Source organism: Desulforadius tongensis, assembly GCF_016907915.1.
Classification (GTDB): Bacteria; Bacillota; Desulfotomaculia; order Desulfotomaculales; family Desulfohalotomaculaceae; genus Desulforadius; species Desulforadius tongensis.
On record NZ_JAFBCW010000006.1, the window covers coordinates 1 to 57,671 of the forward strand.

Genomic DNA, 57,671 nt, shown 5'->3' on the forward strand with positions numbered 1-57,671 from the left:
GTATATCCGGCGGCAGGTTTCCAGCCAGCGCAGGAGTTTGTGCTCCTGTTCCTTATTGGGGTAGATACGGAACTTGTAGTTACGGATTACCTTGGAATTGAACGTATCGTTTGACATCCTCGAGTTTCACCTCACCCACGGTGGACAAAAAATAACTGGGAGATTTCATAGCTTTATTCTACAGGAGGTACTAATGCAAAACAATAGTTCTCCGGAAAAACACGGCCCGCCTTTCATCCCCGCCCTTTGCTCTCGCTTCGCGAGCAAGGAAAGCTCAGGACGGGGACTTCCCGGCGGGAAAGTTAAAATCAAAGGCGGTATATATTATGGAAGCAAACAAAGCTCTGGCACTATTTTTTTGTATTGCAGGAGCAATTTTAATGATTATTAGCCTTCTTTATCGCAAAGGATATTATCAAATACCTTTTATATCAGAACATAGTGAATCACAAAGAAAGCAATACACTGACATTGGTATCCTGCAATCATTATTCCTTATATCATAAAGAACTTTGGGATACTTATTGTTTAATTTATCAAGTTACTAAAAAATGTCGTCGACCCCCGGTAGTGTAATTTTCCCGGGGGATCGACGACATTTTTCAGCAGCTCCAATGTATTGATATAACTGGTATGTTAGAAAAATCTAAGATGAAATGCTTGTTTTTGGCATTAGTATTGTGTAAACTAAAATGCAGATATTAAGCGCTTTTTAATGGGTTTCTAGTCTACCTATGAGGAATTGAAACAATAATATTATTTAAAAATTCAATTGTTTTTTTAAGTTTCTAGTCTACCTATGAGGAATTGAAACTAACGCAGGCCACGCATAGTCAAAAAGGTGGTTATGATGTTTCTAGTCTACCTATGAGGAATTGAAACAGAATATACAACGGGCGACTCCAATATTATAATGGAGTTTCTAGTCTACCTATGAGGAATTGAAACCTAATACCATTTTGAATTCTGCACCCACACCGGCGTGTTTCTAGTCTACCTATGAGGAATTGAAACAACGGCAGTCTTACAAAATTAAAATCTGCCACCGAGTTTCTAGTCTACCTATGAGGAATTGAAACATCATATCAAGTACTGGCTTCAACATCTCAGCAGTTGTTTCTAGTCTACCTATGAGGAATTGAAACTATCAACCAATGCGATGGAGAAAGCCGCGCCGGGTAGTTTCTAGTCTACCTATGAGGAATTGAAACACCGGCTAATTAACTTGACTAACGGACAAATTAGTCACGTTTCTAGTCTACCTATGAGGAATTGAAACTCCATCGGGGCCCTATGTGTTCTTGCCACCACTTCATTGTTTCTAGCCTACCTATGATGAATTGAAACGGCCAACAAAGAACAGACTCAAAACCAAGCAGGATGGTTTCTAGCCTGCCTATTGATTGTCAATAAAATTGGCCCACCTTATGCACATAAATTTAACCCATCCATTGAAACAAAAATAATAAAAAAACACTCTGCTGATGGGCGAAAATTTTGTCTGGATCGCTTCGCGCGGCCTTGACAAAGAAACGCCTGCAGGCTGCAGCCGGTGCAGGAAAATACGAGCAGGGCGCCGGAGATAAAGCTCTGCTCGAGCTCAAAAGAGCATGAGATTATGATTTTACCATTTTAGACAGTCGTTTGCTGCTTTTAGCCTGAAATTAGCGGTCGGTTTGCCCCGCGGGCCACGTAACGGCTCAGGGCTCGCAATACCCTGCCGTTTAAACCCAGGTCAATGCCGCAGGTTCCTTTAAGTGCCCCGGCCAGTTCTTCCAGACAGGTGTTGCCGGCCCTCTCTCCCAGTCCACCGATAGTTGTATCTATATATCGAACACCTTCCTTAACAGCCGTAAGGGAATTAGCAGTGGCCAGGCCGAAATCGTTATGCCCGTGAAACTCAATTTCAATGGTCAGGGTCTCTTTTAAACGACCAATAACCCGGGAAAGAGAAAATGGAGTCAGAACGCCAACGGTATCGCAGTATCGCAGCCGCTCGGCACCCATTTCCTGGGCCAATAATGCAAATTCCAGTAAAAAGCTTTCATCCGCCCGGGAAGCGTCTTCCGCCCCCACTGTAACCCGGCACCCGTAGTCGGCGGCATAGCGAAGCGCCCGTTTCAAACAATCCAGCACCCACCGGCGGGATTTAACCAGTTTATAGTAAATATGAATATCGGAAACCGGAGCCGAGATATGGAGATCTTTAACCCCGCATCCCAAAGATGCCCGGATATCAGCCAGCAGCAGGCGGTTCCATGTGGACACCCTGCTTTTCAGCCCCAGGTCGGCAATGGTTTTAATAGCAGCCTGCTCCACTTCCCCCATTACGGGTATACCGGCTTCAATCTGGTATACCCCCAGCCGGTCCAGTAATTTGGCAATGGTAACTTTTTCCCTGAAGTCAAATACCACACCCGGTGCCTGTTCCCCATCTCTCAAGGTGCTGTCCACAATGTATACTTCCTGCATACGTCTTCCCCCCGGTTTTAAACAAGCATTCCCACCGCATCGGCTCTGCACTGGCGACAGTGTTCCATTTGAGAAATAATAAAAGCAAGCTTCTGACGCGCCAGGTGTATCTCTTTCCTGGTGGGACGTTCCAGCGCTGCAAACTCCGCTTGCGGAATCAGCGGCATCACATTCATGATATATGCCCCCAGGGCTTTTACCGCCCTAGCTATGTCCGCCAGATGATTATCGTTAACTCCGGGAATGAATACAGTATTAATCTTCACTGTCATTCCCATTTCCGCTGCCTTTTTGATTCCTGCTTTTTGGCGACGCCACAACAGCTGCGCCCCAGCGGTTCCGTAGTATACTTTATTACGGTAAGAGATGTAACCGTAAATTTTACTGCCTACCACAGGGCAAACGGCATTTACCGTCACGGTTACGGCCTTGACCCCTGTATCTTGCAGCCGCTCAAGATTATCTTCCAACATAAGACCGTTGGTGCTGATGCATTTTATCAGATGTGGATACTGTTTATGCACCAACTCCAAAGTCTCCAAGGTTTCCGGGTTGGCCAGGGGATCCCCGGGACCGGCAATACCCACAACTCGAATACGATGATCCTTTTTCACCACCTCGGATACACGGTCCAGCGCTTCTCCGGGTGTTAATATCCGGCTGGTTACACCGGGACGGCTTTCATTCACACAATCATAAAGCCTGGTACAATAATGACACTTTATGTTGCAGCTGGGGGCTACCGGCAGATGGATTCTGCCGAACCAGCGGGCCGCTTTCTTATCTAAACAGGGATGCTGCCTGATTACCTCCCGTAATTCTGTCATAATTTACTGATCCTCCTTTCGTCACAAAACACTGGAACACCATTTCAATGCCTCGGATAAAGGCCCTTCCTTTTCCAACACCGTCAACCCGGTATTGCCCGCCTGCTTCCGGGCGCATTCTCCGGCCCGGGTACACAGCACTGCCCGGCAATCTGCCAGTAAATCTATGCGCTGCCGGACTCCGTCCCTGCCGCCGGAATCCTGATACGAAACACTCTCTTTTCCCGCAGGCCGTCTTATTTCCAGCAAACTCACACTGTTGGGAGTTAACTCAAAAATCATAAACTGCTCAGCCCTGCCGAAGTGTTGGTCAATGGTTAGGCCATTGCCGGATGCTACGGCCACCTTCAATTTAGAAACCTCCCGTCTACTCTGTGCTAATCGCCAAACCGGCGCGCCCATTATCCCGCTTACTTCCCGGGCCAAGTTTACAAAACCGTTAAACCCGGCAAAAGGGCTCATTTCCTGTGGAAATACCAGGAACGGTACACCTAATTTATGAGCCATGTATTTTTCCTTGGTTCCCCCCACCAGGAGGTCAGGCCGGTATTTAGTTAAGAGTTCTTCCAGTTCCCGGTCGTGGGCATCATCCATTAATAATACACCTTCTTTAACCTTATCCCCGGCCTCCCGGTAATCCTGGCGGCAGCCAAACTGGGAGCCAGCCATTATCACTTCCATACCCAGTTCTTGAAAAGCCTTAGCCATGGAACCCATCCGGGAAGCACCGAAGAATAGGGCCACCCGCCTGCCGGCCAGCCCGGGCAAAAAAGGTTCTATCTCCCGGCGGGCTTTCTTCACATCCTGGGCAATTACTTTCTCAGTCTTATCTGACCCAAAAAACTCCCCAACAGCTCGCAGTGCAGCAGTGGTTTCTTCCAGGCCAAAAAACGATACTTTTAGAAACGGTATATGAAAACGATCATGCATAGCTTCAGCCAGAGCCTGCCCTGTACGGCGACAGTGGACAATATTTAATTTGGCCCGGTGAGAGTTAGCCATGGCAGTTGTCGAAGCGCGTCCCGAAAAAGTACAAATGATATTAATTCCCAGCTGTCCCAGTAATGCCTCAATTTCTCCTAAATCACCCTGTACATCAAACTCCCCCAGAATGTTTACCGTATTATCCAAGGGTGGTTCTTTCTTATCTCCTTTACCGATAAAATGTTCGAGCAATACATTTACGGCAATATCGTGACCGGCTGCCTGGCTGGTGCCGCAAAAGCCGGGGCAGTTCACCGGCACCACCGGTAAGCCCAAGTCCGTAGAAGCGCGATTACAAATGGCAGACAGATCCTCACCGGTGATCCCCACCACGCAGGTAGCGTATACTATAACGGCACGTGTACCGGAAAATTGCCGAACGGCTTCGCGAATCGAATTATATAACTTATCCCCGGCCCCAAAAACAATGTCACGTTCCGCCAGGTTCGAGGAAAATATGCGGTAGTTGGTGCGCCGGACGGTGCGCCCGTAGTAGGCACACCCCACCGGGCCATGTACCAGGTGAACCACATCGGGAATGGCGGCCAGCATCCACCGCGCCCCGTAAAAGGCACATGCCCTTTGAGAAATCACGCCCGGCAGGGTAGACCTGCCGCATTCCGGCTTTTCCGCTGCATCCTTTTTATTTAAAACCACATGCCCACGGCGGTTGGGTAATAATTCTAAGGAAGCTGACATTTTAAATCACCCTCTTTAATCAACTAAACTCAAGCAAACTGTTAACGATAAGGTCTAATAAGCTGAGGCTCCCGCGGTAACCTACTATAGCGCGCCGGTGATACCCTACCCTATCATAAACGGGAAAACCCAGCCGAACCACGGGAACCTTTACCTTGCGAGCAATTTCCACACCGTGGGACGGTGATAAAATGATATCCGCACGTCTTTCTTTAAGGGCTGACTCAAAGTCATAAAGGTCTCCACCCGAAATAACGACGGGATTATAGTCATATTCCCGCGCAATAACTTCCACTTCCCTTACAAATTCGTCGCTGGCGGTGCTGCTCATCACCACCGCCGGCTCCATTCCCAACTCGCAGATGAATCGGGTTGTACCGGCCACAATGTCCGGGTCTCCCACTAGGGCCGCGCGCTTCATCATAGTGTACTGGCAGGAATCAGCCATGGCGTCCAGCAGGATTCCTCGCTCCCACTCCAGCGAGGATGGTATTTCCTTACCGATCAGTTTTTTTACGCTGTCCAGGAACCGGTCCGTGTTGGCTATTCCCACCGGTAGAGGTCCCAACAGCGCGGGAATATTGAATTTCTTTTGCAGGTAGCGGGCCCCCGCACCCCCGGCGTGCCGGCAGAGGGCAATGGTTCCCAGGGAATTAGCGGCATCCGCCAGCTCTTTAACAGAAGTCCCCTCTTTTGGCAAACGGCTCATTGATATTTCCAGGGGAGTATCAAGTGTCCGCGAAATATCATATAGCACAAGGAAGGGAACATCCATTTCCACTAAAATATGTTTTATCTCTTCAATATCTCCCGGGTTAATTATTCCGGGTATGACATTTAACTTACCATTGGAATCCTTGCCCGGCTGCACCAGGTATTCCAAAACAGCACGGGATGCATTATCGTATCCCTTAATATGACTGCCTGCATAGCTGGGGGTATGAATGGGTACGATTTTTACCTGCTTCGAGCTAACATTTATTTTCCCGTTTAACTCTTTTTGCACTTCCCTTATTATGGAATCAATATTATCACCGATGGTTTCACTGAGACAGGTACTGACCACACCAATAAACCGCGGGCTATAGCAAAGCAAAAGATTCTTGATACCCTCGACCAGATTCCGCCTGCCTCCGAAAACAGCCGCATCCTCGTGAAAGGATGTGGCGGCCACTTTAACCGGCTCTCTAAAATGCCGGTTAAGCAGGTAGCGTACATAACTGCAGCAGCCCTGTGAGCCGTGCACCAGGGGCACAGCCCCCCGGATGCCCAGGAGAAGGTAGGCAGCACCCAGGGGCTGGCAAGTATGACAGGGATCTATAGTTACCACCCGCGCACCGGTTGCGGCAGCCAATTTATTCACACCTCCGGAGTAAAATAATAATTTAAAGCTGCTGCGTGCGGTCGTCGGGATAACTGTAATCCAGAAGGGCGTTTACTATTTCCGCCAGCAAGAACTCGCCCCCGCGGTAACCCACCACCGGCCTCTTCTGGTAACCTACCCTGTCCCACACCATCAGCCCGACTCTAACCAGCGGCACTTCCAATTCGTTGGCAATGTCCACTCCCTTGGAATTTCCGATAATCATGTTAACCCTTATCTTTTTTAGGTGCTCTTCAAACTCAAAGAGATCCCCACCGTTGAAAATCTCGGGATTACATTGGTACTCCCGGGCAATATCCTCGATTTCTTTAGTAAAGATTTTACTGGGCGTGCCGCTCAGAACCGCCACTGGTTCCATTCCCAGTTCACAGACAAACCGGGTCACTCCCACCACAATATCCGGATCGCCGAAAACAGCCACTTTTTTCATCATGGTATGGTGGAAAGTATCGGCCATAAAATCTAACAGCAGACCCCGTTCATCTAAAAGTTGTTCAGGAACCGGTATTCCAGTTAGTTCACTAATATTTTTAAGAAAGATATCAGTATTATGCACACCTAACGGCAGGGGGCCCAAAATTGCTTTAACGCCAAATTTTCTTTCCAAGTACTGCGCCCCGAGCCCCCCTTCATGGGGGCACAGGACCACTGTCCCCAGTGAATTAGCCATGTCCTTTATCTCATCCGCCGGCGTTCCTCCCTTGGGATAACACGGTATAGACTGGGGAGGGCGCAGAGGGGCGTCAAAAACACCGGCAATATCAAACATCATTATGCTTTCCGTGCCCATTGCTTCCAACAGGTGCTTAATCTCCCGGATATCCCCGGGATTGAGCATCCCCGGTATGATATTTACCTTGTTGTTGGGAGCAGTTTTTTCCGCGGCCAGAGTCTCGATAAAGGCTCTGGCCGCCCTGTCATACCCGGCTACATGAGAACCAGCAAAACTGGGAGTGTTAATGAGAACAATTTTTGTCTGCGACGATATTTCCTCCCCCAGCTCTTCAACCAACCGTTTCCTGGCCATTTTGATAAAACTCACCATATCGTCACCGATAATTTCACTGGAGCAGGTGGTAACCACGCCTATGACGTCCGGCCGGTAGCGCACCACCAGGTTGCGAATACCTTCAATAAAATTTTTCCGCCCGCCGAAAACTGCGGCATCTTCATGAAAAGAAGCGTTGGCAATCATATTCGGTTCCTTAAAAATGCGGCAGAATGTGTAACGAACGTACGTCGTGCAGCCTTGGGCCCCCTGGACAAAAGGAATACCCCTGTGCACGCCCATGGTGGCGAACATGGCCCCCAGCGGCATACAAGTCCGGCAAGGATTGATTACCACCGCCCGGTTGGCTACCCGCACCAGAGTAGGATCCCTTTCTATATATTCTTCGGTCATGGGAATTCTATCTATCTTAAGCTGGTCGTAAGTAATACCCTCTATTGGTATTTCCTGAACTCGCATACTCGCTCCCTCCTCCTGCAAGCATTAAAGAAACTTCCATACCGGTGCGTATATTGCCTGATAAATGTCCCGGGCAAAGTTAACAAAGCCAGCATAGCCGGCATACGGCCCTTTTTCATAGGAGTGAGAATTAAGCGTAGGAATGCCCATTTTGCGGCCGATAAACTTTTCCTTGAGGCCGGTCAGAAAAAGATCCGGCTTATACTCATGGAGCATTTCCTCTATTTCAAACTCGTTGGGATTGTCAATAATTAGTACACCGTCTTTGGCCCGGGCATTAATCTTTTCGTAATCATCTTCATGGGCAAAGGTACAGGCGCCTGCCACAACCTCCATACCAAGTTCTTCCATAACCTTAATCCAGTGCCACACCCGGGGTGCACCTACATAAATTGCTACCTTCTTCCCCTTCAACCGTTCCCGGTAAAAGGAAAGGGCCTTTTCTACCCTGGCAGTCTCCTCGGCAATAACCTTTTCGGCCTGCTCTTCCAGCCCGAAAAATTTAGCCGTTCTGCGCAGGGCATTGGATGTCTGCTGAATACCGAACAGGGAGCAGCCAACATAAGGTACCTCGAACCCCTCCTGAATTAACTCCGCAATGTAGGTGGCCGATCGCTGGCAGTGAACGACATTTAACTCGGCATCGGGCATCTTAATCAGATCTTCTATCCTGGAATTACCGGTAAAAGTGACAATTACCCGTACCCCCATTTTTTCAAACAAGGGTAAAATCACTTTTGTATCCCAGTCAATGTTGTACTCGCCCACTAAAGCGATGTCATAAGGAGTTTTCTCCTCTTCCTTCATGCACAAGTCCGGCCGCTTTTCCCTTAACTTTCTAATCTGCCGGAAAAACTGGTGATTGGCAACGTGGTGACCCTTGGATTGGCTTACCCCCGAACATCCCGGCGCTTCAGCATAGAGAATAAATTTTCCCGTTTCTTCCTCCAGCTGCCGCGCCACGGCAGATACGTCGTCCCCTATTAGGCCGGTGGTACAGGTGGTATAAATAACCATTCCCCTGGCTTCAGGAAACATGCGGAAGGCCTCCAGGCAAGCCTTCTTTAATTTTTTCATTCCCCCGAAAACAACATCTTTTTCTTCCATATCGGTAACAGTACAGTAACGGCGGTTGAACGCCACGTTGGTCAATTTACCCGGGAGAGCCCAGGTATAAAGATCAGACAGGTGGCGCCGCGTACCCCAGGTATACCAGGCGCACCCCACCGGGGCATGCACCATGTGTATAACATCGGTAATAGGTCCGCCCACGACCCCGCGTGAGCCGGCAAAAGCTCACCCGCGCTCGGTCATATCACCCGGAACGGTTTTTGTATTACAAAGCGGGATTACCGGATTTTTTTGGTCGGTAATGTAAGTGTGTTTTCCCCTTTCGGGAATTAATTCATCACATTTTAAAGTTACCAGCGGCATCTATATACCCTCCTCAGCAAATTGCTTCCCTGCCTCTTTCCTGCGTCCGCACCCGGACAGCTTCTTCCACCGGGCAAACAAAGATCCTCCCGTCACCGACCTCGCCGGTGCGGTTGACTCTGGTGATTACTTCTACCACCAGAGATACATCTTCGTTGTTGACAACCAGGGAGATAAGTCTTTTAGGAATATATCTCATACTGCTTTCCTGGCTTAATACTTCTGAACTGATCTTGAAAGAAACTTCCTGCTTCAGGCCTTTCTGTTTACCCCGCCCCATGACCTTACAGGCAGTCATTGCCGGAAAACCGAGGGTACTCAATACTTCTTTGGTCCTGGTCATTTTATTAGTGCGGATAACGGCCACTATTTCCTTCACTGCTGCAGCACCTCCCCATTTCATAAGCCTTTGGCGCCCGTCCTTACGGTATAGGCTTCTTGCACCGGGCTGATGAACAGTTTTCCGTCACCAAAATTCCCCGTATATGCGGAACGATTAATAATATCAATAATTTGCTCTACATTTTCATCTTCAGCCACCAGCATAATCATTACTTTAGGCAGTTCATCATAATAAACGCTGCCCACATGAATGCCCTTTTGCTTACCGCGGCCCACTACGTCCATTTTGGTTAATGCTACGTACCCGGCATCAGCCAGGGCATCAACTACCTCCTCGGTTTTTTCGGGCCTTAAAACAGCTCGAATCATTTTCATAATCTTAACCCCCTTAGTCAAGAAGTCCATATTTAACTACCAGGTCTTCCATTTCATCCATGGTCATGGGTTTGGGAATGACAAACATGTCATTGTCAATGATTTTTCCCGCCAGCTCTTTATAGGACATGGCTTGATTACAGGTGGGATTGTATTGCGTCACCGTCTGACGGTTGAACTCCGCCTTTTGGACAATGTTATCCCGGGGTATAAAGTGAATCATCTGGGTGCCCAGTTTATCGCAAAACTCTTCCAGCAGTTCTTTTTCCCCGTCAACATTACGGCTATTGCAAATGATTCCGCCCAGGCGTACACCGCTTTGCTCGGCGTATTTCACCATGCCCCGGCAGATGTTGTTGGCGGCGTAGAGGGCCATCATTTCGCCGGAAGCCACAATGTAAATCTCCTGCGCCTTGCCCTCACGCACCGGCATGGCAAAACCACCGCATACCACGTCGCCCAGCACGTCAAAGAAAATAAAATCCAAATCCGGAGTATACGCACCCGCTTCCTCCATTAGGGTGATGGCAGTAATCACACCCCGGCCAGCGCAGCCCACGCCCGGCTCGGGACCGCCGGATTCAACGCACTTTATCCCGCCAAACCCGGTTTTTACCACCCTTTCCAGAGTAACAGCTTCTTCCCCCTCTTCCCGCAGGGTATCCATCACCGTTTCTTGGGGCTTCCCCCCAAGGATTAAGCGGGTGCAATCCGCCTTGGGATCACAACCGTGAATCATTATCTTCTTCCCGTAGAAATAATTCAGCGCTGCCGCCGTATTCTGTTGGGTTGTGGATTTACCGATACCACCTTTACCGTAAATTGCTATTTTTCTGGTCATAATTCTCCTCACTCCTTATTTTGGTTATCAACCGCCTGTTTCCCGGCGGAACTCCCTCTGGTTAGAACACCCCACAAAATAAAAAAAGGGGCTTTTCCAAGCGTTGTTTGATACCTTGGAATAGCACCCTCGCTTCATAAGGGAACAATACGTCCCGTGTAACCACGCTGCATAGTGGTTGTATGGCACCTTTACCCTTAAATAAGTAAATCCCCCAGGAAAACATTTCCTGCGGGCATCTTTGCCTTTAAAAAGTCATAAAGCCCGCAGGGACATCTCCCCTGCAGGCTTCTTCGCCTTAACTGCGTGCTCTTCTTTGATGCACTTAATTTAGTTTGTTACCTTGCAGCTTATTATAAATCTACATGGCACTCCTTGCAAGTAAAGTTTTTAGCCAAAAATTCCCGTTATAAAGTAAAAAGATTTAATTACCTTGAGCAATTATGGGATTTCGGAATGATACCACCAATATGATGGTCTACCCATCTCTCTAATGAATTGGAGAGGATTCCCGGCGGGCTTCCTAAAATATAGTTTTTTCGCCTTACGTTTCTAGTTCATTAAAACATGGGAAGGTTAAAACTACTAACTAGTAAAAAGAAACCGGCAATACCTTCAAGTAATAGGCCGCAGTTTATGGTTCTTTATGATATACTTAAACATAAATTAAACTGGGGAGTAATTTTTCCATGTTTAGTCTTTCTTCGGAAACGATATCAACCTTCAGAACGGAAATAATTTCATGGTTTCGGAATAACGGTAGGCCCTTTCCTTGGAGAAACACCCGCAATCCCTACCGTGTACTGATATCCGAGATACTTCTTCAACGAACACGTGCGGTACAGGTCGTACCCGTTTATCTGAATTTAATAAGCAGTTATCCAGACATCTTCTCATTATCGGTAGCCGATGAGAACGATCTTAGTCTCCTCATAACACCTCTGGGCCTACGTAAGCGTACCCGTTACCTTATAGATCTGGCCGAAGAAATAGTAAGAAGATTCGACGGGGTAATACCGTCCGATAAAAATGAACTCATTAGCCTGCCGGGAATCGGTACTTACACCGCACATGCGGTTCTATCTTTTGCATTTAACCTTCCGTATCCCGTAGTAGACTCCACCGTTATAAGGGTATTCAGGAGATTTCTTAATCTAAGCTATCCCGGGCATAAACCTAACCGTAAAATTATGGAAATTGCCGAAATACTTATGGATAATTCGGATAGCAGGTTATATAATTACGGTCTTCTGGATTTTGCTGCAGATGTATGCAGTACGTATAACCCCGAATGCACCGTTTGTCCCGTTTCCCGATTATGTGCAAATATGCTTTCTTCCAAAAGTTGATCTTATTCGTTACTTTTCGAAGCAGCACTAAGAAGAATATTTACCACCATCTTCCTTAGCTCATCCTTAGGCGTATCCTTATACCTTTTATAAATTTCTCTAGCCTTCTCTCCCCCACCGCTCAGGCCCGACCCTTTCTTTTCAACATTTAAAAAATTTGCGAATCTCATTATCAGAGAATCGGGGGTTCTTCCCATTATCTCGGCAATTCGGGAATAATTTACCCCAAGTTCTTCGTAACCGAATCGATAAAGATAAAAAGCGATTATGTGTTCCTCATTGCTCCATATTCTTTTAACCAATTTTAGCTTCACACCTTCCTCTATTATATATCCATCGCTAAAAACTATCGATGCTTCTAACGTAACCGCTCTTTAATAGGTAATTGACCAGATCATGTAATATCTTGACGTTTCCACCTTCAATTTTTACCCCAAGTTCCAGTCGGTTCCCCAAACCGTATTCGGTTAAATTAGCACTTCCTAAATATGCAACCTTACCCTTATCCGCTATAATCATCTTGGCATGAAAATCGAAAAAATTCCCTTCCGATTCATTCTTGGATTGGTACAGATAAAGCTTTATACGGGAACGTAGGTCCTTCTTTTTCACTTCAATAAGAAACGGTTCGAGGGCTTCCATATTATCCCTTCTTTCCCCCGTTAGGTATCTGGTTATTATCCTTACCTTAACACCCCTCTGCATGCTATATATTAAAGCATTTTTCAGTTCTTGAACTGCATAACGGTCGAAAAAGGGATTAAGAATTATCAGCTCTTCTTCAGCATTCGATATAATACAGTGAAGTTCGGAAAAAATCGGAAGTACTTCGGCTACCCTTATTCTTCTGATACACCTGTAATCATCCGGTATATTTCCCATCAGCACGTATCTATTATCGGGTATTAGTCTGTCTTCCAGTTCCCCGAGATTATTAATTATCACCTCCGCCTCCGACACATTCCTTAGAAGCTCGAGCTTATTTTTTAACCGGTAAGCAATTTGATCCGAACTGACATGATCCTTAACAATATCAATTATTCCCTTCCTTTTTAGCTCCAGTACGAAGGTGTAAATTAGGGGGTCGTCTCCCTCATTGAAGTATCGAAGTATTTCCCCGACCGTAAAGCAATTCTTTTTCTCACCGCCTAAGTACAGAATGATACCGCTCAATCTTTGGAGAAGTTTCGGTCTGCTTCTAAATGCCATTGCCAAATTAACGCTCATCTACGAAACGCACCCTTCAGGTTCTCCCAGAAGCCTTTAATCTTTCTTCCATTTAATTCTCCTCCATATAGAAACACCCGGCCCAGCTGTCTGTTAAAATATGAACAGGTGATTTCAGGTAGATGCATACAACCGTGACACGATCCGCCTTTAGAAATGCATACGGGATCGTAAACGCAAAGTCTGAGTTCCGGGTCAAGGCATTTCTCCATCAATTCCGCAAGACTTTGTTCAAATAGAGTATGAAAGCCACCTATGGTAAATACCGTCTTGTTACTGTAAATTACAAAGGAAAGTTCCCGTGGAAATATGTATTCCGCCATTCCCATCTTCTCGAAGCCGCTTATCAGCGAAGCCGCCCCTATAAAGCAGTGGGAGAGGGAATGCAGTAGGTTAAAAACGTAATATGTAACTTCATCTTCTTCATTTAGCATCGCATATCTATCAATATTAGCTATATTCTGTAGGTAATGCATCTTCAGCTTAGCTTTATCGGAATTATACAGATTAACAGAAAGACCGTTGCCCTTTAACCATTCTGTAACTGCTAGGGGATCAAGTCTAAATAAAAGTGCTTCCGTTCCTCCCCTATCAACGTAAACGGGTACCCTTCCGTCCCTACGTCTAGGAAATGCTTTAATAACAGTTTCTATATTCCTTCCGTTACGGTTGTCTACCGGTTCAAATGATACCCTCGTATACCCGAAAACAGCCGTAATAACCGGAAATTCTTCTATAAGGTGAATGTCCTCAAAACCGAACTTTTTAACCGCATCCTCTGCTGCTAAAAGTATCCCTTCACTGCCGGGTCGCTCTTTTCTTAATCTTTCCGCCCGTTGACTTATGTTTTCGTTTTTAAGCTTATTGAGAACAAAAGTATATTCGCTAAGCTCCGTAAAACCGGTATCGTCTATCCCTTCCGTATTAATTTTGCCTATATCGTTATCTTTTTCTATTTTTGATTTAATTTTTGTGAGTTCTTCCTCTAAGTATTCCTTTACCGGCTCGGGCAACTCCGGGTTTTTAAGCTCACGTTCGTAAGTTTCCATTTTATTTCTTTCTTCTTTAGTTAGGACAGATCTTGGTGATCTTAACCCCAAATATTCTGACATAATCCATTTCTTTTTATCAATATCAGCAACAGATATTCCGTCGCCTACATCTACCAGCCTTATATAATGCGGGTAATACGTTAAGTTGGCTCTGTGAGGAGTAAGAACCATACTACAATCTTCTTTACCCTTAGAAGAACATTTCACGCACCTCTTAAATACAGGAGCAATTTCTGCATTACATTTCAGGCATACCCATCTGAAATCTCTGGCCTTCTGGCTCCTTCTTTCGTCCAGAGCTATGTGATTATAACCGTGTTTGTTACACCCGTACGGAATGCTTAACGGCTCTATTTCACCGCATTGGTGTACGAACACGTGATAGATCTGCCTTAGTCTTCCATTATCACCGCAGTTATGATTGCATATCACCCCAGGGTTTCTGGCCTTCAACTTCTCATGTGATTCGTACTGATAAACCCTACCGCATTTTATACATCTGAATACAAGGGGAAAAATATCAAACCTTACGTTCTCTGGTTCTTCGAAAATAAACCCGTTATAATCGGAATAAAAATCTTTCTTATCCGGAAATCCTATAACCCTTCCTTTAGACCACCTGGGGTTAGAAGACGTGCCGTAAATATATCTTCCTATTTCCTGTAGTATTCTTTTTTCATTTATGTTTCTCTCCTCAATCCCATCTATATCCGTCACAATACAAATAACGTTACCGCCATCGTAATCAAATGTGGTACCGGGCAGGTAATTGTATAAAACCTGCTGCTTGCCTCTATTCATACCGTTTTACCACCCCTCCTAAATTAAATCACACTATTTTATTTCCTTAATAGTTGTTTTAAAAGGCTTCTTACCCTATAACTTTCAGTAAAATATATAGGCTCGTCCGTATCCCTAAGGCTTCTCATCGGTTTATGAATTAACGGCGGGTAACCTAAAGCTAACGGTAGACTTTCTTTTGTTCTTTCGTTTGCAAGTATGTATACAATATCCGTCAGTTTTTTATCAATTTCACTTTTAAATTCGCTTCCCGGGGGTAGATCGGTTCTGTAGGCATCGTGTAAATACTCCTTAACTTCATCCATATCGAGCGAGGAAATTACCGGATACCATGCTTTCTTTTTAAACAAACTCTTATTATGTAGTCTTGAATACCTGTTCAGTATGAGGGCACTGAATATCCCGGGCAGGGTTTTATCGATACTGAACTTTGACCATCTATTTATAGCCGGAGGCTCTACTAATCTCTCCGTATATTCGTGATATTTAGAAAAATAATGATAGTGACTTCTATCCCTCTCTCTAGCTGGTGCAAAACAGATAATCGATATTCCGGGACTTTTTCTTCCAACACGGCTGGAAGCCTGGATATATTCGGCCGTTTGCCTGGGCATGCCGAAAAAGACCATGAAATTGAATCTTTCGATATCCACACCGTGGCTGATCATGCTCGTAGCGGTAACGGATCTAATTCTGTCCTCGGGCTTTTTATTTTTGTAGTCCTCCTGCATTTCCTTGAGTAATGCGGTAATGCGATATCCCTCGGTACCGCCCGTCATCATTTCATTTCTTACCGCAGTATATCCGTCTCTGGTCAGATAGAGGTTGATCTGACTGGCAATACTCTCCGCTACCTGATCCCCTCCCCTTTTCGTAAGAACGTACGTCAGGCTAACCTCATACTCATCCAGAATTTCTTCCACCTGCTTATCGTATAGCGATTCCGTTACTCCTATAGCATCCGCAAATTCGGCAGCGGAAAGCTTCCTTAACCTCTGAATTTCTCTGTGGAAGTACCACAGTATTTCAACCGTAGAGTTGATGTGCGTTTTGTTATGAGGCATTATCCCTAGAAAGTATCTTCCTATCCTCCCGGTATCCGTATCGCTGTAAAAGGACTCCTCCCATGAAGGACCCGGTACCGGAAATCTATAGGGCTCATCCCTGCAGTATAGTTGATCTACGTGATATTCGTAACGCTTTATGGTGGCCGTCGATGCTATGTTCTTCCAGGCCCTACCGCCGGATATATCCTTCTGCATTTTTACGATAAACGTCTCGTAATGAGAATCAAAAGCCCCCAGTTCTTCCTTTACAAGGTGGATCTCATCCTGAACCTGCAGGGTCGGTACCATTAGCCGTTTTACGGAATCATCAACCCTTGCCACCTTTCTTCCGCCGCAATACCGGCATTTATCTTCCCATAGGTATCCATGCTTATCGCATTTATATCTTACGTCTCCGAACAGGTTGCCAAATTTGGTCTGATAACCGCATAGTGCTATCTTATCAACCGTAGATACTATTACCGTAGGCAGGTATCTGTATATTTCGTCGTCAACAATGTATATAGGCAGTGCCCTACCTCCCCAGCTGCAAACGGTACTGTCGGAGGTACATTCATGTACCAGTCTCCACTCATCAAAATCAAATCTGATTTTAACGCTTTCCCTGCCGCAGAAGGGACATACGTGTACCTTTCTGTATTTTTTATCCCTATCGGGATCATCATTAATTTGTTCTGCATTCGATCTATAATAAATATTATTTTGCGTTTGGCTACTGCCTACCCAAAGACCAACGCTGAAGGGTTCACCCTTTATTGCTCTTTCCTCCCTAATCAGTTCCGCAGCACCTATAATTCCCGTAAGTCTTTCCAGCTGCTGGGCGCTAAGAAGCCTTAAAGGAAATCTGAACAGTGCCGTTAATCCGGCAGTCTTTCCTCTTAACCTGTCAAAGAAGGCATTACATATCGTTAGGCCCAGATATGCCTCCGTCTTCCCGCCGCCCGTGGGAAACCATAACACCACTGGACTTTCAATAGAATTACTATCCTTAAAATCATCCGTCCAATGCTGGGCGGCAAGGTCGGGCAGCTGGGAAACTATAAACACCAGCTGGAACGGTCGCCACCCCTCGTATCCCCTTCCGGCAATTTCGTTCTTTTTTATAAAGGCCTCGTTCATTACCCTAAATGCTTTATTTAGCATTTCATACTTATGATTTTTCAGTACTTCTATTCCCTTTTTATACCTATCGATTTCTGCCCTGAAGTTATCCAGATCCCGTTTAAATTCCTCTTCATACCTTGCATCCTTCAAAAATTCGTTCTTATTTGCTTCCCAGTACCCGTAATAATCCTCCATATCTTTCAAAAGTTCCTCTAAAACATTTATCGGGTCATCGCTTAAACTCCGAAAGGTTAACTCCGTCAGCTTTCTACCTCCTATTTTTTTAGGAAGTTGAGTCCTGGTACCGTACCTTTTCTGTCTCACCACCGGTGCATTAACAGTTTTTAATCCTCTGCCGTGGTCATCCCCGTAAAGCGGCTCAACGGTACAGTTTAGTCCTATCGCCGGCATTATAGTATCGTATCTATAACTATCCTTTAGAGAATTAAACTCGAAAGGTATTAACTCCGCAGAAACAAACGATGTCTCGATAGAAGCATCAAATATAAAGCTATCCTCCATCTTCTCGGTACCGACGGGATCCCTATCCTCTCCAGTATTAACCAGTAAAACCTTTAAAAGGTAAACATCATTTTCAACGGGATTAAGCTCGATATGCAGTTCGAACTTCCATTTCGGCAGGTTCACATCTCCATGCGTCGCATCCCTAATTAGTTCGTTAAAAAATTCTTCGTATTTATCAGGACTCTCATCTGGATTCTTGGACAGCTTCCTTTCGGGTATTTTTTTGAATGCCTTAGAATCTCTTTTGATTTCTTCATAAATGTCTTCCATAACCCGCTTAAACGGTTCGTCGGAAGAACTTATTATTTTTTTACCTTCCCTTATCAGTAATGATAAATTTACAGTTATAAAAGGAAAATTCGGTCTTAAACGCTTAAATACCACCGCCAGTTCCCTGGCTCCCTTTATCCTTTTCTGTTGTTCCAAATCGGGAACTATTCTGTAATATAGGGACATATTAGGTCTGATTTTTAGCATCGCATCCCGGTTGCTGATTTTCAACCTGCACTCGAAACCGAGTGCATAGGGAGAAAGTCTGGAATGAAACTCGGATCTCAGTTCGTTTTCCGACAGTTCTACTTCCGATACGGCAGAATTGGGTCTCAGGCTCCCGACAAAATAGGTGTCTCTGGGACGTTCGTAAAGACAGTACTCTCCATCCTCACCCTTACCCGATCCCGAAGTGCATTCGGTAATCCTTTTAATTAAATATTCACATAATTTCTCCTTTACGGCATATTCATCGGCCTTCGATAAGCTCATAAAATATCCCCCCTTTAAACCGTAAAAATTATTCCCGTATATCCGGGCTTTACGTACTTTATTGCTTCGGATATTTCCTCTATCGTTTTAACCGTTAAAGCATCCCTAAAATCAGCCATGGATAACCCCCACTCTACAAGTTCGTCATCTGGTTCGACTAATAAGTTAGTTGAAGAAGAAGCTATTATGACCCTATTAAGCTGTACTGCTACCACCCTATGAATCCTTCTCAGCCTCTTCATGGCCCGGTATATCATCTTCCAGCTCTTCGTTAGCTCGTCCAACCCCAATACGATTCCTAACCTTTTTATATCCTCGGGATCTTCAGGCCCCATAACATCTCCCCTGATCCAGTTACCGATAGTCGCGGAAGATGTTATGCGGCTTCCTAAACGTACGAGCATACTATGAATTTCTTCATATGTTAACCCTCTTCTGTAAAATGCATCGTTGATACTTCTCTGCCAGAATCTGATATACTTCGTATCCAGATCTACCTGCGGCTGTTCTTCATTTTTTTCTAATATCAGGTCGTACAGGCTGTTCCTGGCATTACCCCTGATTATAACTACCCTATCGCCAGCCTTTAATTTTTTTACCTTAATGCTATAAATAGCTCCGCTAACTCCTTCAATTTTCTTTAGATTATCGTCGGCGGCGCAGAACATTCTGCTCCCGTCCGTAAATATAATTTCCCTTGCTTCTACGGTATGAGTACCGCTACGGTGTACCGCCTCTCCTCCCCGTACGGAAAAGAGCGGTATAAGGCCGTCTTCGCTAATTGAAGTAGCAACTCCAGACAGCATAGCAAGCAGGTCCGAGTGCAAGCCTGTTTTTCTAACCTTATCACCCAGAATATTCGATACGGCATCTGCCAGTTCTCTCAAAAAATCTTCGTCTTCTTCAAATACCTTTGCTTTTAAAAGAAATTCTTTCTTATTACGTCCCGTTTGGATGATTCTGTTTCTAACCCCCTGCAGCATAATCTTAAGGCCACGCATTTCCTCATCATACAGAACCATTATCGTTCCCTTAGCAGGCGGTATCAGAATGATTTCCGGTAATTTAATCCAATCAATTCCGGTAATAACAACCGTATCGGGATTAACGCCATCATTATGTAGCTCTTTAACCAGCCGTTTTAGGCCCTTATAGGAAGTTACGTATAAACCCGCTCCTTCAGGACCATACTTTTCCCACCCGAATTTTTCGGAGAGAAATTTTTTCAAAGCCATGGCCGATGTAGCATTAATTGTAACAATAATCGTTTTGAGCCCCGATTCCACCTGTCTATTAACAATATTCAGAATATTATTCATCTTCTCGTTGTTCTCATCCAGCAGTTCGTTAATCCTATGAAATACTCTGCTCGTCTCGTAAATAAGAACCTTCATGTCTCCATCATCCAAATACATCGTACGGGATACCGATGTAAGTTCATCCAGCAGGTCCAAAATGGTGAAGGTATTTCCCGTTTTTCCAGCAATAATATCGTATAATTCCGGTTTTACAGGAAGCTCCATAAGCATTCTGTATGCATACGAAGCCCTTCTGATAACTTCTTTAACCTCCCTACCGTAATCGAATTTCTTAAGAAGCTTTAACATTTTCCTTAAATTCTTACCTAATTCGTTAAAATCCTTATCAAGGCGATCTTCACACCTGATTATCATCGGCATCCTGCGCTTCTTCATATTTCGGATCTCATAAATCCCCGAAGAAAACGGGGAATTTTTGCCGCCGTCACAAATGTCGCATTTATTCTCATGTGCCCTTATCATTCCGGAAGACCAAAGAAATACCTCGGCATCGCCGTTACGTACCTTCGGAATTCTATAATCGGTTATATTATCAAAAATATGTATAATCGGAATACTTCCATCACCTACCACGGGGTCACTCTCTCTAATGTGAGAATAATCGCAGAGTATATAGTCGCATTTCGGGCAGCGGTTTACTACATCGGGTGATGAAGAAAGGTAAAATACGGGAGACTGTCCGTCGTATCTTCCGAAGTAATCGCGGCTACCGATTATCGATACGTTTCCGTCCTTACGTACATAACCGGCAGGAAAAAAATAGTGCACGGGTAGTTTTTGCGGAATTCTTTCCCTTATATACCTTTTTTTAATATAATAACTCCAGTACAGGTGACAGTTATAGGGATCATCCATATTCAAGTCTAAACCTTTCTTATACTCGTCTATAAGAAGGTTAATCTTTCTAATAGAAAGTTTCATAACATCTTCAACGTAAATGTATGTTTTTTCAAGAAATTTTCTTATAACGCTGGATCTTGCGATAAGCAGCATACTAGGACGTTTCTTGGGATCCTTTTTGGTAGGAATATTTACGGTGTAGTCATGCAGTACTAATTCTATAGCAAGGGGTACGATTAGATAACCGAACGGTCCGGCAATTACGGAACTCCTTCCTTTTTCATATATCTTCTTACAGTAATCTATAGTTACAGTTTCGAATTCGTGAAGATTGATTTCTTCATCACGGTAAGTTAACCGGTAAATTCTTCCCAAAACCCACTCGTCTCCCTCTCTAATTTATAAAACTTATTATTTCTTGTTATATAATTCTCAAATACATGTTAAAATCCTTCTGCTTTTGGCAATTAATGTAACTTATCCGGAAATTTTTTAAAATAATAAAAAATATGTAAATATAAGCAGCAATGAGGTAGTAAATGGATAGCAATAAAAAAAGAAGGACTTTTACACATCCTTCTCAATATCCTTCCTAATACATTCAAAAAAAGTTCTTCCCATTTTTACCGGTACCGCATTACCGATCTGTAATGCTATCTTACCGAAAGAACCGGTAAATTTGTAATCCGGCGGAAATGTTTGTATTAGAGCAGCCTCCCTTAGGCTTATTGCCCTGTCCTCGACGGGATGACCGAATCTACCTTTCGAAATCGTACAGCATCCGCCGGTTAATGTCGGGGCAACCTTATTATAATCCATACGCCCGTATACATCCTTATATCCAACCCCCCTTTTTTTATGACATTTTAACCATAACTCTATTTGCTCACCCTTATCATTCCGTACGGTTTGCGGCCAATCCGTTCTGCTACCACCGTTCTTGGGCGTGTATTTCATCCGAAGAAGATTTAACTCGCTTAAGTTAGCCGCTCTATGCAATTTATCTTCCTTACATGTCTCACCCGCTTTAATTTTTTTTAGGTGGCTTATCGTTTCCTTGAGGGTGACCCATTTTTTTAACCCGCAGTCTTCTGTCAATAATTCGGGATTTATATGGGTTGGTTTTGCAAAAATACTTTCAGCTTCGCTCTCATTTAACGCAATATCCCTTCTTTTACCGATCAATACGAAGCGTAATCTGTTTTGAGGAACCCCGTAATCAGCCGCATTCACGACATCATAATGCACATAGTATAACGGCCTATCCTTCCTTCCCCATCCCGTCTCAAGCAGTTCTATAAATTTATCAAATATATATTTATGCCTCTGTATCCCGGGAACATTTTCCATAAAAATATATTTAGGTTTTAGTAACCTTACCATTCTATAATACTGAAATACCAGATAATTTCTTAAATCCTTTTTTCCTTTTTTTACATTCTGTTTAGAAAAGCCCTGACAGGGAGGACATCCCGCAAGAAGATCCAGTTCCCCAGGTGTAACTCCGCAGGCCGATATCAAATCCTCTAACGTAACTTTTCTTATATCATTAATAATAATTTTACTACTATAATTTAGTTTATAACTTTCCGCTATAACTTCGTCTAATTCTATACCGCACAAAACGTTAAAACCGGCATCCTTAAGAGCACAGGTAATACCGCCTGCTCCGCTAAAAATGTCAATGGCAGTTGGTTTTATACTCTCGCTAGACATTTAACCAACCCTCCTAATTTAATATTAACATAGGATAATAAGCATTTTAATACATTTCTGGCGATTTCGTTATCTTTCTCACAGTACAAACCCCACGGATGAATCTGGGGGCTTTACGGCGCGTTTGGTAGAGGAATTATGTTAATACCAAATAAAACAGATTTTCCCTCAATAAAATAAAAAATTGGTGGCATCGGGACGCATCCCTTACGGCACGCATGCCGCTCCACCAATTTCCTAACTTTTTTATTTGAAAATCAACATTTTTGAAAGATGATTTTAACTTTCCCGCCGGGAAGTCCCCGTCCTGATTTCGCGAAGGGCAGTAATGAAATTATTATAGAGTTAGTATAAGGTTGTTGACGCTAAACTTATCATCTGGAGCAGGTTCCGGAATTTCCCTGCCTAATTCTAACGCCGTTTCTATCCATGCTATTTTTGCATCTTCAATCATCTCTAGTGCTTCTTCTTTTGTTTCTCCCTGGGATAAACAGCCAGGCAATTCTGATATTTCTGCCACATAGCCACCTTCCTCTGCAGGGTGTAAAACTATTTTATATGTTAATGATAGATAATAATTTAAATTCTTTTCTTTCATAAACATTACCCTTCCATGATATTTTAAATATTATGGATTAGGAGATTACTCTTCAAAGTAATCTCTTATTAATTCTAATGCTGGTGGCAAAAATTTCACTTAAATATGACACACCTTGACTAGTTAGCTATGATAATTTTTTAAATTCATCGGTGTAGACTCTTCTTTGTCGTCTTGTCATAGCAGTCTCTCCTTACTTTTTGACTCCCCAGACTAAATTTAACATTTTAATACTACTTTAATCACCAAAATGCCGTGGAAGGCTCCGCTTTTTAAGCGTGGGGACTAAGACACCGAAACTGTTGACCATATTACTTTACCGGTTGAACGAATTTCCATATTTCATTCGGTGAAAATGTATGCACTTCAATAAATTGCTTCTCTTTTAAAGTCTCTTTTCCAAACTCTTGTGAAATTATAGCAACATCAATATCACTATCTTTATCAGCTTTTATCAGCTGTACCTTTAGCATGGGAACCAAAATAAGATAACAGAATCTATGTTTATATTTTTTTGAAGGGCTTTAACAAGTTTAGTAATCTTTTAGTCTATTTTAATTTGCCTTCCAAACATTCAAACCCATTCTTAGTTCTTTTATATTTTAACCTTTCTCAACAACTATCATTTGGTCAAAGGCGGTTTTGCGAGCATCGCCTTAAATCCCCCGGTTCTGCACACAACGATGCTCGCAAACTTAGTTAAATAAATTTTTTTGTTATCTTTTCCCCATCATAACTAAACAGTACAGGTTTTTCATCAATTTTGGTTTCCAAATGTACCGGGCGGCCCCAGATTAGATAAACATGGGGCAGTGTTTTTTCTAAATGCACCACATCCAGCTCTAAACCCTCGTAGCAGTGTTTCAAATACAGCTCTCCCCGCTTCCCATAGTCCCCGTTTTCCACCACAATATAGGGCACGCCGCAGTTGGTCAAGTTTTTTATCAACCCGTCCCTAACCGTTTCCCAATCCTTATCGGTTATTTTATAATCATGGCCAACCCTGCGAAAGAGATACAGGTCCAGTTCTTCCACCAGTTCTTTAGTTAAATAGTTCCTGATAAAGCTGACATCATTATCAATACTTCTTACCTCAAATATCTTTTCCCTGCCCTCGCCACCTTTGCGGTTGTATTTCTGTCTTTCCTCCTCACTGGGGTTATCCCAGCGTTTTTCTATGTCTTCAAAAATCTTTATCCCCAGGTAATAGGGGTTAATACTTTTGGTTGAAGGTTGTATCACCCCGGCATGCATTTTGGCAAACTCCACCGCTTCCCACTCATCCAGGTCCAGCTCCCGCATTATCCTCACGTGCCAGTAGCTGGCCCATCCCTCATTGATAATTTTGGTCTGCATCTGGGGCCAAAAATAAAGCATCTCATCCCGCAGTACAGAAATAATGTCCCGCTGCCACTCTTCCAAATCCTTGGCATGTTTCATCATAAACAACATTAGATCTCGTTCCGGTTTTTCCGGAAAACGACGGGTTTTTTTGTGGCAGCCGCTGCCGCAGGAACAGCCCTTCGGTTTATCCAGGTCCCACAAGTCATCGTAGGGCGTCTGCCGGCGCTCACTGCAGCAGTCCCTTTTCTTTGGCCCGGGTTCTTTTATGCTGTGGTGCGGGTTGATGTGCTGCTGGATTGCCATCACCGCATCAAGAAACTGCTCCACCCTTTCCCGGCCGTACCGCAGTTCATAGCTTCTAAACCGCTGGGCGGCAATGGACATGGATTCCAGCATATCCCGGTTGGTATTTCTAAACCAGGCGTTGTTCTTAAAAAAATCACAGTGGGCCAGTACATGGGCCACCACCAGCTTGTTTTGAATGAGCGAGTTTCCCTCCAGTAAAAATGCATAACAGGGATTAGAGTTAATAACCATCTCATAAATCCGGCTGAGATTAAAATCATACTGCATTTTCAATTTATGGTATGCCTTGCCAAATGACCAGTGCGTGTAGCGGGCCGGCATACCATAAGCACCAAAGGTGTATATTATCTCGGCCGGACAAATTTCAAACCGCATGGGATAAAAATCCAACCCCAACCCCTTGGCAATGTGAATAATTTCTTCAATAGCCCTTTCCAGTTCCTTAATTTCTCCGGACATATTGTTCATACTATTCCCCCGCTTATTCTTCATATGACTGCATCATACGCACTGTACTGTTTTCCCTTTTATCACTGAAGAAGGCCTTCAAAGCCGGATAAACACCGTTTTTATCCCTTATAGATACAGTAGTAAACTTGGGATTTTCAATCCTTCTAAAGGCAGTTTTTAATGTGCTGGTGTAATAATAAGGGCCCTCTATTTCACCGTAACCCACCAGGTTGCAGTATTCCAGCAGTTTATTTACCAGTTTCACACACTTCTCATTATCCGAGCTCAGATTATCGCCGTCGGTAAAATGAAAGGCATAGATGTTATAGTCCGTGGGGCTGTAACGCTGTTCAATTAGTTTTAAAGCCAGTTCATACACCGATGAACACCTGGTGCCGCCGCTTTCTCCCTTGGTAAAAAACTCCTCCTCGGTAACTTCTTTGGCCTCGGTGTGGTGGGCCAAAAACACTATCTCCACCTGCTGGTATTTAGAGCGTAAAAAACGCACCATCCAAAAGAAGAAACTGCGGGCAATGTATTTTTCAAAGGGTCCCATGGAACCGGATGTATCAAGCATGGCAATCACAACAGCGGCAGATTCATATTTAAACGAAGTTTCCCAGGTTTTATACCTTAAATCATCCGGCTTGATACCGTATATGCCTGGCTTGCCCTCCATGGCATTTCGCTTTAATACTTCCAATAAAGTGCGCTTGCGGTCAATATTACCCTGCAAACCCTTTTTACGTATGTCCCTAAATTCAAGGGCCTCTGAAGCCAGTTTTTTGTTTTGTTTTTCCTTTAAATCAGGCAGTTTTAAATTTTCAAACACCATTTCCGACAGCTCTTCCATGTTTACATCGGCTTCATAGTAATCAACACCGGGTTCTTCTCCCGCCCCTTTACCTTTGCCGGGGCCACCGGATGCAGATGGGTCACTGCCAATAACATCACCCACTTTGCTGTCTCCCCTGCCGGTGCCGGCATGTTTCTGGCTGCGGTAGTTGTGGCGAAAACGGTATTCCTCCAACGAACGTATGGGCACCCGGATAATTTTCTTGCCGTCGGACATAATAATACTTTCTTCGGTAATAATATCCGCCAGATTTTTTTTAATGGCCTCCCGTACTTTTTCCCTGTGTCTTTGCTGGTCCAGCTCTCCCTTGCGGTGCAGCGACCAGTCTTCCCTGGAAACTATATAGCTGCTGCCTTCCATAACGGCTATCACCTACCGATTTAGCAAACTGCCCACATACTTCAGCAGTTCGTTGGCACAAACCGGACAGTACCCATAATCCGCCACCAGGCGGGCACTAACTTCATTGATGCGCTTTAACTGCTCGGCATCGGGGGTTTTAGTAGAAGTGGTAATTTTAACCACATCTTTTAAATCGGCAAAAAGTTTCTTTTCAATGGCTTCCCGCAGCCGTTCATGGGATTTATAGTTAAAACGCTTGTTTTTACGGGCATAAGTTGACAGGCGAATGAGAATTTCTTCCCGGAAGCCGTTTTTGGCATTTTCCGAAATACCAATCTGCTCCTCAATAGAACGCATCAGCCTCTCATCGGGGTCAATTTCTTCATCGGTAATGGGATCCTTTATTTTTACCCCGTTGCAGTAAGCCTCCACATTATCCAGGTAATTTTCAAACAGCACCCTGGCATTATCTTCAAAGGAATATACAAAGGCCTTCTGCACTTCTTTTTTAGCCAGCTGGTCATATTCCCGGCGGGCTATGGAAATAAAGTTCAGCAACTTTTCCCTTTCTTCCCTGGTGATGGATGAATGCTGGTCCAAACCGTCTTTTAATGCTCTTAATACATCCAGCGGGTTGATGCATTTGGTGTCGGTACGGATCAAGGCGCTGGAAAGGCGGTTGATTACATAGCGCGGGTCTACACCGCTCATTCCCTCTTCATCCGCTTCCTGCTGCAGTTCGTAAATATCCTTCTGCTTGAAACCTTCCACATCTTCCCCGTCATAAAGACGCATTTTTTTCACAATATCCATGCCCTGTTTTTTAGATTCCTTTAACCGGGACAGCACGGAAAAAATGGCCGCCACCCGCAGGGCATGGGGGGCAATGTGCACATCTCTCAAATCGCTCTGCTTGATGAGTTTGTCATATATCTTTATTTCTTCTGATACTTTGAGATTATAAGGTACTTTCAAAACAATCATCCGGGACTGCAGCGCTTCATTCTTTTTATTGGCAATAAACGCTTTGTACTCGCTTTCGTTGGTGTGAGCCACCACCATTACGTCGGCATAAATTAGAGCAAAACGACCCGCTTTGAAGTTTCCCTCCTGGGAGAGGGAAAGAAGGTTCCAAAGAAATTTTTCGTCGCATTTTAACATTTCCTGGAATTCCATCAAACCCCTATTGCTGATGTTTAATTCCCCGTCAAAGCGGTAGGCCCGGGGGTCACTTTCAGATCCGTATTCGGCAATGGTAGAAAAGTCGATGCTGCCGGTGAGCTCGGCTATATCCTGGCTTTTGGGGTCAGAGGGGGCAAAGGTGCCGATACCAACCCGGTCGTCCTCGGACAGAATCACCCGTTCCACCGGAACTCTCATAATATCGCCGTTATACTCCGTTTCCAGCCTCTTGCGGCAGGCGGGGCACAATTCTCCTTCTATATAAACGTTGTATTCCTGCATAAAGTCTGCCCTCAGTTCCCTGGGTATCAAGTGCAGCGGTTCTTCATGCATGGGACAGCCCTTTATACCGTACAATGCCCCGGCATCGGTGCGGCTGTATTCCTCCAGCCCCTGCTTTAACATGTTTACCAACGTCGACTTACCCCCGCTGACCGGACCCATCAGCAGCAGGATGCGCTTGCGCACATCCAACCTTCTTGAAGCGGGATGAAAATATTCCTCCACCAGTTTCTCCAATGTTTTGTCCAGTCCAAAGAGTTCTTTGTTAAAAAATTTATAACTCTTTACACCATTTTTAACTTCTACCCCGGCATCTTTTATCATGCTGTACAAGCGGGCATGGGATAACTGGCATACCTGTGGATTTTTTTTAACTATCTCTAAATAATCAGCAAAAGTACCTTCCCAATTCATTTTTTTCTCATTGGCTCGATACTCTTCCAGACGCTTGAAAAAATCCATGCTATCATCACTCCCCAACCTAAAATTGCAGGGGCACCTTGTATAAATACAAGCGCCGCATATTGTCTGTATAAGAGTTGTAAATTAATATATGCATTATATGTTACAAAAAGAAGATTGGAACCAAATTTAATAAGTTATAACAGGGATAAAAAAATAAAAAAAGCCGTGTTTTCTGAACACAGCTTTTACTTTCAAAGTTATTAATTTGTTTTTAACTATTCATCTTCCAGGGGAGCAACAATCAGGTGATAATCTTCATATAAATTTTTATCAAATTCCTCTGGGGAGTCTATAAAACGGTACTGCACTTCGTTTCCTTCAACCCATGTTACGAGATATTTCATCAACCCCACCCCCGTAATATTGTATACAATATCCTACACACAGGATAACAAAATATGCTCCATTTGACAATAGGCTGGTAAAAAAAATCCACCGAATACAACCGGTGGATTTCTGCTGTTCTTTTACTCCGCTTCCAGTTGAGATAAATTAAACTGCAGCATGCGGTATATCACTGCAACACCCATCAGCATAAGAACTAGATGGGGAATAGAAAAAGCCCAGTGGCCGGCAAGCTGCCCGGACCCGGTGCCCACAGCAATATAAGTGCTGTTTTCCGAAAGCCACAGCATAACGGGTGGAACCTGCAGCAGCACCAAAACAGAATATTCCAGGGCCAAAACAGCCCTTATTATCTTGGTATTAATATGACTTACCGCCACAGCAGAGGCGATTAATAAAAATCCTATAAATACAGAGGCTATGCCCCAGGATGTTAATTCAGTTTTTACAGAACTAAAAATTTTTAAAATATAAGGGAGCCCTATAACCATTGAACTTATGCCGCTGAAAACCATTAAACACATAAATTTTTTATTCCACATCAGCCATTCCCCCCTATGCGTTTAGGAAATGTTTATTCTATCAGCATCCCCAATATTTTAAAAATTAAAGTTAGTGAAATTACGAACTAATTTTTCTATATAATACTATAATAAGCGGGTTTTGTGAACCAAAATTTAATAAAATCAGATAAAATTTTAATTTGAGAATAAATAGATAAAGGCTTATAAATAACGGCTGCAGGAAAATAATTCATAAGGAAAATTATTCAAATCATACAATTATTTATATGTGAACGTGCTCACATTAAAGCCCAAAGCACCTGCTTACACAGGTGCTTCCGGAGGTGCAGGGGCCAAATAAGCCCCGCAGTTTATTTGAGCAGCCGGTTTAACATTGTATTATTGGCACTTTTTTCAAAGCTGTCATCTAAAGGGGTTAATTGTTTATCTATTCCCCGGCGCTGCAAAGCCAGTTTAATAAGATAATCGGTAAATTGATGATTTTTAGGCAGTAGAGGGCCGTGCAGGTATGAACAAAATACATTTTTATACCGGGCTCCCTCTGTGCCGTCTTTACCGTTGTTGCCGTAACCGGCCAGCACTTTACCCAGGGGTTCTACACTGCCCAAATATGTTTGACCGCCGTGATTTTCAAAGCCGGTGGCTTTAATGGATTGGCCATCCAGGTTCATCTCTATGGCCACATTGCCAATTAATCTCTTCTCGCCGGCCACCGTATAGTGATCCAGAATTCCCAGGCCCGGTATCTCTTCGCCCCGGGGCGTGCGGTAATACTGCCCCAGCAGCTGGTACCCACCGCAAATGCTTAATACCACCAGCCCGTCTTCTATGGCCTCGCGCAGTGATTCTTTATGTTTTTCCAGGTCTGCAGCCATTAAATTCTGCTCCCGGTCCGACCCGCCCCCCAGGAACAAAAAATCCACCCGGTTAAAATCAATACTTTCACCGGCGTTAAGCTCTATTAACTGTACCGGAATATCACGCCAGCGGCAGCGCTGTAAAAAAGCTATCACATTTCCCCGGTCGCCGTAAAGGTTTAATAAATCAGGATACAGATGGCATACCGACAGCATGGTGTTCCTCCTTTTCTGCCAGGCGGCAGAGTATGTTCTGGGAAGGCCACAGAGCGGTATAGGTGGCAAATAAGTAAGCGGTTCGCGCTTCTCCCTGCAGCGCCGCGGTAATGGCATTTTCCAAACTCGGTATCACGGTAATTTTACCGGTGGGCACCCCGGCATATTTTAACCGCAGGGCCATTTCCTCCGCCCTGGTTCCGGAACAGGTAAAGCTTTGTAAATCTTCCAGGTGCCTGGTTAATATTTCAAAATCCACATCCCACAGCCAGGAAATATCCCGCCCGTCGGCAGCATTGTCATTGAGGGCTAAAAAGACATCTTTGCTGCCGGGCAGCGACAGCAGTGTGGCCAATCCCTCGTTATAACCGGTGGGGTTCTTAACCAGGTTCAAAAACACCGGTTTACCCCGGTAGCGAAAACGTTCCATCCGCCCAATGGCCGGTTTATACCTTTCCAGCCCCGATTGAATGGTGGCAAGCTCTATGTTCAGCAGCCGACCCACGGCAAAGGCGGCCAGGGCATTGTACAGGTTATAAAAACCGGCGGTTTGCACTGCTATTGTGTAACAGTCCCCGGCGCAGCACACCCGGGCGCGAAGGCCGTCAATGGTGGTGCTGACGCCGGTGCCTTCAACATCGGGCCGGGGGCGTTTAAAGCCGCACCGGGTACAGCTGTAATCACCCAGCTGACTGTAATGATAGTAATTATATTGCAGTTCTTCTCCGCACCGGGGGCAAAAGCGGGATTCCCTGGTTTGAGCAACCGTACGTTCCATACCTTCCTGCTTTGCCAGGCCATAGTATACCGCATTATGGCCGGTGGCTTGTCCCAGCTGGGCCACCAGCGGGTCATCGGCATTTAAAACCAGGGTTACATCTTTCAGTTCTTTAAGGGCCTGTTTTACCACCTGAACAGTTTTATCCAGTTCTCCGTATCTATCTAACTGGTCGCGAAAAAAGTTGGTAACCACCACAATTTCCGGCCGCACTTCTTTTACCACCTTGGGAAAGGAAGCTTCATCCACTTCCAGCGAGGCATAATCAAAGTTAACCCGGCCGGTAAGGGTGGAAAAACGTATAAAACAGGCGGTAACACCGGTAATTAAGTTGGCTCCTTCCTGGTTATAAATCACCCTGTGTCCCCCTGCCTGCAGTATACCGGCAATCATGTTGTTGGTTGTGGTTTTGCCATTGGTACCGGTAACCATAATAATTCCCCTATTTCCCTGGGCAGACAGCCTGCGCAGCGTGTGGGGGTAAATACGCCGGGCCACCACCCCCGGCAGAGACGACCCCCTGCCGCCGGCCAATTTACTGATCATTGAAGATATTTTGCCGCCTATAACGGCGGCAGACAGGCATAATCGCACTCCCTATATCCTCCCCTGCTGCTAAAGTTTACTAAAGGATTAATTTCTGCTGATTTCTAATGTTAATTCTATCCATTATACTTATCGTTTATAATTCCACTGCCGGGTGCGGTATTGACTGTCCACCAGTTCTCCGGCCCGTTTTTTTTCCAAACCGGTTAACTCGCCATCAAATAATTGTATCTCTAAACCTTCCATAAATCCAGCTTTAAATGCCTCTGCCACACGGTGAAAAGGGGGCTGGTAATTCATTTCCGCTGCCAGGCAGGTGGCTTTGCCGGCAAATCTTTTCCTGGCAGCCCGGCGCACCTGTTCACTGGAAAAATTCAACAGGCTGAATAACAAATCATCGTCCGCTTTAATCAATACGGAACCGTGCTGTAACAGCACCCCCCGTTTGCGGGTTTGGGCACTGCCCACTAACTTTTTGCCATTGACCACCAATTCATACCAGGATGGAGCGTCAAAACAGGCGGCGGTACTCTGCCGGTGTGTTTCCGCTCCCTCAACCATCCGGCCTTCCACTCCCAGGTTTTTCAACCCGGCCAGCAGTCCCCTGCTGATGGCCAGGTAGGATTGTAAAATTGTACCGGCCACCTGCGGGTGATTTTCCGGTGCAATTACACTGTATGTCAGCTCATGCCGGTGCAGTACAGCCCGTCCACCGGTAAGCCGGCGCACCACATCTATCCCCTTTCTCCGGCAGGCTTCCAGGTCAATTTCTTTATTGATTTTCTGAAAATAACCAATGGTTATCCCCGGCGGGTGCCAGCGGTAAAATCTGATGGTTGGCGGCGACTTTCCAGCGGCCACACTTTCCAATATGGCGTGGTCCACCGCCATATTGGTATAGGCATCAAGGGGATCTGTTTCGATAAATCGCCATGCTGTTTCTTTCATTTACATTATCACCCGGCCTTCTGCTTCCAGATAATTAAATTAGTACTATTTCAGTATACTCCATATTTATTAATCTAAAAACCCCGAAAATATAGTGCTGGGCCCGGCACCAGCTTGATTTCTAAAAAAAGAACCTTTATAATGTAGATAATTAGATAAGTTTCTAAATATCTAAGAAGGGCTGATACCAGTAATGATCCAGAAAACATTTCAAGCGTTATCCGACAGTACCAGAAGGGAAATATTAAAAATGCTGCGGGATAAGGATTTAACCGCCGGGGAAATTGCCGAACATTTTAACATTTCCCGCCCCAGTGTTTCTCATCACCTGAATGTGCTGAAAAATGCTGACTTAGTGCTGGATGAACGAAGGGGCCAATACATTTATTACTCTTTAAACACCACTGTGTTAGACGAAGTTTTAAGCTGGTTTGTCAACCTGTTGGAAAAAAGGGGGAATATAAATGACCGGTAAATTTAACATGAAGTTCAGCTGGCTTACAGTGCTGGCGCTCATTATCTTTTGGGGTGTCTGCGCCTCTTTTTATCCGGCACTGCCGGATCAGGTGCCCAGTCACTGGAATATCCGGGGTGAAGTGGACGGTTATTCCCACAAGTCGGTGGTGGCACTGGTAATGCCGCTTTTACCCCTGGTTATCTATGTGTTAATGACCGTTATGCCTCAAATTGATCCTCAAAAATATAATTACAGCAAATTCGGCTCCAGTTATGCTAAAATAAGAACCATACTGGTATTAATCATGATGGGTGTCACATTACTGCCCCTCTTATCCGCACTGGGGTACAGCATTAACATCGGTTTATTAACGCGTATTTTTATCCCGGTGCTGTTTATTGCCTTAGGTAATTATATGGGAAAAATTAGGCCCAACTATTTTATCGGCATAAGGGTGCCCTGGACACTGGCCAGTGAAGAAGTATGGATCAAAACGCACCGCCTGGCGGGAAAATTAATGGTCATTGGCGGTTTGATAGCCTTGGCAGGTGCTCTCACTCCCCCGGTGGCGGGTTTTATCATCATGATGGCAGGAATTTTAGTACCTTTGTTAGTAACAACGGTCTACTCATATTTTTTATATGTTCAGGTATCAAAATAATCCCATGCTATAAGGTGATTTTATGAACTGGTTGGCTTTAATAACGGCTTTAATTATTATGCTCGCCGGGCTGGCAGGAACGGTAATTCCCCTGCTGCCCGGGGCCCCGCTGATTATACTGGGTATCGTTGTTTACGGCTTGATAGACGGCTTTGAAATTTTCAGCACCGGTTTTTGGATCGGCCAGGCAGTACTGCTGATACTTGTATTTGCAGTGGATTACCTTGCCGGGGCGGTAGGTGCAAAGTACTACGGCGGTACCAAGGCATCCGTCTGGGGCAGCATAATTGGCGGGCTGGTGGGATTATTAACCCTGGGACCGCTGGGAGTAATTTTAGGGCCCTTTTTAGGTGCCGTGACGGGAGAACTAATAGCCCGGCAGCCCTTTAAGCAGGCGGTAAAAAGCGGCATCGGCACTTTAATTGGCTTTGCCGGCGGTGCTGTGGTCAAAATGATTATTGAAATGGCCATGATAGCATGGTTTTTACTGGTGATATTTTAAAAGGAAAGTGCTAAACTATTTCATTTAAGGCTTTTAATAACAGCCGGTTTTCCTTTTCCCGGCGAACCGCCACCCGAAAATAACAGTGATCCAATCCGATAAAGTTATCAGCCACCCGGATTAAAATATTTTTTTCAGCCAACCGGTCTCTAATTTCTTTTGCTGTTTTACCCGTACCAGAACAGTTGACCAAAATAAAGTTGGCCCGGGGCGGGTAAGGATGCAGCCCGGGTACCCCCGCCAACCCTTGATATAAAAATTCTTTTTCTTTACTGATAAGTTTCAAAGTTTTACTAATATATGACCGGTCTTCCAGGGAAGCCTGTGCTGCCAGTTGGGCCAGGGTGTTTACCCGCCAGGGCGGCAGCTGCCGGGATACTTTTTCCACCAGCGTTTTTTCCGCCGTCAGGTACCCCAAACGCAGCCCGGGAAGGGCAAAAAACTTGGTCAGTGATCCCACCACTGCCGCGCTGCAGCAGCTTAAAACATCCGGCAGTATCGTTTCTTTACGGCCTGTAAAGTCCATAAAGGCTTCGTCCACCACCAATGCAGCCCCCGTTTCAAAAGCCCTTTGGGCCAGCGGCAGCAATTCTCCCCTGGAGACAAGGTAACCGGTGGGATTATTAGGGTTGCAGATAAATACAGCATCCCCCGGCTGCATGATCCTTTTTATTTGATCAACCGGTAAAGCAAAATCGCTGCCGGCGGGCAGCGGTATAAACTTCACCGGCACCCGGGGCAGCGCCTGCCGATATTCGCTAAAAGTGGGCACCGGCAGCACCAGCCTGCGGGGATTTAACGCCCTGCCCAGGGCATAGATTATTTCCGCCCCGCCGTTGCCCAGCAGTAAGTTTTCCCCCGGCACTTCGAGATAACGGGAAAGCTTTATTTTTAAATCCCGGGCATCCGGGTCCGGGTAATGCTGCACCAGGCTGATTCCCTTACGCATCGCTTCCAGCGCCAAGGGCGACGGCCCCAGCGGGTTGATATTGGCACTGAAGTCAATAAAATTCTCCGGTTTCCGGTTATACCGGCGGGCAGCAGCCCAAATATTTCCCCCATGCATATTTTCTGTGCACATGTTTTCTCTCCCTCATTTCACTCCACCGGCGGTCAGTTTTACCAACTTTATTTTCCAGTGGGGTTTCTTCTTCCTTATATAATCCGCCGCTTCCTCCGGCGCGGTAATTTCCCCGGGCATTATCAGGCCCATTACCGTACCGCTGTGAGCAATTACCACCCCGGCAGCACCAAGCTGCCCGCACCAGCGGACCACCTCCGGAAGTTCTTCTTTGGGCAGCAGCTTTTGGTTGGCCAGCGCGCTGATGGTACTGCCCCGGCCGATCATTTCTATATCCCGGCACTCTATACCCCGGCATACCAAATCCAGCGCCTGCTTAACTTCCCGCTCTTTAAGTTCGTTTAAGTATTTTAAATTTGGCCGCCGGTTAAAAGAAACGGTATCCACCGTCCCCCCAGGGTCCAGCAGGATTATGTCCGCCTCCGGCGGGCTGCCCAGGGGCTGACAGATACGCCCCTGTTTATAATCTAACAGGCAGGCACCGTTAAACATTATGCCGTCGCTGGGTTCCACCTGCAGCGCTATCCGGGCAATTTCTCCTGCTCTGATATGAAAATTCAGCGCTCTGGCCGCCGCCGCCAGCGCGGCGGCGATATCGGCAGTGCTGCTGGCCATTCCTTTGCCCGGCTTAAGCCGGCTGTTTCTGGTTATTATCCACCCCAGTTCACCAAACCCCTTCTTTTTTAACAATATCTCCAGGGCGGTATCCATCTTTTTAAATCCACTGCACCGGGGGTATTTTTTGTGCAGCCGGATGCTTATTTCACTATATATGTTTACCGGGCAGCTGATTAATAAAGGCTGCCCCTTCACCGTTCCCTGTACCAGCTCGCCGCAGGTGCCCGGGGCAGCGGCAGACCCCGTCAAAACAGCTGACACACCAGCGCCCCCATTATTATCACTGCCGCCTCGGTCAGTTCGGTAACCGCACCGTACACATCACCGGTTAAACCGCCCAGCCTGCGGCACACATACCGGGATACCAGCAGCGAAAACCCGAAACCTAAAGCCAGTAAAATAAGTCCCCACGGCCGGTACAGTAAAGCGGTAACAGCAGCAGCGGTTACCGCCGCCAGCGCCAGTTGACTTTTTCCGGCATGGTGAGCAAAAATGCTGCCGGTACCTTTTTTTCTGGCATAGGGAAAACCGGTGATGCTGTACACCATAGATGCCCTGCTTATCACCGGGGCCAGAACAAGGCAGTGCAGCTTGTCCGGCATGGGAATTTCAAACACAAAGGCTATTTTGAGCAGCAAAACACAGAGCGCTGCCAGTACACCCATGGCCCCCACGCTGCTGTCTTTCATAATGGCCAGCATTTGCTCTCTCTCCCGGTATGACAGCAGGCCGTCTGCCGTATCCATCAAACCATCCCAGTGCAGTCCCCCGGTCAGTATCACCAGCGACAGCACTGCCGCCGCATCCGCCGCCAGGTTGAGGCCAATTAAATGCAGTATATAGCACCAGCCCGCCGCTATACCGCCTAAGATTAATCCCACCGTTGGAAACCAGCCCAGGGAGCGGCCGATATCTCTTTCCGCAGCCTGGATATTTCTCCCCACCGGCAGCACCGTTAAAAATCCGGTGGCTAAAATTAAACCGCGCACATTTATACACCTCTGATAATTATTGTCACTGCCCAGCCCAGCCCGGCAGCAGCTGCCGTCACCGCATACATCAGTTTTACCGCCCGGTGAATGTGCTGCACTCCCAAAGCCTCCAGGTTTTCTCCCATCAGCGCCCGGTGGGAGGCCACACCCCGGTAGTAATTGGTGCCGCCAAGCTGTACTTTTAACGCCCCGGCCACCGCCGCTTCGGGAATACCGCTGTTGGGGCTGGGGTGTTTGGCAGCATCTCTTCGCAGTGCTGTATAGGTACCTTTGAACCCGCCGGGGGTAAAGGGTGAAATTAACAGGAAGATCAAACCGGTTATTCTGGCCGGCAGGTAGTTGGCAATGTCGTCAAGCCTGGCCGCAGCCCAACCCAGCCTGGCGTATCTCTCATCCCGGTAACCAATCATGGAGTCCAACGTGTTTACCGCTTTATAAGCCATGGCCAGCGGCGCCCCGCCGATGAAGGCATAAAACAGCGGCGAGATAATGCCGTCCACCGTATTTTCGGCCACCGTTTCCACTGCTCCCCGGCTCACCTCCCGGGGCGAAAGATTATCTGTATCCCGCCCCACAATTTTGGCCAGCTGCCTGCGGGCCTCTGCAATATTTCCTTTCGCCAGGGGCTCAGCCACCGCCAGGGCATGCTGGTGCAGGCTTCTTACCGCCAGGGTGGTAAATAACAGCAGCAGGTGCACCGTCCACCCCAGGTAACTATTTAACCTGAAGGCCCAAAAAATCAACTGCCAGGTAATAAAAAAGGCACTGCCCACCGTTACCAGCACCATAATCACACCGGCAAAATACTGCCCGGTGCTGCTTTTAAACACCCGGCGCAGTAAACCCTCCAGCCGCAGTATTAATCTGCCCATCAATACCACCGGGTGGGGCAGCCAGTGGGGGTCGCCCAGCAGAAAATCCAGCAGCAGCGCCCCGGCAATTAACTTAATCATGCCTGTTAACTCCCATAATTTGATACAGTTTTTTCATATCCAGGTGCTCGCGCACCTGGTCCGCCAATTTATCGTACGCTGCTTCCCGGTCCATTGTGCCTACCTGCCGGGAATTAATTTCCGGCAGACCCCTGCTGCGGCGCAGGTTGTTGATCCAGGCCAGGGTAAAATTTTTATTATCAAAAATGCCGTGCAAGTAGGTTCCCCACACCCGGCCGCCGGGGGCAGTTACGCCAATAATATCGGACCCCGACACCAGCACCGGTTGGCAGGAGGCGCCGTAGCGGCTGTGACCGCTGTGTATTTCATATCCTTTAACCCTCTGCTGCTGCAGCTGATGCCAAAAGTCATCGCTGCCTTTTACAACACACTGCACCTGCCTGGTAATTTTACCGGGTTTAAATATCGTCTCCATATCCAGCAGGCCCAACCCCGGCACTTTTTCTTCCCCGGTTCCCTCCAGGCCCTCCGGATCCAGCAGCACCTGCCCCAGCATTTGGTAGCCGCCGCAGATACCCACCACAGACACCCTGTTGTGATAGGCTGAAATAATGTCCCGGGCAGTATTGGTTTGCCACAACCGCTGCATATCCAGCACAGAATTTTTAGTGCCGGGCAAAATTATCACATCGGGGCGGCCCAGTTCTTCCCCCGGTTCAACAAAACGCACGCCGTTTCCCGGCACCTTAAACAGCGGGTCAAGGTCGGTGAAATTAGAAATACGGGGCAGTTTTATCACCGCTATATCGATATCCCCCTGCCTGTTCCGGTAAACGGGGTTTTCAGACAGCACCACCGAATCTTCCTGGTCCACACCGTGCCGGTGCAGGTAGGGTATTACCCCCAGCACCGGCTTCCCGGTGCGCTGTTCCAAAAAATCCAAACCGGGGCGCAGCAGGCTGATATCACCGCGGAATTTATTGATAATAAATCCCGCCACCCGTTCCCGCTCGTGGGGCGCTAAAAGTTCCAAAGTGCCCACCAGCGAGGCAAATACACCGCCCCGGTCAATATCTGCCACCAGCAGCACCGGGGCATCAGCCAGTTCTGCCGTTTTCATGTTCACTATGTCTTTATCCTTCAGGTTCACTTCGGCAGGGCTGCCCGCCCCTTCTATCACCAGGATATGAAAATCCCGGCGCAGCTCATCAATGCAATTTTGTACCAAAGCTACCGCCCGGGGCAAAAAACGGGCCCGGTAATCCCTGGCACTCATATCAGCAAGGGGTTTGCCCATTACTATCACCTGGGCATCCATATCCGCCTTGGGTTTAAGCAGTACCGGGTTCATTCTGGCCTCCGCCGGCACCCCGGCGGCTTCAGCCTGCACCCCCTGGGCCCGGCCAATTTCATCCCCCTCCGCCGTCACAAAGGAATTCAGCGCCATGTTTTGGGCTTTAAAGGGGGCCACCCTGTAGCCGTCCTGCTTGAAAATACGGCACAGGGCGGTGCACAGCAGGCTTTTACCCACATGGGATGATGTGCCCTGGAGCATGATGGTTTTTGCTTTACTATCCATTTTTCTCCTCCAGCATGTATATCAAGGCGTTGACCACCGCTGCCGCCACCGGGCTGCCTCCCCTGGTGCCCGGCAGGGTAATATACGGAACATTAAATTTGGTTAAAAGTGCTTTAGATTCGGCAGCACCCACAAAGCCCACCGGAATACCCACGACGAGGGCCGGTACCGCTGTGCCCTGCTGTACCATGCGCAGCACCTCAAACAGCGCGGTGGGGGCATTGCCCACGGCCACCAGCTGATTGTTCAGCTGCGGGCCGTACAGCCGCATGGCAGCGGCGCTGCGGGTAATGCCCATTTTCCGGGCCGCTTCGGCCACCTCCGGGCGGTGAACGGCACAGCAAACGGTACCGCCGTACCGGCGCAGTTTTTTCAAGTTAATTCCCGCCCGCACCATGTTTACATCGGTAAATACCCTGGCCCCGGCTGCCAGTGCCGCCAGGCCGGCTTCCACAGCCCGGGGGTGAAATTTTACTTTGCCCGCCAGGCTCAGGTCACCGGTGGTATGCACTATCCGCTTCACAACGGTCCTTTGTCCTTCATCCAGCTGCAGTGCACCGATATGTTTTTCAATTTCGGCCATGCTGGTGTTTTCTATGGTCTGGGGGTCCCAAATTATTTCACTGAAGCAGTCTTTTTCTGTCAATATATTCACCTACTCTACCGGTTGCCCTTTATTTAATTTTTTGACCCGTCTTCTATCAAATCAATAATTACATTGGCAAGGTTGGAATGGGCACCCAGGTGGCCGGTAAGTATGAAGTTTATTTCGGGGTGTTTTTCCCTCTGCTGCCGTAACAAATCCGGTATGTGCTTCCGCACGTGGTTGCCGGCCACTAAAAACAGCGGCACCACTATTATTACTTCCGCCCCGGCAGCAGCCATTTTTTCTACCCCTTCGGCCAGAGTGGGACGGGCAAATTCTAAAAAGCATATTTCATAGAGCCGTTCTTTCGGGTCTCTTTTTTTCACTTGTTCCAGTATTTTTTCTACCTGGGTGTTGCCTTCTTCCCGGCGGCTGCCGTGAGCCAGCAACAGCACTGCCTCTTTCATTGATTATCTCTCCTACCCTGAAAAATGTTATCCTGCTGAGCCGGCGGCTTTTGTAACCTTCGCTTTCTGCAAATAGCTGCCGGAGTTTTCATTCCCTGATGGTGCCGTTTAAACCGTTCCCGCCAATAATTCCATGCAGTCTTGTCAGCACTTCTTCTATACTGCTTAACTTTACCGGGTAGTCCAGTTTAGGCCGCTGCCACACCACCACCGGTATCTGCAGTTCCAGGGCGGGGGCTATTTTTTCTTCCAAGCCACCGTTAACACCGCTCTCCTTAGTCAGTACCACCGATGGCCTGTAAAATTTGTACAGGGCCCTGTTAATTTCCCGGCTGGCCGGTCCCTGCATGGCAATTAGGTTTGATTTTTCAATGCCCAAATCGATGCACTTGGCTACTATTTGGGGATCCGGCAGTACCCTGGCCACCACCCGTACTCTTCTTTCCCCGGCCTTTTCCATGATGTATTCCAGGTGTTTGCTGCCTAAAGTGCAAAAGCAGGTCTCCCCCATGGCAAAGGCCAGGTCCACCGCCCGGGGCAAACCAGCGGCCTTGTGCACCAGCTGATGCCCGGGCAGCTGTGCCGGCGGCCTCTCCAGCCTTATATACGGTATATTCATGCCGGAACAGGCTTCCATGGCCTGTTTGCTTACCTCCACCGCGTAAGGATGGGTGGCATCCACCACCACAGACACGCGGTGGGCAGACAGTGTTTCATTCCAAAGTGTACCCGTAAGGCGGGCGCGTATTACCTGTTTCACCCCCGCCCGGTACAGCAGAGAAGCACCGTAATCGGTGGCCACCGACGCCACCACGGGATATCCCCTTTTTTGCAGTTCCAGCGCCAGCTGCCTGCCTTCGGTGGTTCCGGCCAGCACCAGGATCACAGTTTGTACCCCCGGGGGGTTATCATATAGCCGTTCTCCACAACGGTTTGGGAGTTGCCAATTATCACCGTGCTGAGCATGTCCACCCGGTGCTCCAGCATGTTTGAGAGGGTGGTTATCACTCTGGTCTCTTCCCCGCGGCGGGCGCTGCGTACAATGCCCACCGGAGTGTCCGGCCTGCGGTGGCGCAGTATCACCTGCCGGGCACCGGCCAGGTGCCGCTGCCTGCCTTTGCTCTTAGGATTGTACAGCACGATGACAAAATCGGCACCGGCCGCCGCTTCCAGCCTTTTTACAATGGTTTCCCAGGGAGTGAGCAAATCACTTAAACTAATCACCGCAAAATCATGCATCAGCGGCGCCCCCAGTGAGGCCGCCGCCGCGGTGGCGGCGGTAAGGCCCGGCACCACCGCCACCGGCACTTTTCCCGCCGCAACTTCCAGCACTAAACCAGCCATGCCGTACACCCCGGGGTCTCCGCTGGATACCACTGCCACTTTTCTGCCGCCGGCAGCCAGTTCCACCGCCTTTCGGGCCCGCTGTATTTCGGCTCTCATACCGTTGGAAATCACTTCTTTGTCTGCCACCAGGTGGGCTATCAGGTTGATATACGTTTTATAACCCACCACCACGTCTGCCTGCCTGACAGCCTGCAGTGCTTCCGGGGTAAGGCAGTTTTCATTGCCGGGACCCAAACCTACCACTGTAACGGCTGCTCTGCCACCGCCACCGTCACCCGGCCCATTTTTTGTTTCGGCACCAGCAATTTGCCCCGGCTGACGTGAATGGCCGAAGGTTCGCATACTGCTCCCACTCCTATCTTTTGTTTTACTATTTCCGATTCCCGGTAACATCCGGCCAGGTTATGTATATCTTCTCTGCTGACAAACCGCAGCGGCACCTGCAGATGTTCCGCCGCTTCAATTAAGCCCCGCTCCTGTTTTTTTATTTCCACCGAGGCTAAAGTCTTAATGGCCGGCAGGGCCAGTTTGTAAAGGTGAAAGGTATCCCTAACGGCGCTGATAACTTCAGCGGCAGAAATACCTTTACGACACCCCACTCCCACCACCAGGTTGCGGGGAGTTAGTAAAATATAATCTTCTCCCTCCACCTCAATGTCCCGGTTGCTGACAATTACAGAGGGAAAGTTACCGGCGGAAGCAACCTCCCGCCAGTGCCGCACCCGCATTCCCGCGGTCATATCACCGGGCAGCGGCCACTGGCTGTACAGTTCAACATATTCTTCCTCTGCCAGCAGGCGGTTGAAGTATTTTACCCGCTTGAGCGGCCGGAGGGTACAATTTAGTTTTTCTGCCAGCACATCCACCGCCGCTTTACCCCGCACATCGGTGGCGGTGGTAATCACCGGCACAGCACCGCAAATATCAGCCACCCGGCCGGCCAGTTCATTGGCCCCGCCCCTGTGCCCGCTCAATAGACTGATGGCAAACTGTCCCTTTTCATCCATTACCACCACCGCCGGGTCAGTATGTTTGCTGCCCAGCAGCGGGGCCAGCGTGCGCACCACTATTCCGGCAGCCATGATAAAAACCAGCCCCCGGTGCTTTTGAAAGGCCTGCTGTACGCAGCCGTTCCAGTTTTCAAAATAGGTAATACTGCCGGTTTCATTGAGCCGATCCCTTAACCTTTGGGGCAGGTAAACCCGGGCCTTTAGTTCCGGTGCCAGTTCTGCGGCCAGCTTCGCCCCGCCGGAGGTAAGGGCCAGCACGCCAATGTCAACGGCGGTAACCATGGGTAAAGTCCCGGTGATACAATTTAGAACGGCCGGTTTTCTGCAGAAATTCCCCCACCAGTATTAAGGCGGTGGATTTAATATTGTTCTCCTCTGCCATCTGCTGCAGTTGATCCAACCGCCCCTGTACAACCTTTTCCTCCGGCCAGGAAGCTTTGTACACCAGTGCCACCGGGGTATCGCCGGGGTAGTTTTGCAAAAGCTGCTGCTGTACTTTACCCGCCAGGCCGGCGGAAAGGAAAATGGCCATACCGGAGCGGTGGGCCGCCAGCGCCTGCAGCCTTTCGCTATCCGGCACAGGGGTACGGCCGGCGGCGCGGGTGATAATCACCGTTTGCGAACCACCGGGCACGGTATATTCTCTTTTTAATGCCGCAGCAGCAGCGGAAAAGGAACTGACTCCCGGTATTACCCGGTAGGGAATCTGCCGTTTATCCAGTTCTTTCATTTGTTCTCCAATGGCCCCGTATAAGCAGGGATCACCGGTGTGTAAACGCACAATACACAGCCCCTGTTCATGGGCCCGGGCAATTTCGGTAATTATTTGTTCCAGGGTCAATGGAGCGCTGTCCACCAGTTTGGCCCCGGGGCGGCAGACGTTTAATATAGCGGGGTTAACCAGCGACCCGGCGTATATCACCACATCCGCCTGCTGCAGAATGCGCCGGCCGCGCACCGTCAGCAGTTCCGGATCCCCCGGCCCCGCTCCCACAATGTAGACCAAGATTATTCCACCTACCTTGAAAAACGGTATCCTGCTAAGCCCGGCATATTCGCCTTACCCGGATCGAATGCCGGTACCCAGAAAGGTTTTACTTTAATCACACTTTATACCGGATACAATTTGCACCGGGTTATTGGCCCGCCACAGGTTGACCCGGCCCACTTTGGCCGTTCTGGCCAGGTTTAGCGACACCACTTCTATGTCTTGATACCCGTTCTGTGCCAAAAACTGCCGCACTACGGGGGCTGTGTCCAGCGTCACCGCAGTGGCCACCAGTATGCCGCCGGGCAGAAGTTTATTATGGCTTCCCGTTAGTATTTCTGCCAGTTTTCCTCCGCTGCCGCCGATAAAAATGCGGTGGGCCGGTGGTAGTTCTGCCATCACCTGTGCCGCGTCTCCGGCAATTACTTTCACATTTTTTAGTCCAAAACGCCCGGTGTTTTCTTTAACCAGCAGCAGGGCATCCGGTTTACACTCCAGCGCATATACCGTTCCATCCTTCACCTGCAGACCCATTTCCACCGTCACCGAACCGCTGCCGGCACCAACATCATAGGCGGTGATACCGGCACAAAGCCGCAGTTTGGACAGCACCACCGCTCTTATTTCGGCGGCGGTAATGGGCACCCCCTCCCGGCGCACAAATAACCGGTCCGGTATTCCCGGCGTACTGTAGGGCCAAATATCACGCATCGCCGATCACCATTACACTGTTATTTAACCGGTCATTACAGCGGCACAGCTGGCTGAGAGTGCCGGAGTATATCCGTTCGTCATCATAAGAAAGATTACACCCCACCGTCACCCCGGCATCGGGGCAGCCGCTGGACAGCAGCCACCGGGCAATGGCCTGGGGGGTGTTATTTTTATCAGTGAGTACCGCCACCAGCCGTCCTCTTTTTACCAGTTCAATTAATTCACCGCTTGTCCTGCCGTGCATGCTGATTATTACCGCCTGCTGCCACGGTTTTTTTATCCGGGCAAATAAAAGCTGCACCGGGCTGATGCCGGGGATTATTTCTAACTGCTTGCCATCAATATGTTTGGTTAAGCAGCTGGCAAAACTGTACAACCCGCTGTCTCCGGAAACCAGCACCGCCACTTTATGCCGCCGGCTCTCTTCTTTGATAACACGGATAGTTTGCTGCAAATCGGCAGTGATGGTATAGCATTTCTGTCCCGGTTGGGCAAAGGTTTTTATCAAACGGCAGGCACCCACCAGCACTTCCGCCTCAGATATATGCCTGGCTGCGGCGGGAGTAAGATAATCAGCACTGCCCGGCCCCACTCCCAGCACCGCTATGGTATTTGCCATCCCATCACACCTCCGATTTTTCTGGCTGTTCTGCTGCAGCCCACCACTTCACCAGCCATGGAATATATCACGGTACCCACTTCCATGCTGTGATAACAAAACAGAGTGCACCGCTCCTCGGCAGCACCGGCTATGGATGAGAAAACTTTCATCAAGCCATTTTTACGCAGCAGTTCAACCGATTGGTCTACGGTATTCAACTCCATAATTTGCCGCACCAGTTTATAATCTGCCCCGTGCAGTGCAGCGTGAGCTGCCAGTATTTCCCGCCGGGCGTCAGCCATTTTACTGTGGGTATGAAAAATCCCCCCGGCCAGCTTCACCAGTTTACCCAAATGACCCAGTATAATAACACCGGGCACTTTACGTTTTGCACACTCTTCCAGCATGGTACCGATAAAGTTGCTGGTCTCCACCACACATTCAGCGGGAATACCCATTTCACCGGCCCTTTTAACCCCCATGCGGCCGGGAGTTAAAACCAGGTGGCGGTATCCCTGGGCCAGTGCCACATCAATCTGCGGCACCAGCGACCGGCGGTAAGCATCTTCAGACATGGGGCGCACAATTCCGCCGGTACCTAGAATGGATATTCCCCCCACAATGCCCAGCCGCTGGTTCATGGTGCGTTTAGCAACCTCTGCACCCCCGGGCACGCTGATTACCACTTTAGCTCCTTTACCGGCGGGAAGAACTTTCTGCACTTCCGCGGTTATCATCCGGCGGGGGGCCGGGTTTATGGCATATTCTCCCACCGGCACCTGCAGGCCCGGTTTAGTAACCCTTCCCACCCCGGTGCCGCCGGTAACAGTAATACCCCGGGAGGCCGGGTACACTGCAGCCCAAATTTCCAAGCCGTGGGTAACATCGGGGTCATCACCCCCGTCTTTTATCACCGCAGCCCGGGCAAACCCATCATTTAATATTAGCGACCGCACCGGCAGCCGGGCACTGCCCCCGCCGGGTAAATCCACACTGACCGCGGGCGGCTTTTCACCTCTAAACAATGCCAGCGCCGCGGCTTTGGCGGCCGCAGCGGCGCAGGTGCCGGTGGTATAACCAGTGCGCAATTTTTTATTTGTACCGCTGTTTGTACTGTCTTTAATCATTTAAAAGCTACCGTCCTCCCGCTTTATATTTGGCACAGGCTAATAAAAAGTTTCTAGCTGCCCCGGGATTGCCCCGCCAGTGTATATGCACATATGAAGCGAACAAATTACCCAGGGTATAACCATCCCGGCGCCCGTCCTGCCCCCTGCCCCCCTGTAAACTGTAGGCAGCATGGCCGGGAGATAAACCCGATACCGTTGACCAGTGAAATTCATGCCCCTTTATCAAATCTCCCGCCCTGCCCAGCAGACAGTTTTTTTGCAGTTTACCGGTAACATAGCCCAGGGCAGACAGGCTATTCTGCATTTTCACCGTTCCCGGTACTAAACCCACACCGGGGTAACTTATGCCGTCCATACCATAAATATCACTGCAGAGGTACATGAACCCGCCGCATTCGGCATAAATGGGCACTCCCCGGCGGGCCATGCTTTTTAATTCTGTTCTCATCGCCCGGTTAGCGGATAAACGGGGTAAAAACACTTCCGGAAAACCGCCCCCCAAAATAATGCCGTTCACCGGTTGGGGAAGGGCAGTATCATTAAGGGGACTAAAATAAACCAGCCCGGCACCCAGTTCTTTTAAGTAGTGCAGTGAATCCTGGTAATAGAAGTTAAAAGCCTCATCCATGGCCACCGCTATGGTAACATCCCTTACCACCGGATCACAACCCGGCAGTTCGCAGTCCAGCGGCGGCGCTTTACCGGCCAGGGATAAAAGCCGGTCTATATCTATTTCTTCATCCACAATCCCCGCCAGCTGTTCCAGCCGGCCGGGTAAACCGGGCATTTCTGACGCCGGCATCAAACCCAGGTGCCGGCCGGGTATTTCAAGCTGCCCGTGTCTGGCCAGCACCCCCAGCACCGGTACACCCAGTTCTTCTTCTATGCTGTGCCGCAGCAGTTCGGCGTGGCTGCGGCTGCCGGCTTGATTGACAACCACTCCTATCATGTTTACTTTGGGGTCAAATTCTAAATAACCCTTTACCATGGCTGCCAGGCTGCGGCCCACCCCCCTGGCAGACACAACCAAGACCACCGGGGTGCCGGTAATTTTACTAATTTGGGCTGTGCTGGCCAGTTCCCCTTGATACCGCATTCCGTCATATAGACCCATCACCCCTTCCACCACCGCCACCTGTGCACCGGCACAATAGCGGGCGAAGGTGGTTTTAAGTTCCGGTTCCGGGCACAGCCAGCTGTCCAGGTTGTGGGAATAACAGCCGGCAGCCACCCGGTGCAGGCCGGGATCAATATAGTCCGGCCCCACTTTAAAGGGCTGCACGGACAGTCCCCGGCGGCGCAGGGCGGCCATTAAACCCAAGCTGACGGTGGTTTTACCCACCCCACTGTGGGTTCCGGCAACTACAAAGCGCGGTATATACAACAACAACCCTCCCAAAGCCAGTTAATAAAAACCTACCGGCGATGTTCACCTGTACAAAATTCATTTCCAAACGGTGCCGCAAAGCGGCCCAGGGGGCTATTTTAAAGTTTGGGCCGCCAACTCTTCAAAGGTGGCCATTTCCTTCAACACCTTCACAGCCGCATCCAGCAGCGGGAAAACCAGCACCGCCCCGGTTCCTTCGCCAAGCCTCATACCCATGCGCAGCACAGGCTTTAATTCCAGCATTTCCACCATCACCCGGTGGCCGGGTTCTTCCGACAGGTGGGAACCAAACATATAATCCTTACACCGGGGAGCTATTTTATACGCCACCAGTGCCGCAGCACCGGAAATGAACCCGTCTACCACCACCGGAACTCCGAAAGCGGCACCGCCCAGTATCAACCCGGCCAGCGCACCGATTTCCAATCCTCCCACCTTGGCCAGCACGTCAATCCCGTCCTCCGGGTCAGGGTTATTTACAGCCAAGCCCCTGGCAATTACATCCCGTTTAACGGCCAGTGAGCGGTCACTTACCCCCGTGCCCCTGCCGGTTACCTGATCCGGTGACAGCCCGGAGATAGCGGCCAGCACCGCACTGCTGGCAGTGGTGTTGCCGATACCCATTTCACCGGTGGCCAATACCTTAGTGCCCCGCTGTACCTGCTGCTGAGCCAGTTTAATACCGGCTTCCAGCGCCGCCACCGCTTCCGCCCTGCTCATGGCCGGCCCCCGGGTAAAGTTGTCGGTGCCGTTTTTTACCCGCATATTGATTAAATCGGGATGATTAACGGGAATACCGTTTACCCCCACGTCTGCCACCACCACACTGGCTCCCACCGCCCGGGACAACACATTAATGGCCGCCCCTCCATTTAAAAAATTAATTACCATCTGCCCCGTCACTTCCGGCGGAAAGGCACTGACGCCCTCTTCTGCCACACCATGGTCAGCGGCACATACCACCACCGCTTTGGAGCCCACATCTAAATTAACGCTGCGCTGAATACCGGCCAGCCTCACAGCCATATCTTCTAAGGCACCGAGGCTCCCAACGGGCTTAGTCAAGTTGTCCAGCCTTTCCTTAACTTTCTGCATGGCATTAGTATCCAGCGGTTTAATGTTCCCAACAGTGTCCTGCAGCAAACTCAATGACAACGCCCTCCCGAAACTTTATTTAAAACCTCTTAAATTAAACAGCCGCTTAAATAAAACAAGAAAATTCCCAGCCCAAAAAAGCCGGGAATTCTGCCATCATCCCCAGTTGTAGCTATATTTTAATTTCCCCCAAAATTCTTTTCAAGAGGATGTTCGAAAAGTCCGCACCATATCCACTTCGAATTTCTGCGTTAGCTCGGCTTCTGCGGTGCTCACGTATTTTCGCATACGCTCCGCTCCTCAAAGCCTTTGCCGCCTTGAACTTCTCGTGTCTCTTGCACTCCTTTTCGAACACTCACTTTAAGTATCTTCTTACTTTAATATTTTCATTACATAGGCCGCCGCGGTCATTTTGGCATTTAATATACCCGGGGGCTGTTTTTGAGCCAGCTCCACCTGCTGCTCAAAGCTGCAGTTACCTTGAAAACAGCTGAACAATTCTTCACTGATGGCCTGCATGGCCTGCTGGCTGTCAGCGAACCTAATGGCCGAGGACAAAACATCCTTTAATAAACTTTTTTCCTGCTCTGCATCGATATGGGGTACAGCAACCTTATATCCCCGGTAAACTTCTATTAAAGCCGCCAAATATTCCTCTGCCGTTATATTACTGCTGATACCAATCACTTCCCTTCTACAATTAAAATCTATTTTTGACATTTACCATTTTTATCCTCTATTTTCCTAAAAAAATATACATAAAATTTAATTTTTTTATTTTTCTTAAAAGGATAAATTAACAGCGTATAGAAAATCCATTATCAATAAAAATAATTTCCAAAATTACTGCGGGATGGTTTACAGTGAAAAAAACAATAATCTATTCATCACTTAGCTACTTAGTTGTAATAAGTATCATAGCAATTTCTTTTTACCAGTATTTTATCCCCTTTCCATACAACCTGACATTGAGGGAACGAAAGTATTTAGAAGAACACCCGGTTATACGTTTTACCGGCGACTGTAATTTCCCCCCCTTCTCTTATGCTGACTCCCCGGATCGCAGCCGGTCAATGGGTTATGAACAGGAGTTATTAAAATTTTTAGAACTGAAATTTTCCAAACTGAATGTAGATGTAGTAATCCGTCAAATGCACTGGCAGGATGCTGTCAAGGCACTTAGAAGTAAGCAAAGCGATGTTATCTCCGGTATTATAATAACCGAGAACAGGAAAAAATACTACACCTTTACCGAACCCTATATGCAGGTATCTTACAGCATGGTACAAAGTAAAAAAATCAAAAAATTACATTCCCTGGAGGATGCGGCCGGTTATAACATAATAGCGGTCAAAGATTATTCCACCGAAGAACTGCTTAAATCCAATGGCATTAATTCATATCATGTGGTTTCCGATATTGCCCAGGCGGTGGAATTATTAAAAAAAGATGACAGTTACATTTGGCTGGAGCTTCAGCCCACAGCCGTTTACATGATCCATAAGTACGGAATGGCAGACCGGTTTAACGTCACCACTTTGGATATTCCCCAGCCGGCCTATGCCATGGCCTGCAGCAGAGATAACGAAGTACTGGCCGGTATATTAACTAAGGCTCTTAGAAGTTTAGATTCAGAAAATATTTTCCACTACCTGGATAATAAATATTTTGGCGTTTCGCTGCAGAGAAACTTTCACCAGCTGAATACCGTCATCGGCAGCCTGCTGTTTATTTTATCCACCATTGCCTATGTTGCTTTTCTTAACTCTGCTCTTTTAAAAAACAAGGTGGACAAAAAAACCAAACAGATTCGCCTGCTGTACAGCCAGCTGCAGAACAGTTTTAACAACACCCTCTCTTTGGCGGCGTCGGCAGTGGATGCCCGGGATTCATACACCTCGTCCCACTCGCAAAAGGTGGCCGTTTACTCCACTGTACTGGCCAGTTATATGAATTTAGACAGCGATACAATCACTAAAATTTTCCAGGCTTCGCTGCTCCACGACATTGGTAAAATCGCTGTCCCGGACGAAATTTTATTAAAACCGGGCCGGTTAACCGATGATGAATATGAAGTAATAAAGCAGCATCCACTCATCGGCGCGGACATGCTGCGCACAGCAGGGGGGCCCATTGCCAAACTGGCCGCTTGTGTACAAAACCACCATGAACGTTACGATGGAAAGGGATATCCCAATGGTATTCAGCAGCGGGATATTGCCACCGCCATAATTTCATTTTCAGATGCTTTAGATGCCATGGCCTCTAACAGGCCCTATCGAAAAGCCATCAGCAGCAGTGAAATTTTAAAAGAAATCAAAGCACAAAAGGGCAGGCAGTTTCATCCCACGGTGGTAGATTCATTCATAGATTTACTGCTGTACCGGTATGGAGAAATTAATTTGGACAAATTTCTGCAGGAGGCGGAAGATATTTTCAACAGTTATCAAAGGAATGATCTGCCGCTGATTCATAATAAAAAAATCATGTCCACCGCCCCTTGATTACTGACCCTGGCTTAAGGCCAGGGCTTTTAATATGCCCCAGCACTAAATTGCAAATTTTATCTTGCTAATCATTGGCACAAATCACTATAATATCTAATAAGCTCGAGCATTCCCCCAACGCGCAGTTTTTTTACCTTCTAAAAGATTATTTCAGTGCACAATTATTTTTCCTAGATTAACCAACCTTTTTTGTTACCTTCGAGCAGCCTTTTACGTCTTATATACGTCTTATAAATGTCTATACATTAAGATATAAGGTTTTTGTTCCGGAATATAAATTAACTAAAATACATTAAAGGGGGGAACCAGGAAGTGGTAAAAAAATTTAACAAGCACCTTATTCCACTGAGTTTCATGCTCTCCATACCTGTTTCAAACATATTTTACGCGCTGCTGAACAACTCCGCCAGGGGAGCACACAGCATGATCACAGAAATAGATAAAGCAATCCCCTTTTTAAAGATATTTATTCTGCCGTACATAATTTGGTATCCCTTTATATTTTTTACATTGTTTTACCTGTGTCTGCGGGATAAAAAAATTTATTTTCATACTTTAGCTGCTTTAAATTTAGGCCTGATAATTTGTTACATAATTTACTATACATATCAAACAACAGTGCCCAGACCGGAGGTGGCTGGAAAAGACCTGCTGGCATTACTGGTGATGTATATTTACAGCTCCGACCAGCCCTTTAACTGTTTTCCCAGCATTCACTGTCTAACCAGTTTCTTAATGATAAAGGGTATCAACAACTCCACCGTCAAAAACACTTTTAATACTACAATTATCAGTTTTACCGCGGCAGTAATTATTTTATCGACGCTGTTTGTTAAGCAGCACGTTATATTAGATGTAATATCAGCCATACTGCTGGGAGATCTCGTTTTCAGATTGGTACATTACTTCCCCACCAGTGCTGTCTTACTGTGGTTAAGAAACTCCTACCCCTTAGCCACCATGAAAAAGAAATTGGAAATTTACATGGATATTTAAAGATGCCCGGCAGGTAAAAGCAAATCTATACTAGAATATACAAATATCGCCAACATTTGGAGGATATTTGTATGCTGGCCATGATTAGCAGTATCGCGCTGCAGGGATTAGAAGGCGTGATTGTCAAAGTGGAAATTGATGTTTCCACCGGGCTGCCGGGGTTTGACCTGGTGGGGCTGCCCGATGCCGCGGTGCGGGAATCTAAAGAAAGGGTACGGGCAGCTATAAAAAACTCCGGTTTTGAATTTCCGGTAAAACGCATTACCGTTAACCTTGCCCCGGCAGATATTCGCAAGGAAGGGCCAATGTACGATTTACCCATTGCCATAGGCATACTGGCCGCCGGCGGTCAAATTGATATTACAAGCTGCTCGGAGTATATCTTCATCGGGGAACTGTCACTGGACGGTACCATCAGAGAGGTCAGCGGTTCCCTGCCCGCCGCGCTGGCGGCCCGGGATAAGGGCTACCAAAAGATGGTTGTCCCCGCAGCCAACGCCGGTGAAGCAGCACTGGTGCAGGGGATTGACATATACCCGGCAGGAAGTTTAAATAAACTGGTGGCGGCTTTAAAAGGTGAGGAAGAACTTACCGTCCACAGGGTGGAGGCCCAAAAGCTGCTGGCCGGCAGCTCCCGGCCGCTGCCGGACTTTGCCGATGTTAAAGGGCAAATGGCCGTCAAGCGGGCACTGGAAGTATCCGCCGCCGGCGGTCACAACATTTTAATGGTGGGCAGCCCCGGTTCCGGCAAAACCATGCTGGCCCGCCGCCTGCCCGGTATACTGCCCGGCCTCACCTTTGAAGAAGCGGTAGAAGTAACCAAGATACACAGCCTGGCGGGCCGGTTGAAACCCCATCAAGCCCTGGTTACCGAGCGTCCCTTTCGCGCCCCTCATCATTCCGCTTCGGCAGCCAGCTTGATCGGCGGCGGCCGAATTCCCCGGCCGGGTGAAGTCAGCCTGGCCCATCACGGCATACTTTTCCTAGATGAAATTTTAGAGTTCCGCAAGGATGTACTGGAGTCACTGCGCCAGCCGCTGGAAGACGGCATCGTTTCCATCACCAGGGTGCAGTCTTCACTGACCTATCCCGCCCAAATAATGCTGGTGGCCAGTGCCAATCCCTGTCCGTGCGGCTTTTACGGTGACAGCACCAGGGAATGTACCTGCACTCCCCATCAAATACGGCGCTACCTGCGCCGCTTATCCGGACCGCTGTTAGACCGCATTGATATACACATTGAGGTATCCCGGGTGGAGTACAGCGATTTGGAAAATGCCCCACCGGGAGAACCCTCTGCCGTTATAAAAGCCAGGGTGGAACAGGCCAGGAACATTCAGCGGCAGCGGTTTTCTAAAAATAAAGCTGTATCCTGCAATGCCCAGATGCCCGGCCCACTGGTACGAAAACACTGCATTACCTCTCCCCGGGCCAGGGAATTATTAAAATCAGCCTTTACCCAGCTGCAGCTGTCAGCCCGCAGTTACGACAAAATATTAAAAATCGCCAGAACCATCGCCGATTTAGCCGGCCGCGAAACCATTGCCGCAGAACACATGGCCGAAGCACTGCAGTACCGGCGGCTGGAAGCTAATTTGTTTTAATAAGTATTTGCAGATACGGTTTGGGATAATATTTTATGGGAAAAAATAACTTTCAAAAGGAGATGATAGCAGTGCTTTTAGATCAACTGAAGGATAAAATGAAAGAATCCATGAAAAATAAGGACAAATTCACCCTTACCACGGTGCGTATGGCTATAAATACACTGCAGCAGAAAGCCAAAGAGCTGAACAGGCCTTTAACTGCAGAAGAAGAAATTGACCTGCTGGTTAAAGAAGTCAAACAAAGGCGGGAGGCTGTAAAAATGTTTGACCGCCAGGATTTGATAGACCAGTATGAAAGGGAAATTGCCATTTTAGAGCAGTATTTACCGGAACAAATGTCTGAAGAAGAAATCATGCGCTTAGTAAGGGAAAAATGCCGGGAATTGGGACTTTCCGGCCCCCGGGATATGGGCAAGGCAATGAAAGAAATTATGCCCTTGGTAAAAGGTAAAGCCGACGGCAGCAGAGTAAGGGACTGCGTTAGTAAAGTTTTAAATGAATAAATTATAATAAAGCCGGCCTTTAACAGAGCCGGCTTTTAAAATGCGTTTTTAATATACTCAATATTTTCCACCTTCCCCTTCAGGTCCATTTTCACGGCCACAACATCAAAGCGGCAGTCCGCATCACTTAATTCATTAACCGCCATATAATATTGAGCTGCTCTGCGCACTTTGGCCGCTTTTTGCGGGCCGATGGATTCCTGGGGTAAACCGTAACCGCCGGTACGCCGGGAACGGACCTCTACAAATACCAATGTACCGCCGTCTTCGGCAATGATATCTATTTCCCCCAACCGGCAGCGGTAGTTGCGGCATCTTACCCGCATTCCCCTCCGACGCACTGCGGCCACCGCCTTATCCTCGCCCATTTTCCCGGTATCCCGGCGAAAAAAAGTCATACCTAATTACACCCCAAAATAATTTTCTTTGATTATACAACAAAAAAGGGCCCGGAAGAGCAGACCCTTTTGAAAAAGCGGATGAAAAATGTACCTCTTAGGAAAAAGGCAGAGCGCCGGCGTATACGTACAGTGATACAGAACCTAATAACACTGGCATCAAGATTAATTTCCCATGCCCGGACAAAGAGGCTGCGATTTGGAAAACCCAACAACATTTAGGGAAATTTACATGGCTATCTTGAGAAATATAAACCACAACCAAAATGCTGTAAAACACCTATACATAATAGGTTATATCTGGGTGGATGGAAGTCTAAAGATACATCACGGATTCAGGTAAAACGTATTTTTAGTTAATTTATGTCGCGTTGACGACAAAATATCAAAAGTTGATATGTTAAAATTTCTTAAATAAGAAATAAGAAAAATGTTATTTATTGTCTAAATTAGAAGTCTGCTAAAAACATTATCAAACATTAAAGGGTGGAGGGAACTATGAAAATTAAACACAAGGTTCTTGTGCCGGTATTTGTACTGATGGTGATGGTGCTCGGAGGCCTAGTATATTACAACTATCAAAAAACAAAAGCATCTATTTTAAAAAATGAAAGCCAGTACTATAACCTAGTAGAAAAGATAGTAAATAATGCAGTGGCTTCCCAAATTTCTAAAGCCAGGTCTGGGGTGATTCCCATTGCAGAAAATCCAGCGGTTCAAAAGGCTTTTGCCGAACGAGATCGTGAACAATTAGCTATCTTAGTAAAGCCCATTTATGATAAACTGAGCAAAGAAGGAGTTTCTCAACTGCAGTTTCACCTGCCGCCTGCCAGATCCTTTTACCGGGCACATAAACCAGAAAAGTACGGTGATGATTTGTCAAGTTTTCGCAGGACTGTAGTTGCATGCAATAAGGAGAAAAAAATAGTTCAGGGGTTGGAAGAAGGAGTAGCCGGATTTGGATTTAGGGTAGTTGTTCCGGCAACCTATCAGAACAGGCATATTGGCAGTGTAGAGGTAGGCAGCAGTTTTGGCACCAGTTTTGCTCAAAATTTAAAAAAGAATATACCCGGTGAGTTCTTTATTTACAAATACAGCAGCAAAATTAGCGAAGGACCAGGAGAACTTCTGGGGGGGACTATAAAAAATGACAATCTGCCAGTAGACTTAAATTTAACCAAGCAGGCCTTGGATCAGGGAAAAATGAAATTTTTTAACACTCCTGATGAAAAAACTGCCGTTTTAATTATTCCCATTAAAGATTATTCAAATAAAGTTATTGGCTATATTAAGGGCGGTATATCCCGGGAAGAACATGTACAAAGGCTTAATGGCCTGCTGATTTCAGGAATTGTTTCACTTGTACTGGGAGCGCTGGCTGCAGCTCTAATGCTGCAGTTTATACTGAGCGTAGTCTTAAAACCGGTAAGCGGGCTGGTAACAGCAAGCAGCATTATAGCCAGTGGTGACCTTACTAAAGACATTGAGGCTGCCACCAATGATGAGATGGGCAAACTTACAGAGTCATTCAATCTGATGCAGAACCATCTTCGCAATTTTGTACGACAGGTTGCAGATAAGTCCGCTGATGTATATAAGTCCGTCAAGCAGCTGCAGTCAGTGGCAGAAGAAACCACTGCCCAGGCAAATGAAAATGCCAAAATTTTAAACGATATGACGTATACAGTGGAAAAAGTCAGCAGCAGCCTAGAAAACATATTTTCTGCTTCCAGCAGTGCTGACCGCAATGCCAAGGAAGGGGCAGAAGATATAAATAAAATTGAGATGCAGATGAATGAGATCTTTAATACATCACAAAAAGTTTCTAAAGTAATTAATGACTTAAAAAATAAAACCTCTCAAATTGATCAAATAGTGGAGTTAATTACCAGTATAGCCGATCAAACTAACCTGCTGGCTCTTAATGCAGCTATAGAGGCTGCTAGGGCTGGAGACCAGGGGCGCGGTTTTGCCGTGGTGGCAGAGGACGTAAGAAAGCTGGCTGAGCAGTCTTCAGCGGCAGCCAAGAAAATAAAAGAAATTGTTATAGATATACAGGCTGAATCACAAAAAGCTATAGAAAGAAGGGCAGAGGGCGCACGGCAGGTCGAAGAGGGAGTAAAAATTGTTGAAGAAGTAAAAGGCAGATTTGAAAGCATAATAAAGGAAGCTTACAATCTGACGGAACGGATACATGAAGTTGCTGCGGCAGCTCAGCAGGTTACTTCAGGAATACAAAGTGTATCAGCTTCCACACAAGAGCAGACTGCAACCATGGAGGAGGTAACGACCGCTGCCGAGGCGTTAAACGGCATATGTTATGAGCTGAATGCGCTGGTCCGTAAATTTAAAATATAACGCCTACCAACTAATTATAACCTATCTGGGTTCAAGATTAATTCTTGAACCCATTTTTTTATACTATTAAAAAGTATAGTTTTGACCCAGCTCAGGATTATTATTATTATTTGCCAGCTTTCGGGCTTTCCCATTTATGGCAAGGTTACCCACACGGTAGGCCAACACCGGTTCGCTTTCGCTATGTTCCAAGTTCCCCCTTCAGCGCACCAATAGACCCCGCCGTTACCAGTGACGCCCCTGCTTACAGGTTGTCTTCCCGCTGGTTAGGCAACAGGGTTTCTTTCAACCCATCGGCTCGGCAGACATGCCGGGCAAACCGTAACCGCCGGTACGCCGGGAACGGACCTCTACAAATACCAATGTACCGCCGTCTTCGGCAATGATATCTATTTCCCCCAACCGGCAGCGGTAGTTGCGGCATTTTACCCGCATTCCATCCGACGCACTGCAGCCACCGCCTTATCCTCGCCCATTTTCCCGGTATCCCGGCGAAAAAAAGTCATATTTATTACACCTCAAAATCAAGTTTCTTTGATTATACAACAAAAAAGGATCCGGAAGACC

General features: G+C 47.2%; 54 protein-coding genes, 2 pseudogenes and 1 CRISPR repeat array. Of the genes and pseudogenes, 10 read left to right on the forward strand and 46 right to left on the reverse strand.

Annotated elements, in window-relative coordinates; all coding sequences use genetic code 11:
- Together JOC37_RS13655 and JOC37_RS13660 are read right to left on the reverse strand one after the other, a co-directional pair.
- The coding region (locus JOC37_RS13655) for a helix-turn-helix domain-containing protein (protein ID WP_204616237.1) at positions 1–117 on the reverse strand (117 nt) is incomplete at its 3' end.
- A pseudogene (locus JOC37_RS13660) lies at positions 80–163 on the reverse strand (IS200/IS605 family transposase); the annotation flags it as partial. The pseudogene JOC37_RS13660 and the gene JOC37_RS13655, both read right to left, overlap by 38 nt.
- Positions 164–326: 163 nt before the next feature.
- On the opposite strand from JOC37_RS13660, the gene JOC37_RS03310 reads away from it, so the two are divergent.
- A complete protein-coding gene (locus JOC37_RS03310; protein ID WP_204616047.1) occupies positions 327–506 on the forward strand; it encodes a hypothetical protein in 180 nt (59 codons plus the stop codon).
- A gap of 213 nt (positions 507–719) precedes the next feature.
- Positions 720–1,347: a CRISPR direct-repeat array (repeat unit 30 nt; unit sequence GTTTCTAGTCTACCTATGAGGAATTGAAAC).
- A 306-nt stretch (positions 1,348–1,653) separates the two neighbouring features.
- Here JOC37_RS03310 and JOC37_RS03315 read toward each other — a convergent pair.
- The 10 genes and pseudogenes from JOC37_RS03315 to nifH all read right to left on the reverse strand — a co-directional run bounded on the left by JOC37_RS03315 (position 1,654) and on the right by nifH (position 10,826).
- A complete protein-coding gene (locus JOC37_RS03315) occupies positions 1,654–2,472 on the reverse strand; it encodes a homocitrate synthase (RefSeq protein WP_204616049.1) in 819 nt (272 codons plus the stop codon).
- A 17-nt stretch (positions 2,473–2,489) separates the two neighbouring features.
- Complete coding sequence (locus JOC37_RS03320) at positions 2,490–3,299, reverse strand: radical SAM protein (RefSeq protein ID WP_204616050.1); 810 nt, start codon at positions 3,297–3,299, stop codon at positions 2,490–2,492.
- Positions 3,300–3,320: 21 nt separating this feature from the next.
- Positions 3,321–4,982, reverse strand: a complete 1,662-nt coding sequence (locus JOC37_RS03325; RefSeq protein WP_204616051.1) for a nitrogenase component 1 — start codon at positions 4,980–4,982, stop codon at positions 3,321–3,323.
- Positions 4,983–5,001: 19 nt separating this feature from the next.
- Complete coding sequence (locus JOC37_RS03330; protein WP_204616053.1) at positions 5,002–6,336, reverse strand: nitrogenase component 1; 1,335 nt, start codon at positions 6,334–6,336, stop codon at positions 5,002–5,004.
- A 31-nt stretch (positions 6,337–6,367) separates the two neighbouring features.
- Positions 6,368–7,834 carry a nitrogenase component 1 gene (locus tag JOC37_RS03335; RefSeq protein ID WP_204616054.1) on the reverse strand — a complete coding sequence of 489 codons (1,467 nt, stop codon included), beginning with the start codon at positions 7,832–7,834 and terminating at the stop codon, positions 6,368–6,370.
- A gap of 24 nt (positions 7,835–7,858) precedes the next feature.
- Positions 7,859–9,118 (reverse strand): annotated as a pseudogene (locus tag JOC37_RS03340) (nitrogenase component I subunit alpha); the annotation flags it as partial.
- Between the two features lie 12 nt (positions 9,119–9,130).
- Positions 9,131–9,268, reverse strand: coding sequence for a hypothetical protein (locus JOC37_RS13750; RefSeq protein WP_476580493.1), 138 nt, complete (start codon positions 9,266–9,268; stop codon positions 9,131–9,133).
- Positions 9,269–9,281: 13 nt separating this feature from the next.
- Positions 9,282–9,647 (reverse strand): P-II family nitrogen regulator, encoded by a 366-nt coding sequence (locus JOC37_RS03345; protein ID WP_204616058.1) that lies wholly within the window; start codon positions 9,645–9,647, stop codon positions 9,282–9,284.
- 20 nt (positions 9,648–9,667) lie between these two features.
- Complete coding sequence (locus JOC37_RS03350; RefSeq protein WP_204616059.1) at positions 9,668–9,985, reverse strand: P-II family nitrogen regulator; 318 nt, start codon at positions 9,983–9,985, stop codon at positions 9,668–9,670.
- A 13-nt stretch (positions 9,986–9,998) separates the two neighbouring features.
- Positions 9,999–10,826, reverse strand: coding sequence for a nitrogenase iron protein (nifH, locus tag JOC37_RS03355; protein ID WP_204616061.1), 828 nt, complete (start codon positions 10,824–10,826; stop codon positions 9,999–10,001).
- A 689-nt stretch (positions 10,827–11,515) separates the two neighbouring features.
- Here nifH and JOC37_RS13665 point away from each other — a divergent pair.
- The gene (locus JOC37_RS13665; protein WP_204616063.1) at positions 11,516–12,175 is read left to right on the forward strand and encodes an HhH-GPD family protein; all 660 of its coding nucleotides are present in this window, start codon (positions 11,516–11,518) and stop codon (positions 12,173–12,175) included.
- A 2-nt stretch (positions 12,176–12,177) separates the two neighbouring features.
- Here the strand turns inward: JOC37_RS13665 and JOC37_RS03365 are convergent, their stop codons facing one another.
- The 15 genes from JOC37_RS03365 to JOC37_RS03430 form a co-directional block, all read right to left on the reverse strand.
- Positions 12,178–12,489, reverse strand: a complete 312-nt coding sequence (locus JOC37_RS03365) for a hypothetical protein (protein WP_204616064.1) — start codon at positions 12,487–12,489, stop codon at positions 12,178–12,180.
- Positions 12,490–12,514: 25 nt separating this feature from the next.
- Positions 12,515–13,402: a phospholipase D-like domain-containing protein gene (locus JOC37_RS03370; RefSeq protein ID WP_204616066.1), complete on the reverse strand. Its 888-nt coding sequence runs from the start codon at positions 13,400–13,402 to the stop codon at positions 12,515–12,517.
- A complete protein-coding gene (locus JOC37_RS03375) occupies positions 13,399–15,255 on the reverse strand; it encodes a hypothetical protein (protein WP_204616068.1) in 1,857 nt (618 codons plus the stop codon). Before JOC37_RS03375 ends, JOC37_RS03370 begins: the two co-directional genes overlap by 4 nt.
- Before the next feature lie 38 nt (positions 15,256–15,293).
- Entirely contained in the window at positions 15,294–18,713 is a 3,420-nt protein-coding gene (locus JOC37_RS03380; protein ID WP_204616069.1) for a helicase-related protein, read from the reverse strand.
- Between the two features lie 14 nt (positions 18,714–18,727).
- A complete protein-coding gene (drmE, locus tag JOC37_RS03385) occupies positions 18,728–21,247 on the reverse strand; it encodes a DISARM system-associated protein DrmE (protein WP_204616071.1) in 2,520 nt (839 codons plus the stop codon).
- 192 nt (positions 21,248–21,439) lie between these two features.
- Positions 21,440–22,588 (reverse strand): DNA cytosine methyltransferase, encoded by a 1,149-nt coding sequence (locus JOC37_RS03390; protein ID WP_204616073.1) that lies wholly within the window; start codon positions 22,586–22,588, stop codon positions 21,440–21,442.
- Positions 22,589–22,925: 337 nt separating this feature from the next.
- Positions 22,926–23,186, reverse strand: a complete 261-nt coding sequence (locus JOC37_RS03395; protein ID WP_204616075.1) for a type II toxin-antitoxin system HicB family antitoxin — start codon at positions 23,184–23,186, stop codon at positions 22,926–22,928.
- A 699-nt stretch (positions 23,187–23,885) separates the two neighbouring features.
- Entirely contained in the window at positions 23,886–25,304 is a 1,419-nt protein-coding gene (locus tag JOC37_RS03400; RefSeq protein WP_204616076.1) for a SpoVR family protein, read from the reverse strand.
- A 13-nt stretch (positions 25,305–25,317) separates the two neighbouring features.
- Complete coding sequence (yhbH, locus tag JOC37_RS03405; RefSeq protein ID WP_204616078.1) at positions 25,318–26,502, reverse strand: sporulation protein YhbH; 1,185 nt, start codon at positions 26,500–26,502, stop codon at positions 25,318–25,320.
- Between the two features lie 12 nt (positions 26,503–26,514).
- Positions 26,515–28,410 carry a PrkA family serine protein kinase gene (locus JOC37_RS03410; protein WP_204616080.1) on the reverse strand — a complete coding sequence of 632 codons (1,896 nt, stop codon included), beginning with the start codon at positions 28,408–28,410 and terminating at the stop codon, positions 26,515–26,517.
- Between the two features lie 218 nt (positions 28,411–28,628).
- Positions 28,629–28,757: a hypothetical protein gene (locus JOC37_RS13430; RefSeq protein WP_274380914.1), complete on the reverse strand. Its 129-nt coding sequence runs from the start codon at positions 28,755–28,757 to the stop codon at positions 28,629–28,631.
- Positions 28,758–28,880: 123 nt separating this feature from the next.
- Complete coding sequence (locus JOC37_RS03415) at positions 28,881–29,300, reverse strand: hypothetical protein (RefSeq protein ID WP_204616082.1); 420 nt, start codon at positions 29,298–29,300, stop codon at positions 28,881–28,883.
- Between the two features lie 332 nt (positions 29,301–29,632).
- A complete protein-coding gene (locus tag JOC37_RS03420; protein ID WP_204616084.1) occupies positions 29,633–30,355 on the reverse strand; it encodes a type 1 glutamine amidotransferase in 723 nt (240 codons plus the stop codon).
- A complete protein-coding gene (locus tag JOC37_RS03425; protein WP_338017332.1) occupies positions 30,327–31,727 on the reverse strand; it encodes a MurT ligase domain-containing protein in 1,401 nt (466 codons plus the stop codon). The genes JOC37_RS03420 and JOC37_RS03425 overlap by 29 nt, the downstream gene beginning before the upstream one ends.
- Positions 31,728–31,808: 81 nt before the next feature.
- On the reverse strand, positions 31,809–32,627 hold the full coding sequence (locus JOC37_RS03430; RefSeq protein WP_204616086.1) for a lipoate--protein ligase family protein: 819 nt from the start codon (positions 32,625–32,627) through the stop codon (positions 31,809–31,811).
- 193 nt (positions 32,628–32,820) lie between these two features.
- Here JOC37_RS03430 and JOC37_RS03435 point away from each other — a divergent pair, with 193 nt between their 5' ends.
- The 3 genes from JOC37_RS03435 to JOC37_RS03445 are packed head-to-tail and all read left to right on the forward strand — an operon-like array spanning position 32,821 to position 34,247.
- On the forward strand, positions 32,821–33,102 hold the full coding sequence (locus JOC37_RS03435; protein ID WP_207754878.1) for an autorepressor SdpR family transcription factor: 282 nt from the start codon (positions 32,821–32,823) through the stop codon (positions 33,100–33,102).
- The gene (locus tag JOC37_RS03440; RefSeq protein ID WP_204616088.1) at positions 33,092–33,745 is read left to right on the forward strand and encodes an SdpI family protein; all 654 of its coding nucleotides are present in this window, start codon (positions 33,092–33,094) and stop codon (positions 33,743–33,745) included. The genes JOC37_RS03435 and JOC37_RS03440 overlap by 11 nt, the downstream gene beginning before the upstream one ends.
- A gap of 22 nt (positions 33,746–33,767) precedes the next feature.
- Entirely contained in the window at positions 33,768–34,247 is a 480-nt protein-coding gene (locus JOC37_RS03445) for a DUF456 domain-containing protein (protein WP_204616090.1), read from the forward strand.
- Between the two features lie 10 nt (positions 34,248–34,257).
- On the opposite strand, the gene cobD is transcribed toward JOC37_RS03445, so the two are convergent.
- The 17 genes from cobD to JOC37_RS03530 form a co-directional block, all read right to left on the reverse strand.
- On the reverse strand, positions 34,258–35,328 hold the full coding sequence (gene cobD, locus JOC37_RS03450; protein ID WP_238480728.1) for a threonine-phosphate decarboxylase CobD: 1,071 nt from the start codon (positions 35,326–35,328) through the stop codon (positions 34,258–34,260).
- A 12-nt stretch (positions 35,329–35,340) separates the two neighbouring features.
- Positions 35,341–36,207, reverse strand: a complete 867-nt coding sequence (locus tag JOC37_RS03455) for a GHMP family kinase ATP-binding protein (protein ID WP_204616092.1) — start codon at positions 36,205–36,207, stop codon at positions 35,341–35,343.
- Positions 36,192–36,935, reverse strand: coding sequence for an adenosylcobinamide-GDP ribazoletransferase (gene cobS, locus JOC37_RS03460; protein ID WP_204616094.1), 744 nt, complete (start codon positions 36,933–36,935; stop codon positions 36,192–36,194). The genes JOC37_RS03455 and cobS overlap by 16 nt, the downstream gene beginning before the upstream one ends.
- 2 nt (positions 36,936–36,937) lie before the next feature.
- The gene (gene cbiB, locus JOC37_RS03465; protein WP_204616096.1) at positions 36,938–37,891 is read right to left on the reverse strand and encodes an adenosylcobinamide-phosphate synthase CbiB; all 954 of its coding nucleotides are present in this window, start codon (positions 37,889–37,891) and stop codon (positions 36,938–36,940) included.
- Positions 37,884–39,410, reverse strand: a complete 1,527-nt coding sequence (locus tag JOC37_RS03470) for a cobyric acid synthase (protein ID WP_238480729.1) — start codon at positions 39,408–39,410, stop codon at positions 37,884–37,886. Before JOC37_RS03470 ends, cbiB begins: the two co-directional genes overlap by 8 nt.
- The gene (locus JOC37_RS03475; RefSeq protein WP_238480730.1) at positions 39,403–40,056 is read right to left on the reverse strand and encodes a precorrin-8X methylmutase; all 654 of its coding nucleotides are present in this window, start codon (positions 40,054–40,056) and stop codon (positions 39,403–39,405) included. The genes JOC37_RS03470 and JOC37_RS03475 overlap by 8 nt, the downstream gene beginning before the upstream one ends.
- Before the next feature lie 32 nt (positions 40,057–40,088).
- Positions 40,089–40,463 carry a sirohydrochlorin chelatase gene (locus tag JOC37_RS03480; protein WP_204616097.1) on the reverse strand — a complete coding sequence of 125 codons (375 nt, stop codon included), beginning with the start codon at positions 40,461–40,463 and terminating at the stop codon, positions 40,089–40,091.
- Positions 40,464–40,551: 88 nt separating this feature from the next.
- Entirely contained in the window at positions 40,552–41,349 is a 798-nt protein-coding gene (gene cobK / locus JOC37_RS03485; protein ID WP_204616099.1) for a precorrin-6A reductase, read from the reverse strand.
- Positions 41,346–42,152 (reverse strand): precorrin-3B C(17)-methyltransferase, encoded by an 807-nt coding sequence (gene cobJ / locus JOC37_RS03490; protein ID WP_204616101.1) that lies wholly within the window; start codon positions 42,150–42,152, stop codon positions 41,346–41,348. Before cobJ ends, cobK begins: the two co-directional genes overlap by 4 nt.
- On the reverse strand, positions 42,047–43,102 hold the full coding sequence (locus JOC37_RS03495; protein ID WP_204616102.1) for a cobalt-precorrin 5A hydrolase: 1,056 nt from the start codon (positions 43,100–43,102) through the stop codon (positions 42,047–42,049). Before JOC37_RS03495 ends, cobJ begins: the two co-directional genes overlap by 106 nt.
- A complete protein-coding gene (cobM, locus tag JOC37_RS03500; RefSeq protein WP_204616104.1) occupies positions 43,086–43,826 on the reverse strand; it encodes a precorrin-4 C(11)-methyltransferase in 741 nt (246 codons plus the stop codon). Before cobM ends, JOC37_RS03495 begins: the two co-directional genes overlap by 17 nt.
- Before the next feature lie 93 nt (positions 43,827–43,919).
- Positions 43,920–44,519: a precorrin-6Y C5,15-methyltransferase (decarboxylating) subunit CbiT gene (gene cbiT, locus JOC37_RS03505; RefSeq protein ID WP_204616106.1), complete on the reverse strand. Its 600-nt coding sequence runs from the start codon at positions 44,517–44,519 to the stop codon at positions 43,920–43,922.
- A complete protein-coding gene (cbiE, locus tag JOC37_RS03510) occupies positions 44,512–45,141 on the reverse strand; it encodes a precorrin-6y C5,15-methyltransferase (decarboxylating) subunit CbiE (RefSeq protein ID WP_204616108.1) in 630 nt (209 codons plus the stop codon). The genes cbiT and cbiE overlap by 8 nt, the downstream gene beginning before the upstream one ends.
- The gene (gene cbiD / locus JOC37_RS03515; RefSeq protein ID WP_204616110.1) at positions 45,126–46,250 is read right to left on the reverse strand and encodes a cobalt-precorrin-5B (C(1))-methyltransferase CbiD; all 1,125 of its coding nucleotides are present in this window, start codon (positions 46,248–46,250) and stop codon (positions 45,126–45,128) included. The genes cbiE and cbiD overlap by 16 nt, the downstream gene beginning before the upstream one ends.
- Before the next feature lie 7 nt (positions 46,251–46,257).
- Positions 46,258–47,637, reverse strand: coding sequence for a cobyrinic acid a,c-diamide synthase CobB (locus tag JOC37_RS03520; protein ID WP_204616112.1), 1,380 nt, complete (start codon positions 47,635–47,637; stop codon positions 46,258–46,260).
- Positions 47,638–47,733: 96 nt separating this feature from the next.
- Positions 47,734–48,789, reverse strand: a complete 1,056-nt coding sequence (gene cobT, locus JOC37_RS03525; RefSeq protein ID WP_204616114.1) for a nicotinate-nucleotide--dimethylbenzimidazole phosphoribosyltransferase — start codon at positions 48,787–48,789, stop codon at positions 47,734–47,736.
- Positions 48,790–49,107: 318 nt separating this feature from the next.
- Entirely contained in the window at positions 49,108–49,455 is a 348-nt protein-coding gene (locus tag JOC37_RS03530; protein WP_204616116.1) for a hypothetical protein, read from the reverse strand.
- Positions 49,456–49,598: 143 nt separating this feature from the next.
- Here JOC37_RS03530 and JOC37_RS03535 point away from each other — a divergent pair, with 143 nt between their 5' ends.
- The 4 genes from JOC37_RS03535 to JOC37_RS03550 all read left to right on the forward strand — a co-directional run bounded on the left by JOC37_RS03535 (position 49,599) and on the right by JOC37_RS03550 (position 54,348).
- Complete coding sequence (locus tag JOC37_RS03535; protein ID WP_204616117.1) at positions 49,599–51,239, forward strand: HD domain-containing phosphohydrolase; 1,641 nt, start codon at positions 49,599–49,601, stop codon at positions 51,237–51,239.
- A gap of 357 nt (positions 51,240–51,596) precedes the next feature.
- A complete protein-coding gene (locus JOC37_RS03540; RefSeq protein ID WP_204616248.1) occupies positions 51,597–52,238 on the forward strand; it encodes a phosphatase PAP2 family protein in 642 nt (213 codons plus the stop codon).
- Positions 52,239–52,309: 71 nt separating this feature from the next.
- On the forward strand, positions 52,310–53,842 hold the full coding sequence (locus JOC37_RS03545; RefSeq protein WP_204616119.1) for a YifB family Mg chelatase-like AAA ATPase: 1,533 nt from the start codon (positions 52,310–52,312) through the stop codon (positions 53,840–53,842).
- Between the two features lie 35 nt (positions 53,843–53,877).
- Complete coding sequence (locus tag JOC37_RS03550) at positions 53,878–54,348, forward strand: GatB/YqeY domain-containing protein (protein WP_204616121.1); 471 nt, start codon at positions 53,878–53,880, stop codon at positions 54,346–54,348.
- 35 nt (positions 54,349–54,383) lie between these two features.
- Here the strand turns inward: JOC37_RS03550 and JOC37_RS03555 are convergent, their stop codons facing one another.
- The gene (locus JOC37_RS03555; protein WP_204616123.1) at positions 54,384–54,746 is read right to left on the reverse strand and encodes a YraN family protein; all 363 of its coding nucleotides are present in this window, start codon (positions 54,744–54,746) and stop codon (positions 54,384–54,386) included.
- A gap of 498 nt (positions 54,747–55,244) precedes the next feature.
- Between JOC37_RS03555 and JOC37_RS03560 the strand changes: the two genes are divergently transcribed.
- A complete protein-coding gene (locus JOC37_RS03560) occupies positions 55,245–57,104 on the forward strand; it encodes a methyl-accepting chemotaxis protein (RefSeq protein WP_204616124.1) in 1,860 nt (619 codons plus the stop codon).
- A 285-nt stretch (positions 57,105–57,389) separates the two neighbouring features.
- On the opposite strand, the gene JOC37_RS03565 is transcribed toward JOC37_RS03560, so the two are convergent.
- Positions 57,390–57,539: a YraN family protein gene (locus tag JOC37_RS03565; RefSeq protein WP_204616126.1), complete on the reverse strand. Its 150-nt coding sequence runs from the start codon at positions 57,537–57,539 to the stop codon at positions 57,390–57,392.
- Positions 57,540–57,671 lie beyond the last annotated feature (132 nt).

What these genes read in the sequence shown, in the direction of transcription:
- JOC37_RS03375 (WP_204616068.1), bottom strand. Translation starts at nt 15,255, where the DNA reads ATGAATAGAGGCAAGCAGCAGGTTTTATACAATTACCTGCCCGGTACC.
- JOC37_RS03445 (WP_204616090.1), top strand. Translation starts at nt 33,768, where the DNA reads ATGAACTGGTTGGCTTTAATAACGGCTTTAATTATTATGCTCGCCGGG.
- JOC37_RS03430 (WP_204616086.1), bottom strand. Translation starts at nt 32,627, where the DNA reads ATGAAAGAAACAGCATGGCGATTTATCGAAACAGATCCCCTTGATGCC.
- JOC37_RS03550 (WP_204616121.1), top strand. Translation starts at nt 53,878, where the DNA reads ATGGGAAAAAATAACTTTCAAAAGGAGATGATAGCAGTGCTTTTAGAT.
- cbiB (WP_204616096.1), bottom strand. Translation starts at nt 37,891, where the DNA reads ATGATTAAGTTAATTGCCGGGGCGCTGCTGCTGGATTTTCTGCTGGGC.
- JOC37_RS03480 (WP_204616097.1), bottom strand. Translation starts at nt 40,463, where the DNA reads ATGAAAGAGGCAGTGCTGTTGCTGGCTCACGGCAGCCGCCGGGAAGAA.
- JOC37_RS03540 (WP_204616248.1), top strand. Translation starts at nt 51,597, where the DNA reads ATGCTCTCCATACCTGTTTCAAACATATTTTACGCGCTGCTGAACAAC.
- cbiD (WP_204616110.1), bottom strand. Translation starts at nt 46,250, where the DNA reads ATGATTAAAGACAGTACAAACAGCGGTACAAATAAAAAATTGCGCACT.
- JOC37_RS03560 (WP_204616124.1), top strand. Translation starts at nt 55,245, where the DNA reads ATGAAAATTAAACACAAGGTTCTTGTGCCGGTATTTGTACTGATGGTG.
- JOC37_RS03415 (WP_204616082.1), bottom strand. Translation starts at nt 29,300, where the DNA reads ATGTGGAATAAAAAATTTATGTGTTTAATGGTTTTCAGCGGCATAAGT.
- JOC37_RS03350 (WP_204616059.1), bottom strand. Translation starts at nt 9,985, where the DNA reads ATGAAAATGATTCGAGCTGTTTTAAGGCCCGAAAAAACCGAGGAGGTA.
- JOC37_RS03530 (WP_204616116.1), bottom strand. Translation starts at nt 49,455, where the DNA reads ATGTCAAAAATAGATTTTAATTGTAGAAGGGAAGTGATTGGTATCAGC.
- JOC37_RS03395 (WP_204616075.1), bottom strand. Translation starts at nt 23,186, where the DNA reads ATGAAAGAAAAGAATTTAAATTATTATCTATCATTAACATATAAAATA.
- JOC37_RS03410 (WP_204616080.1), bottom strand. Translation starts at nt 28,410, where the DNA reads ATGGATTTTTTCAAGCGTCTGGAAGAGTATCGAGCCAATGAGAAAAAA.
- JOC37_RS03335 (WP_204616054.1), bottom strand. Translation starts at nt 7,834, where the DNA reads ATGCGAGTTCAGGAAATACCAATAGAGGGTATTACTTACGACCAGCTT.
- JOC37_RS03370 (WP_204616066.1), bottom strand. Translation starts at nt 13,402, where the DNA reads ATGAGCGTTAATTTGGCAATGGCATTTAGAAGCAGACCGAAACTTCTC.
- JOC37_RS03380 (WP_204616069.1), bottom strand. Translation starts at nt 18,713, where the DNA reads ATGAGCTTATCGAAGGCCGATGAATATGCCGTAAAGGAGAAATTATGT.
- cobJ (WP_204616101.1), bottom strand. Translation starts at nt 42,152, where the DNA reads ATGCGAACCTTCGGCCATTCACGTCAGCCGGGGCAAATTGCTGGTGCC.
- JOC37_RS03400 (WP_204616076.1), bottom strand. Translation starts at nt 25,304, where the DNA reads ATGAACAATATGTCCGGAGAAATTAAGGAACTGGAAAGGGCTATTGAA.
- cobD (WP_238480728.1), bottom strand. Translation starts at nt 35,328, where the DNA reads ATGTGCACAGAAAATATGCATGGGGGAAATATTTGGGCTGCTGCCCGC.
- yhbH (WP_204616078.1), bottom strand. Translation starts at nt 26,502, where the DNA reads ATGGAAGGCAGCAGCTATATAGTTTCCAGGGAAGACTGGTCGCTGCAC.
- cbiT (WP_204616106.1), bottom strand. Translation starts at nt 44,519, where the DNA reads ATGCGTGATATTTGGCCCTACAGTACGCCGGGAATACCGGACCGGTTA.
- JOC37_RS03325 (WP_204616051.1), bottom strand. Translation starts at nt 4,982, where the DNA reads ATGTCAGCTTCCTTAGAATTATTACCCAACCGCCGTGGGCATGTGGTT.
- JOC37_RS03310 (WP_204616047.1), top strand. Translation starts at nt 327, where the DNA reads ATGGAAGCAAACAAAGCTCTGGCACTATTTTTTTGTATTGCAGGAGCA.
- JOC37_RS13665 (WP_204616063.1), top strand. Translation starts at nt 11,516, where the DNA reads ATGTTTAGTCTTTCTTCGGAAACGATATCAACCTTCAGAACGGAAATA.
- JOC37_RS13430 (WP_274380914.1), bottom strand. Translation starts at nt 28,757, where the DNA reads ATGAAATATCTCGTAACATGGGTTGAAGGAAACGAAGTGCAGTACCGT.
- JOC37_RS03495 (WP_204616102.1), bottom strand. Translation starts at nt 43,102, where the DNA reads ATGGTTACCGCCGTTGACATTGGCGTGCTGGCCCTTACCTCCGGCGGG.
- JOC37_RS03545 (WP_204616119.1), top strand. Translation starts at nt 52,310, where the DNA reads ATGCTGGCCATGATTAGCAGTATCGCGCTGCAGGGATTAGAAGGCGTG.
- JOC37_RS03420 (WP_204616084.1), bottom strand. Translation starts at nt 30,355, where the DNA reads ATGCTGTCGGTATGCCATCTGTATCCTGATTTATTAAACCTTTACGGC.
- JOC37_RS03555 (WP_204616123.1), bottom strand. Translation starts at nt 54,746, where the DNA reads ATGACTTTTTTTCGCCGGGATACCGGGAAAATGGGCGAGGATAAGGCG.
- JOC37_RS03565 (WP_204616126.1), bottom strand. Translation starts at nt 57,539, where the DNA reads ATGCGGGTAAAATGCCGCAACTACCGCTGCCGGTTGGGGGAAATAGAT.
- JOC37_RS03320 (WP_204616050.1), bottom strand. Translation starts at nt 3,299, where the DNA reads ATGACAGAATTACGGGAGGTAATCAGGCAGCATCCCTGTTTAGATAAG.
- JOC37_RS03315 (WP_204616049.1), bottom strand. Translation starts at nt 2,472, where the DNA reads ATGCAGGAAGTATACATTGTGGACAGCACCTTGAGAGATGGGGAACAG.
- JOC37_RS03470 (WP_238480729.1), bottom strand. Translation starts at nt 39,410, where the DNA reads ATGGATAGTAAAGCAAAAACCATCATGCTCCAGGGCACATCATCCCAT.
- nifH (WP_204616061.1), bottom strand. Translation starts at nt 10,826, where the DNA reads ATGACCAGAAAAATAGCAATTTACGGTAAAGGTGGTATCGGTAAATCC.
- JOC37_RS13750 (WP_476580493.1), bottom strand. Translation starts at nt 9,268, where the DNA reads ATGCCGCTGGTAACTTTAAAATGTGATGAATTAATTCCCGAAAGGGGA.
- JOC37_RS03440 (WP_204616088.1), top strand. Translation starts at nt 33,092, where the DNA reads ATGACCGGTAAATTTAACATGAAGTTCAGCTGGCTTACAGTGCTGGCG.
- JOC37_RS03435 (WP_207754878.1), top strand. Translation starts at nt 32,821, where the DNA reads ATGATCCAGAAAACATTTCAAGCGTTATCCGACAGTACCAGAAGGGAA.
- JOC37_RS03390 (WP_204616073.1), bottom strand. Translation starts at nt 22,588, where the DNA reads ATGTCTAGCGAGAGTATAAAACCAACTGCCATTGACATTTTTAGCGGA.
- cbiE (WP_204616108.1), bottom strand. Translation starts at nt 45,141, where the DNA reads ATGGCAAATACCATAGCGGTGCTGGGAGTGGGGCCGGGCAGTGCTGAT.